This is a genomic window from Citrobacter sp. VF227, assembly GCF_052950715.1.
The window spans coordinates 230,686-287,227 of sequence record NZ_JBRFVF010000005.1 but is presented as its reverse complement, the minus strand read 5'-3'; the positions used below and the strand labels follow the sequence as shown (position 1 = coordinate 287,227).

56 protein-coding genes (2 of these 56 running past the window's edge) are annotated in these 56,542 nt (G+C 50.8%); 30 read left to right on the top strand and 26 right to left on the bottom strand.

All coding sequences use genetic code 11. The annotated features are described in order from the left end of the window. Both rph and pyrE read left to right on the top strand, forming a co-directional pair. Positions 1 to 689: the 3' portion of a ribonuclease PH gene (gene rph, locus ACU8YC_RS17640; protein ID WP_003024054.1), read on the top strand. 28 nt of this gene lie to the left of the window's left edge; 689 of the gene's 717 nt are visible here — the last part of the coding sequence; its start codon lies off the left edge, out of view; its stop codon occupies positions 687 to 689. A 65-nt stretch (positions 690 to 754) separates the two neighbouring features. Then, positions 755 to 1,396: an orotate phosphoribosyltransferase gene (gene pyrE / locus ACU8YC_RS17635; RefSeq protein WP_061066836.1), complete on the top strand. Its 642-nt coding sequence runs from the start codon at positions 755 to 757 to the stop codon at positions 1,394 to 1,396. Between the two features lie 39 nt (positions 1,397 to 1,435). Here the strand turns inward: pyrE and slmA are convergent, their stop codons facing one another. The 3 genes from slmA to coaBC form a co-directional block, all read right to left on the bottom strand. Next, positions 1,436 to 2,032, bottom strand: a complete 597-nt coding sequence (gene slmA / locus ACU8YC_RS17630) for a nucleoid occlusion factor SlmA (protein WP_005122608.1) — start codon at positions 2,030 to 2,032, stop codon at positions 1,436 to 1,438. Between the two features lie 116 nt (positions 2,033 to 2,148). Then, entirely contained in the window at positions 2,149 to 2,607 is a 459-nt protein-coding gene (gene dut / locus ACU8YC_RS17625) for a dUTP diphosphatase (protein ID WP_006687626.1), read from the bottom strand. Further along, on the bottom strand, positions 2,585 to 3,805 hold the full coding sequence (gene coaBC / locus ACU8YC_RS17620; RefSeq protein WP_187253950.1) for a bifunctional phosphopantothenoylcysteine decarboxylase/phosphopantothenate--cysteine ligase CoaBC: 1,221 nt from the start codon (positions 3,803 to 3,805) through the stop codon (positions 2,585 to 2,587). Before coaBC ends, dut begins: the two co-directional genes overlap by 23 nt. 172 nt (positions 3,806 to 3,977) lie before the next feature. Here coaBC and radC point away from each other — a divergent pair, with 172 nt between their 5' ends. From radC to mutM, 4 genes are all read left to right on the top strand, one after another. Beyond that, positions 3,978 to 4,643, top strand: a complete 666-nt coding sequence (gene radC / locus ACU8YC_RS17615; RefSeq protein WP_151217024.1) for a RadC family protein — start codon at positions 3,978 to 3,980, stop codon at positions 4,641 to 4,643. A gap of 218 nt (positions 4,644 to 4,861) precedes the next feature. Then, positions 4,862 to 5,098, top strand: coding sequence for a 50S ribosomal protein L28 (gene rpmB / locus ACU8YC_RS17610; protein ID WP_002436699.1), 237 nt, complete (start codon positions 4,862 to 4,864; stop codon positions 5,096 to 5,098). 22 nt (positions 5,099 to 5,120) lie between these two features. Then, on the top strand, positions 5,121 to 5,288 hold the full coding sequence (rpmG, locus tag ACU8YC_RS17605; RefSeq protein ID WP_003024094.1) for a 50S ribosomal protein L33: 168 nt from the start codon (positions 5,121 to 5,123) through the stop codon (positions 5,286 to 5,288). Positions 5,289 to 5,386: 98 nt separating this feature from the next. Continuing rightward, on the top strand, positions 5,387 to 6,196 hold the full coding sequence (gene mutM, locus ACU8YC_RS17600) for a bifunctional DNA-formamidopyrimidine glycosylase/DNA-(apurinic or apyrimidinic site) lyase (protein ID WP_414438304.1): 810 nt from the start codon (positions 5,387 to 5,389) through the stop codon (positions 6,194 to 6,196). A 36-nt stretch (positions 6,197 to 6,232) separates the two neighbouring features. Here mutM and coaD read toward each other — a convergent pair whose 3' ends face one another. Together coaD and waaA are read right to left on the bottom strand one after the other, a co-directional pair. Beyond that, positions 6,233 to 6,712 (bottom strand): pantetheine-phosphate adenylyltransferase, encoded by a 480-nt coding sequence (coaD, locus tag ACU8YC_RS17595; protein WP_003024099.1) that lies wholly within the window; start codon positions 6,710 to 6,712, stop codon positions 6,233 to 6,235. A gap of 8 nt (positions 6,713 to 6,720) precedes the next feature. Next, positions 6,721 to 7,998 (bottom strand): lipid IV(A) 3-deoxy-D-manno-octulosonic acid transferase, encoded by a 1,278-nt coding sequence (gene waaA / locus ACU8YC_RS17590; RefSeq protein WP_187253873.1) that lies wholly within the window; start codon positions 7,996 to 7,998, stop codon positions 6,721 to 6,723. 424 nt (positions 7,999 to 8,422) lie between these two features. Here waaA and ACU8YC_RS17585 point away from each other — a divergent pair, with 424 nt between their 5' ends. The 4 genes from ACU8YC_RS17585 to ACU8YC_RS17570 are packed head-to-tail and all read left to right on the top strand — an operon-like array spanning position 8,423 to position 12,424. Next, entirely contained in the window at positions 8,423 to 9,547 is a 1,125-nt protein-coding gene (locus ACU8YC_RS17585) for a glycosyltransferase family 4 protein (protein ID WP_151217020.1), read from the top strand. Continuing rightward, positions 9,540 to 10,337, top strand: coding sequence for a lipopolysaccharide core heptose(I) kinase RfaP (rfaP, locus tag ACU8YC_RS17580; RefSeq protein WP_151217019.1), 798 nt, complete (start codon positions 9,540 to 9,542; stop codon positions 10,335 to 10,337). Before ACU8YC_RS17585 ends, rfaP begins: the two co-directional genes overlap by 8 nt. A 30-nt stretch (positions 10,338 to 10,367) precedes the next feature. Further along, positions 10,368 to 11,387 (top strand): glycosyltransferase family 8 protein, encoded by a 1,020-nt coding sequence (locus tag ACU8YC_RS17575; protein WP_446895596.1) that lies wholly within the window; start codon positions 10,368 to 10,370, stop codon positions 11,385 to 11,387. 44 nt (positions 11,388 to 11,431) lie between these two features. Further along, positions 11,432 to 12,424 (top strand): glycosyltransferase family 8 protein, encoded by a 993-nt coding sequence (locus ACU8YC_RS17570; protein ID WP_210904126.1) that lies wholly within the window; start codon positions 11,432 to 11,434, stop codon positions 12,422 to 12,424. A 24-nt stretch (positions 12,425 to 12,448) separates the two neighbouring features. Here ACU8YC_RS17570 and ACU8YC_RS17565 read toward each other — a convergent pair whose 3' ends face one another. Genes ACU8YC_RS17565 through rfaD form a run of 7 tightly spaced genes read right to left on the bottom strand, consistent with a single transcriptional unit; the run spans position 12,449 to position 19,717 of the window. Next, a complete protein-coding gene (locus ACU8YC_RS17565) occupies positions 12,449 to 13,393 on the bottom strand; it encodes a glycosyltransferase family 8 protein (protein WP_210904128.1) in 945 nt (314 codons plus the stop codon). Next, entirely contained in the window at positions 13,394 to 14,449 is a 1,056-nt protein-coding gene (gene rfaQ / locus ACU8YC_RS17560; protein WP_210904130.1) for a lipopolysaccharide core heptosyltransferase RfaQ, read from the bottom strand. It lies immediately after the preceding gene. 1 nt (position 14,450) lies between these two features. Next, entirely contained in the window at positions 14,451 to 15,464 is a 1,014-nt protein-coding gene (locus tag ACU8YC_RS17555) for a glycosyltransferase family 2 protein (protein WP_210904131.1), read from the bottom strand. Next, complete coding sequence (locus tag ACU8YC_RS17550; RefSeq protein ID WP_446895595.1) at positions 15,457 to 16,740, bottom strand: O-antigen ligase family protein; 1,284 nt, start codon at positions 16,738 to 16,740, stop codon at positions 15,457 to 15,459. Before ACU8YC_RS17550 ends, ACU8YC_RS17555 begins: the two co-directional genes overlap by 8 nt. Before the next feature lie 16 nt (positions 16,741 to 16,756). Continuing rightward, on the bottom strand, positions 16,757 to 17,725 hold the full coding sequence (rfaC, locus tag ACU8YC_RS17545; RefSeq protein WP_151217009.1) for a lipopolysaccharide heptosyltransferase RfaC: 969 nt from the start codon (positions 17,723 to 17,725) through the stop codon (positions 16,757 to 16,759). Positions 17,726 to 17,728: 3 nt separating this feature from the next. Beyond that, on the bottom strand, positions 17,729 to 18,775 hold the full coding sequence (rfaF, locus tag ACU8YC_RS17540) for an ADP-heptose--LPS heptosyltransferase RfaF (protein ID WP_446895594.1): 1,047 nt from the start codon (positions 18,773 to 18,775) through the stop codon (positions 17,729 to 17,731). Between the two features lie 9 nt (positions 18,776 to 18,784). Next, positions 18,785 to 19,717, bottom strand: a complete 933-nt coding sequence (gene rfaD / locus ACU8YC_RS17535; protein WP_003827312.1) for an ADP-glyceromanno-heptose 6-epimerase — start codon at positions 19,715 to 19,717, stop codon at positions 18,785 to 18,787. Positions 19,718 to 19,932: 215 nt separating this feature from the next. On the opposite strand from rfaD, the gene kbl reads away from it, so the two are divergent. The 3 genes from kbl to ACU8YC_RS17520 all read left to right on the top strand — a co-directional run bounded on the left by kbl (position 19,933) and on the right by ACU8YC_RS17520 (position 23,393). Then, on the top strand, positions 19,933 to 21,129 hold the full coding sequence (gene kbl, locus ACU8YC_RS17530; protein WP_049014551.1) for a glycine C-acetyltransferase: 1,197 nt from the start codon (positions 19,933 to 19,935) through the stop codon (positions 21,127 to 21,129). Between the two features lie 9 nt (positions 21,130 to 21,138). Then, positions 21,139 to 22,164, top strand: a complete 1,026-nt coding sequence (tdh, locus tag ACU8YC_RS17525) for an L-threonine 3-dehydrogenase (RefSeq protein ID WP_003024132.1) — start codon at positions 21,139 to 21,141, stop codon at positions 22,162 to 22,164. Between the two features lie 191 nt (positions 22,165 to 22,355). Beyond that, positions 22,356 to 23,393 carry a glycosyltransferase gene (locus ACU8YC_RS17520; protein WP_446895593.1) on the top strand — a complete coding sequence of 346 codons (1,038 nt, stop codon included), beginning with the start codon at positions 22,356 to 22,358 and terminating at the stop codon, positions 23,391 to 23,393. Here ACU8YC_RS17520 and ACU8YC_RS17515 read toward each other — a convergent pair whose 3' ends face one another. The 3 genes from ACU8YC_RS17515 to gpmM are packed head-to-tail and all read right to left on the bottom strand — an operon-like array spanning position 23,394 to position 27,167. After that, positions 23,394 to 24,326, bottom strand: coding sequence for a divergent polysaccharide deacetylase family protein (locus tag ACU8YC_RS17515; protein ID WP_446895592.1), 933 nt, complete (start codon positions 24,324 to 24,326; stop codon positions 23,394 to 23,396). It abuts the gene before it with no gap. Positions 24,327 to 24,329: 3 nt separating this feature from the next. Further along, the gene (gene envC, locus ACU8YC_RS17510) at positions 24,330 to 25,589 is read right to left on the bottom strand and encodes a murein hydrolase activator EnvC (protein ID WP_252838613.1); all 1,260 of its coding nucleotides are present in this window, start codon (positions 25,587 to 25,589) and stop codon (positions 24,330 to 24,332) included. A gap of 33 nt (positions 25,590 to 25,622) precedes the next feature. Then, positions 25,623 to 27,167 carry a 2,3-bisphosphoglycerate-independent phosphoglycerate mutase gene (gene gpmM, locus ACU8YC_RS17505; RefSeq protein ID WP_040231588.1) on the bottom strand — a complete coding sequence of 515 codons (1,545 nt, stop codon included), beginning with the start codon at positions 27,165 to 27,167 and terminating at the stop codon, positions 25,623 to 25,625. 249 nt (positions 27,168 to 27,416) lie between these two features. Here gpmM and ACU8YC_RS17500 point away from each other — a divergent pair, with 249 nt between their 5' ends. From ACU8YC_RS17500 to cysE, 5 genes are all read left to right on the top strand, one after another. Then, positions 27,417 to 27,848, top strand: a complete 432-nt coding sequence (locus ACU8YC_RS17500) for a rhodanese-like domain-containing protein (protein WP_005120473.1) — start codon at positions 27,417 to 27,419, stop codon at positions 27,846 to 27,848. Positions 27,849 to 27,898: 50 nt separating this feature from the next. Continuing rightward, entirely contained in the window at positions 27,899 to 28,150 is a 252-nt protein-coding gene (gene grxC, locus ACU8YC_RS17495) for a glutaredoxin 3 (RefSeq protein WP_003024152.1), read from the top strand. Between the two features lie 47 nt (positions 28,151 to 28,197). Beyond that, positions 28,198 to 28,665 (top strand): protein-export chaperone SecB, encoded by a 468-nt coding sequence (gene secB / locus ACU8YC_RS17490; RefSeq protein WP_003024155.1) that lies wholly within the window; start codon positions 28,198 to 28,200, stop codon positions 28,663 to 28,665. Continuing rightward, positions 28,665 to 29,684 carry an NAD(P)H-dependent glycerol-3-phosphate dehydrogenase gene (gpsA, locus tag ACU8YC_RS17485; protein WP_187259813.1) on the top strand — a complete coding sequence of 340 codons (1,020 nt, stop codon included), beginning with the start codon at positions 28,665 to 28,667 and terminating at the stop codon, positions 29,682 to 29,684. Before secB ends, gpsA begins: the two co-directional genes overlap by 1 nt. A 78-nt stretch (positions 29,685 to 29,762) precedes the next feature. Beyond that, the gene (gene cysE / locus ACU8YC_RS17480) at positions 29,763 to 30,584 is read left to right on the top strand and encodes a serine O-acetyltransferase (RefSeq protein WP_151216999.1); all 822 of its coding nucleotides are present in this window, start codon (positions 29,763 to 29,765) and stop codon (positions 30,582 to 30,584) included. Positions 30,585 to 30,745: 161 nt separating this feature from the next. On the opposite strand, the gene trmL is transcribed toward cysE, so the two are convergent. The 5 genes from trmL to ACU8YC_RS17455 form a co-directional block, all read right to left on the bottom strand. Further along, positions 30,746 to 31,219, bottom strand: coding sequence for a tRNA (uridine(34)/cytosine(34)/5-carboxymethylaminomethyluridine(34)-2'-O)-methyltransferase TrmL (gene trmL, locus ACU8YC_RS17475; RefSeq protein ID WP_187259812.1), 474 nt, complete (start codon positions 31,217 to 31,219; stop codon positions 30,746 to 30,748). 49 nt (positions 31,220 to 31,268) lie between these two features. Beyond that, positions 31,269 to 32,459: a quinone-dependent L-lactate dehydrogenase gene (gene lldD / locus ACU8YC_RS17470; protein ID WP_151216995.1), complete on the bottom strand. Its 1,191-nt coding sequence runs from the start codon at positions 32,457 to 32,459 to the stop codon at positions 31,269 to 31,271. Then, a complete protein-coding gene (lldR, locus tag ACU8YC_RS17465; protein ID WP_151216993.1) occupies positions 32,456 to 33,232 on the bottom strand; it encodes a transcriptional regulator LldR in 777 nt (258 codons plus the stop codon). The genes lldD and lldR overlap by 4 nt, the downstream gene beginning before the upstream one ends. Next, positions 33,229 to 34,884 carry an L-lactate permease gene (gene lldP, locus ACU8YC_RS17460; RefSeq protein ID WP_151216992.1) on the bottom strand — a complete coding sequence of 552 codons (1,656 nt, stop codon included), beginning with the start codon at positions 34,882 to 34,884 and terminating at the stop codon, positions 33,229 to 33,231. The genes lldR and lldP overlap by 4 nt, the downstream gene beginning before the upstream one ends. A 262-nt stretch (positions 34,885 to 35,146) precedes the next feature. Further along, positions 35,147 to 35,509: a YibL family ribosome-associated protein gene (locus ACU8YC_RS17455; protein WP_446895591.1), complete on the bottom strand. Its 363-nt coding sequence runs from the start codon at positions 35,507 to 35,509 to the stop codon at positions 35,147 to 35,149. Between the two features lie 292 nt (positions 35,510 to 35,801). On the opposite strand from ACU8YC_RS17455, the gene ACU8YC_RS17450 reads away from it, so the two are divergent. Next, positions 35,802 to 36,008: a hypothetical protein gene (locus ACU8YC_RS17450; RefSeq protein WP_151216988.1), complete on the top strand. Its 207-nt coding sequence runs from the start codon at positions 35,802 to 35,804 to the stop codon at positions 36,006 to 36,008. 12 nt (positions 36,009 to 36,020) lie between these two features. Here the strand turns inward: ACU8YC_RS17450 and mtlR are convergent, their stop codons facing one another. The 3 genes from mtlR to mtlA all read right to left on the bottom strand — a co-directional run bounded on the left by mtlR (position 36,021) and on the right by mtlA (position 39,808). Beyond that, positions 36,021 to 36,611 (bottom strand): mannitol operon repressor MtlR, encoded by a 591-nt coding sequence (gene mtlR / locus ACU8YC_RS17445; RefSeq protein WP_151216987.1) that lies wholly within the window; start codon positions 36,609 to 36,611, stop codon positions 36,021 to 36,023. Then, positions 36,608 to 37,756: a mannitol-1-phosphate 5-dehydrogenase gene (mtlD, locus tag ACU8YC_RS17440; RefSeq protein WP_210904139.1), complete on the bottom strand. Its 1,149-nt coding sequence runs from the start codon at positions 37,754 to 37,756 to the stop codon at positions 36,608 to 36,610. The genes mtlR and mtlD overlap by 4 nt, the downstream gene beginning before the upstream one ends. A 138-nt stretch (positions 37,757 to 37,894) precedes the next feature. Then, the gene (gene mtlA, locus ACU8YC_RS17435; RefSeq protein ID WP_151216986.1) at positions 37,895 to 39,808 is read right to left on the bottom strand and encodes a PTS mannitol transporter subunit IICBA; all 1,914 of its coding nucleotides are present in this window, start codon (positions 39,806 to 39,808) and stop codon (positions 37,895 to 37,897) included. 533 nt (positions 39,809 to 40,341) lie between these two features. Here mtlA and ACU8YC_RS17430 point away from each other — a divergent pair. From ACU8YC_RS17430 to ACU8YC_RS17390, 9 genes are all read left to right on the top strand, one after another. Next, entirely contained in the window at positions 40,342 to 40,704 is a 363-nt protein-coding gene (locus ACU8YC_RS17430; protein ID WP_151216985.1) for a DUF3302 domain-containing protein, read from the top strand. 2 nt (positions 40,705 to 40,706) lie between these two features. Next, positions 40,707 to 41,843: an HlyD family secretion protein gene (locus ACU8YC_RS17425; protein ID WP_151216984.1), complete on the top strand. Its 1,137-nt coding sequence runs from the start codon at positions 40,707 to 40,709 to the stop codon at positions 41,841 to 41,843. Positions 41,844 to 41,913: 70 nt separating this feature from the next. Beyond that, positions 41,914 to 42,522, top strand: a complete 609-nt coding sequence (locus ACU8YC_RS17420) for a glutathione S-transferase (protein ID WP_151216982.1) — start codon at positions 41,914 to 41,916, stop codon at positions 42,520 to 42,522. 99 nt (positions 42,523 to 42,621) lie between these two features. Then, positions 42,622 to 44,013, top strand: coding sequence for an L-seryl-tRNA(Sec) selenium transferase (selA, locus tag ACU8YC_RS17415; RefSeq protein WP_151216980.1), 1,392 nt, complete (start codon positions 42,622 to 42,624; stop codon positions 44,011 to 44,013). Further along, on the top strand, positions 44,010 to 45,854 hold the full coding sequence (selB, locus tag ACU8YC_RS17410; protein WP_151216978.1) for a selenocysteine-specific translation elongation factor: 1,845 nt from the start codon (positions 44,010 to 44,012) through the stop codon (positions 45,852 to 45,854). Before selA ends, selB begins: the two co-directional genes overlap by 4 nt. A gap of 188 nt (positions 45,855 to 46,042) precedes the next feature. After that, positions 46,043 to 47,194, top strand: a complete 1,152-nt coding sequence (gene yiaY, locus ACU8YC_RS17405) for an L-threonine dehydrogenase (protein WP_446895590.1) — start codon at positions 46,043 to 46,045, stop codon at positions 47,192 to 47,194. Positions 47,195 to 47,286: 92 nt separating this feature from the next. After that, on the top strand, positions 47,287 to 48,825 hold the full coding sequence (gene aldB, locus ACU8YC_RS17400) for an aldehyde dehydrogenase AldB (protein WP_151216974.1): 1,539 nt from the start codon (positions 47,287 to 47,289) through the stop codon (positions 48,823 to 48,825). Positions 48,826 to 49,009: 184 nt separating this feature from the next. Beyond that, positions 49,010 to 49,333 (top strand): DUF3302 domain-containing protein, encoded by a 324-nt coding sequence (locus ACU8YC_RS17395; protein WP_187253861.1) that lies wholly within the window; start codon positions 49,010 to 49,012, stop codon positions 49,331 to 49,333. A gap of 5 nt (positions 49,334 to 49,338) precedes the next feature. Continuing rightward, positions 49,339 to 50,475 (top strand): HlyD family secretion protein, encoded by a 1,137-nt coding sequence (locus tag ACU8YC_RS17390; RefSeq protein ID WP_446895589.1) that lies wholly within the window; start codon positions 49,339 to 49,341, stop codon positions 50,473 to 50,475. Positions 50,476 to 50,491: 16 nt separating this feature from the next. Here the strand turns inward: ACU8YC_RS17390 and ACU8YC_RS17385 are convergent, their stop codons facing one another. Continuing rightward, positions 50,492 to 51,445, bottom strand: a complete 954-nt coding sequence (locus ACU8YC_RS17385; protein ID WP_151216971.1) for a LysR family transcriptional regulator — start codon at positions 51,443 to 51,445, stop codon at positions 50,492 to 50,494. A gap of 121 nt (positions 51,446 to 51,566) precedes the next feature. Between ACU8YC_RS17385 and ACU8YC_RS17380 the strand changes: the two genes are divergently transcribed. Continuing rightward, on the top strand, positions 51,567 to 52,307 hold the full coding sequence (locus ACU8YC_RS17380; protein ID WP_151216970.1) for a MipA/OmpV family protein: 741 nt from the start codon (positions 51,567 to 51,569) through the stop codon (positions 52,305 to 52,307). Positions 52,308 to 52,399: 92 nt separating this feature from the next. Here ACU8YC_RS17380 and ACU8YC_RS17375 read toward each other — a convergent pair whose 3' ends face one another. Together ACU8YC_RS17375 and ACU8YC_RS17370 are read right to left on the bottom strand one after the other, a co-directional pair. Further along, positions 52,400 to 54,355 (bottom strand): glycoside hydrolase family 127 protein, encoded by a 1,956-nt coding sequence (locus ACU8YC_RS17375; RefSeq protein WP_446895588.1) that lies wholly within the window; start codon positions 54,353 to 54,355, stop codon positions 52,400 to 52,402. 10 nt (positions 54,356 to 54,365) lie between these two features. Beyond that, a complete protein-coding gene (locus tag ACU8YC_RS17370) occupies positions 54,366 to 55,766 on the bottom strand; it encodes an MFS transporter (RefSeq protein ID WP_210904149.1) in 1,401 nt (466 codons plus the stop codon). A gap of 252 nt (positions 55,767 to 56,018) precedes the next feature. Here ACU8YC_RS17370 and ACU8YC_RS17365 point away from each other — a divergent pair, with 252 nt between their 5' ends. Next, positions 56,019 to 56,542 carry the 5' portion of a helix-turn-helix domain-containing protein gene (locus tag ACU8YC_RS17365; RefSeq protein ID WP_187253858.1) on the top strand. The gene runs 292 nt beyond the window's last position, so 524 of the gene's 816 nt are visible here — the first part of the coding sequence; its start codon is at positions 56,019 to 56,021; its stop codon lies beyond the right edge, outside the window.

Genomic DNA, 56,542 nt, shown 5'->3' with positions numbered 1-56,542 from the left:
AGGTGCGTCCCGTCACCCTGACCCGTAATTATACAAAACACGCTGAAGGCTCCGTGCTGGTCGAATTTGGTGATACCAAAGTGCTATGTACCGCTTCTATTGATGAAGGCGTACCGCGTTTTCTGAAAGGTCAGGGCCAGGGTTGGATCACCGCAGAATATGGCATGCTGCCACGCGCCACACACACCCGTAACGCCCGTGAAGCGGCGAAAGGTAAGCAGGGCGGTCGTACCATGGAAATCCAGCGTCTTATCGCCCGCGCGCTGCGCGCCGCCGTTGATCTGAAAACGCTCGGCGAATTCACTATTACGCTGGATTGCGATGTTATTCAGGCAGATGGCGGTACGCGCACCGCATCAATTACCGGTGCATGCGTTGCGTTGGCTGATGCGCTGAACAAGCTAGTGGCGAGCGGTAAGCTGAAAACTAACCCGATGAAAGGGATGGTCGCGGCGGTTTCCGTGGGTATTGTTAACGGTGAAGCGCTCTGTGACCTCGAGTACGTTGAAGACTCTGCCGCAGAAACCGACATGAATGTGGTGATGACTGAAGACGGTCGTATTATTGAAGTACAAGGCACGGCGGAAGGTGAGCCATTCAGCCATGAAGAACTTCTCACCCTACTGGCGTTGGCCCGAGGGGGAATCGAATCCATTGTAGCGACGCAGAAGGCGGCGTTAGAAAATTGATTTTAAAGGCGACTGATGAGTCGCCTTTTTTTTGTCTGTAATAAAGTGAGATGAGGAGCGAATCCATGAAACCGTATCAGCGCCAGTTTATTGAGTTTGCGCTTAGCAAGCAGGTACTAAAGTTTGGCGAGTTTACGCTGAAATCCGGGCGTAAAAGCCCCTATTTCTTCAATGCCGGACTGTTTAATACCGGGCGCGATCTGGCTCTGTTAGGCCGTTTTTATGCCGAAGCGCTGGTGGATTCCGGTATTGAGTTCGATTTGCTGTTTGGCCCAGCGTACAAAGGTATTCCGATTGCCACTACAACGGCCGTTGCGCTGGCTGAACACCACGATAAAGATTTGCCGTACTGCTTTAACCGTAAAGAGGCGAAGACCCACGGTGAAGGTGGCAATCTGGTTGGTAGCGCACTTGAGGGGCGCGTGATGCTGGTGGATGACGTGATCACTGCCGGTACTGCGATTCGTGAATCCATGGAGATAATCCAGGCAAATGGTGCGACGTTGGCAGGGGTACTGATTTCTCTCGATCGTCAGGAACGCGGTCGCGGCGAGATTTCAGCGATTCAGGAAGTGGAACGCGATTATGGGTGCAAGGTGATTTCTATCATTACCCTGAAAGATCTAATTGCCTATCTGGAAGAAAAACCTGAAATGGCAGAGCACCTGGCCGCAGTCCGGGCGTATCGCGAAGAGTTTGGGGTGTAAGTCATCGCCCGGTAGCGTTAAGCTTACCGGGCAACTGTGTTACTGCAATTGAGCGGCAACTAACGGCCAGCGGGTGTCGAAATCATCCGTTGGACGATATTTAAATTCGCTACGTACAAACCGAGACAGCATACCTTCGCAGAAAGCCAGTAACTGGCTGGCCAGCAGCGTTTCATCCACGGTGTAGCCTTCACCTTCACGCATTCTTTTTTCTCGCAGAACCTGGCGTAGCTGCGACTCAATTCGCTCAAACAGCTGGTTAATGCGGCCTTGCAGACGGTCTTGCTCGAACATCAACGCGTGTCCGGTCAGAATGCGCGTCAGGCCGGGATTACGTTCACCGAACCCTAAAATCAGCAGGACGATTAGACGCAAGCGCGCGTTAGTATCCTTTTCATCTTTCAGAATCAGATTGATACGCGTAATCAGACTGTCTTCGATAAACTCAATCAGGCTATCGAACATGCGAGTCTTGCTGGGAAAATGGCGATACAATGCCGCTTCGGATACGCCAACTGAGGCTGCCAGCTTTGCTGTGGTGATGCGTTGGCTACCATCGCTGGACTCAAGCATCAGCGCCAGAGACTGAAGTATTTCTTCGCGACGATTCCTTTTCGCAGTTTGCTTTTCTACCATGTTACAAAATACCCCTGAAAATAAGCTCTTGCCAGGCAGGCATCCACACAGCGACCGCAAACGGTTGTTTGCGGTATGTTATTGCGTTATTACGCTGTGGGATACTTTTCTGCGGGTTACTTGCGCCCGGAATGGCCGAAGCCACCTTCGCCACGATCGGTGGCTTCAAACTCTTCCACCAGATTAAATTCAGCCTGTACGACCGGTACAAATACCATCTGCGCGATGCGTTCGCCCGGTTCAATCGTGAAGCTGTCCTGACCACGGTTCCAGATGGATACCATCAGTTGGCCCTGGTAGTCGGAATCAATCAAACCGACCAGATTGCCCAGTACGATACCGTGCTTATGGCCCAACCCGGAGCGCGGGAGCATCACCGCCGCCAGAGAAGGATCGGCGATATGGATGGCTAACCCGGTAGGCACCAGCGTTGTTGCGCCCGGCGCCAGTTCTACGGCGTCATCAAGACAAGCACGCAGGTCAAGTCCGGCAGAACCAGAAGTGGCGTACGTCGGGAGCGGAAATTGTTGCCCTACGCGCGGGTCCAGAATCTTAACGTCGATTTTTTTCATCATAACGGGTCACGATCTCGTCGAGTAATAATTGGCCCAGGAGTTCTTTGCGCTCAAGCGGTAAGACTTTATCTCCATCCTGCCAAAAAAGGTGTAATGCGTTGCTGTCGCTGTTAAACCCTTGAGTTGACAGCGAAACGTCGTTCGCACAGATCACATCAAGGTTTTTGCGGATGCGTTTTTGCCGGGCATATTCTTCCACATTATTTGTTTCGGCGGCAAACCCAACGACAAAAGGTCGGTTAGCATCCAGTGCGGCAACACCGGCGATGATGTCCGGATTTTTGACCATTTTTACTGTTAATTCATCACCCTGCGTCGCCTGCTTTTTGATTTTTTCGTGGGCGACAGTTTCAGCGCGGTAATCAGCGACTGCGGCGCAGCCGATAAAAATATGCTGTTGTTGTACCGCAGATTGCACGGCGGCTTCCATTTCCAGCGCGGTCATTACATCAACGCGCTGGACAAATTGCGGTGTGGTTAACGAAACCGGACCTGATACCAGCGTGACGTTTGCCCCGCGTTTTGCTGCAGCGGCTGCGATAGCAAATCCCATCTTCCCGGAACTGTGGTTGGAAATATACCTTACGGGATCAAGCGGTTCACGCGTCGGACCCGCTGTAATCATGATGTTGAGATGTTGCAGATCTTTGACAGGTGAAAAATGTTCTGCCGCCATATCCACAATCGTTAATGGATCCAGCATACGTCCAGGACCGACATCGCCACATGCCTGGCTACCGCTGTCAGGGCCCCAAATGAGCAAACCGCGTGAGGCAAGAACGCCCAGATTGTGCTGGGTAGCGGCAGCGCGGTACATCTGCTGGTTCATGGCCGGCAGCACGGCAACAGGCGCTGGAGTTGCCAGACAAATCGTAGACACCAGATCGTTGGCCATACCGGCGGCAACGCGGGCAATCAGGTCTGCCGTCGCAGGGGCCAGGATAACCAAATCGGCCCATTTCCCCAGCTCAATGTGGCCCATCGCAGCTTCGGCTGCGGGGTCAAGCAGGCTGTCGGAAACGGGATAACCCGAAACTGCCTGTAAGCTCAGAGGAGTAATAAACGCTTTTGCCGCTTCGGTCATCGCCACGCGGACGTCAGCGCCGCGTTCCCGTAAACGACGCACCAGCTCAGGGGTTTTGTACGCAGCAATACCGCCACTGACGCCAAGTACGATTTTTTTACCGGCCAGGCTCATCATGATCTTTCCTGTTGGGTTTCACCAGAAGGCGGATATTTTATCACAATCCGCAATGTGTCGTGCTTTTGCCCGCGATCCAGTTTGCGAGGCGCTACGAAGAAGTGATAACAGCGCGTCGATTCTCCGCTGGCGTTATGCCACTATGCGGATGCGAAATGAGGGGAAAAGCATGGAAAATACAGGACGTATAATGCCTCGGGAAAAGCTGTTGGCGCAGGGCGCTAGCTCGCTGAGCGACGTTGAGCTACTGGCTCTTTTTTTACGCACCGGGATGCTGGGTAAAGATGTGCTTACGCTGGCGAAAGAGATGCTTCAGCATTTTGATTCGCTGTATGGCCTGTTGTCTGCTGATTACATGGATTTCAGCTATGTTCAGGGCATCGGTATCGCGAAGTATGCACAGTTGAAGGGAATAGCGGAGCTGGCGAGGCGTTACTACAACGTACGGGTGATTGAGGAGCGCGCAATACTTAGCCCGGAAATGGCGCGTGAATTTCTGCAAAGTCAGCTCTCACAAGAGGAACGCGAGATCTTTTTTGTGATCTTTATGGATTCTCAACATCGCGTGATTAAACACAGTAAACTTTTTTCCGGTACGATTAGCCACGTCGAGGTACATCCGCGAGAAATTGTCCGCGAAGCGATAAAAATGAATGCTTCCGCAGTGATCCTTGCGCATAATCACCCTTCAGGGTGTGCAGAGCCGAGCAAAGCAGATAAACTCATCACCGAGCGTGTTGTGAAATGCTGTCAGTTCATGGATATCCGGGTGCTTGATCATCTGGTCATTGGGCGCGGAGAGTGCGTTTCTTTTGCGGAACGGGGTTGGATTTAATGCACTTTACGCGATCCATCGGGATCTTTGTCTGTTCGGGACTTGAGCATAACGCCGGGTCAGCGTATACTACGCCACCTTTGAGAATCTCGGGTTTGGCATTTGGGCCTGGCAATCGAGAGTTCACTTAGAACTATGCGATGACCGGGCTGTAAAGCCTGACGAGGCGCCGATACCCCATACGAAGCTCGAGCTAATTTGATTTTTGGAGAATAGACATGTCCCGAGTCTGCCAAGTTACTGGCAAGCGTCCGGTGACCGGTAACAACCGTTCCCACGCACTGAACGCGACTAAACGCCGTTTCCTGCCGAACCTGCACTCTCACCGTTTCTGGGTTGAGAGCGAGAAGCGTTTTGTCACCCTGCGCGTATCTGCTAAAGGTATGCGTGTAATCGATAAGAAAGGCATCGATACAGTTCTGTCTGAACTGCGTGCCCGTGGCGAAAAGTACTAAGTACTTAAAGAGGAAATAAATCATGGCTAAAGGTATTCGCGAGAAAATCAAGCTGGTTTCTTCTGCTGGTACAGGTCACTTCTACACCACCACGAAGAACAAACGTACTAAGCCGGAAAAACTGGAACTGAAAAAATTCGATCCAGTTGTACGCCAGCACGTACTGTACAAAGAAGCTAAAATCAAATAATTTTAGTTTCGATGTAGCAAAAAACCTCGCCTCGGCGGGGTTTTTTGTTTTCTGGCCGTCCCCATATTAATGAGACCTGATACACCGCCGGAGATACTATGCCTGAATTACCTGAAGTCGAAACCAGTCGTCGCGGGATTGAGCCGCATCTGGTGGGAGCAACGATTATGCACGCGACTGTGCGTAACGGTCGTTTGCGTTGGCCGGTATCAGAGGAAATCTATCGTCTGAGTGATAAGCCTGTTCTGAGCGTACAGCGGCGTGCGAAATACCTGCTTCTGGAGCTGTCGGATGGCTGGGTAATCATTCATCTGGGGATGTCGGGTAGTTTGCGTATCCTTCCTGAAGAGCTTCCGGCAGAAAAGCATGACCACGTCGACTTGGTGATGAGTAACGGCAAAGTCCTGCGTTATACTGATCCGCGTCGTTTTGGTGCCTGGCTGTGGACTAAAGAACTGGATGGGCATAATGTCTTCGCCCATCTTGGCCCCGAGCCGCTGAGCGACGATTTCAATGCCGGTTACCTGCAGCAGAAATGTGCGAAGAAGAAAACCGCGATTAAACCCTGGCTGATGGATAACAAGCTGGTGGTGGGGGTGGGAAACATCTATGCCAGCGAGTCGCTGTTTGCGGCGGGTATCCATCCTGACCGTCTGGCGTCATCGCTGTCGCAGGATGAGTGTGAACTGCTGGTGCGCGTTATCAAGGCGGTTTTGCTGCGTTCTATCGAGCAGGGCGGGACGACGCTGAAGGATTTTCTGCAAAGTGACGGTAAGCCGGGCTATTTTGCTCAGGAGCTGCAGGTCTATGGGAGAGAAGGCGAACCCTGTCGCGTATGCGGCGCGCCAGTCATTGCGACAAAACACGCCCAGCGCACAACGTTCTACTGCAGGTGCTGTCAGAAATAACACCCTATCGGCCGGACGCTCATCCGGCCAGGCACATTACTTCAACTTACTCATTAACGCCTGATGGACGTTTTCTGGCAGAAAGTGCGTCACATCACCCTGGTGGCGGGCGACTTCTTTCACCAGTGACGATGAGATAAATGACCACTCTTTAGACGGCATCAGAAAGACGCTTTCCAGTTGCGGCATGAGATGACGGTTCATATGGGCCAGCTGCATTTCATACTCAAAATCAGCCACCGCACGTAGGCCACGGATCAGAATGTTAGCCTGATTATCGCGGGCAAAGTTTGCCATCAGATCGCTGAAGCCCAGAACTTCCACATTGCCGAGATGCGCCGTTGCCTGTTGTGCCAGCTCAACGCGCTCTTCAAGGGTAAACATCGGTTTTTTACTGGGACTTGCGGCAATTGCCAGGATTACGTGATCGAACATGCTGGTCGCACGCGTCACGATATCAAGATGGCCGTTAGTTATGGGATCAAAGGTTCCTGGATAAATCGCCCGTTTTTGCATGGCTTGCCTCAATGCGTTTTGGGTGGCAGATAAGGTTCCAGCAGCTGCAGCAGACGCTGAAGCGCGCCCTGATTTTGATACAGAACTTCAACTGCGTGACGGCCATAAAAATTACGATAATCTGCATCGGTCAGTAAAGAAGAGACTTCTTTCGCCAGCGTGCTTGCGTCGGTGACCGTGATCAGTCCGCTTGCCTGTTCAAGGCGGGCGCAAATATCTTTAAAATTAAACGTATGTGGCCCCATCAGTACCGGAATGGCATGCGCTGCCGCTTCAAGTGGGTTGTGCCCACCACGTTCGACCAGTGAACCGCCGACAAAAGCAAGATCGGCAATACCGTACAACAACATCAGCTCGCCCATGGTGTCGCCAATCACGACCTGAGTACCTGATGACGGAACTTCGCCCGAAGAGCGTGTCGTATAGCTTAGTCCAGCCTGGCGTACGAGGTTGATGGCATCCGGGAATCGTTCAGGATGTCTGGGTACCAGAATCAGTAATAGATTAGGGAACTGGTTTAATAACGCCTGATGGGCGGCAATGATAATGCTTTCTTCACCGTCGTGGGTGCTTGTTGCGATCCATACCGGGCGGTGAGGCGCCCATTGCCGACGCAATGTAACCGCTTTTGCAGCCAGTTGTGGCGTGACGGAAATATCAAACTTCAGGCTACCAGTAACGGTGACCTGATTGCTTCTGGCGCCAAGCGCAATAAAACGCGCGCCATCTTCTTCATTTTGCGCAGCAATGAGCGTAATGCGACGTAGCAATCTGCCAACAAATTTACCCAATTTCCCGTAGCCAGCAGCCGAGCGAGCTGAAAGCCGGGCGTTGGCGATAACCAGAGGAATATGGCGTTTGTGCAGTGCTGCAATGAGATTTGGCCATAGCTCAGTTTCCATAATTAACACCAGCTTGGGGTCAACTTTATTCAGGAAACGATTGAGTGCGTCAGGTAAATCGTAAGGTAAATAGACGTGCTGAACGTCAGCACCAAACGCAGACTGGACACGCTCTGAGCCAGTTGGCGTCATGGTGGTAACCGTGATTGGCAAGTCAGGGTAACGATGTCGCAGAGCGCGGACCAAAGGGATCGCTGCCAGCGTCTCACCCACAGATACCGAATGAAGCATGATGCCGCCTGGCTTTAGCGGACGGCGGTAAAAGCCGTAGCGTTCACCCCAGCGTTTACGGTAGGCCGGAGCCTTACGTCCGCGCACCCAAAGCCGTATCCAGATCAAAGGCTGAATAAGGTAGAAAAGGGCGGTGTAAAGCAATTCGAGCATAATGGTAGCTGACTTATGAATGTGCTGGGGATTCTATGTATTTAACTATGGCTTTACCATCATTTTTATCCAGGTTGTCTCAAAACGATGGAATTGGTGAAGCATTATTTTAACAGGTGGTTATTTCAAAAATGCATAGGACCGCATTTACATGACTTAACGTCTTGTGCGGCGTGGGTTTTCTGGTGAGCTATTTTAATTTATATCTTTATGTTTTTAATAGATTATTTTGTTTTTTGTTCAAAAAATATTCATTTCGGAATGCGTGGCAATAAATGATATACTACTACACAATTTCAGGTAGCTAGCGGGCAGGGACGTTTCGAAAACATGAGAGGTAATCTTTTAATGGTTCAGGCTTGGATTACACGACTCTGATGTTTCCGACTCGGTATGTCTGGCGACGCGATGCGGATATTGATGCATGAATATTGCTTTTTGTTTGTACAAATATTTTCCCTATGGTGGGCTACAGCGTGATTTCTTGCGGGTAGCACTTACGGTTGCTGCGCGTGGTCATCATGTTCAGGTGTTTACCCAGTCATGGCAGGGCGAGCGTCCGGATGAACTGGAGATTATACTTGTCCCCGTCTCATCCAGAACCAATCACGGGAAAAATGAGCAATATTATCAGTGGGTTCAGGATTATTTACGTCAGCATCCCGTCGATCGTGTCGTCGGGTTTAACAAAATGCCTGGCTTGGATGTGTATTACGCCGCCGACGTTTGCTACGCGGAGAAAGTCGCCCGTGAGAAAGGCTTTTTCTACAAGTTGACGCGTCGGTACCGGCATTACTCCGCTTTTGAAAAAGCGGCATTTCAGCAAGGTGCTGGTACCACGCTATTGATGTTAACTGATAAACAAATTGGTGATTTCAAACATCATTACCAAACTGAGAGCCAGCGTTTTCGTATTCTGCCACCAGGAATATACCCTGACAGAAAGTACAGCCAGCAACCTGAAAACAGCAGGCAGATTGTCAGAGAAAAAAACGGTATTGGTCTCGATCAGTTTCTACTCCTGCAGGTAGGTTCTGATTTCAAACGCAAAGGCGTGCCAAGAACATTGCAGGCGTTGGCTTCTTTACCTGAGGCTATACGTCACCGTACGCGATTGATGGTTGTTGGTCAGGATAAGGCCGATCGTTACCGCACTCAGGCTCGTCAATTGGGTATTGAAGAACAAGTGCAGTTCTTCTCGGGGCGGGATGATGTCGCTGAATTGATGTCTGCGGCCGATTTATTGCTTCACCCGGCTGTTCAGGAAGCTGCTGGTATTGTCTTGTTGGAGGCTGTAGTTGCCGGGCTGCCAGTATTAACCACTGAAGTATGCGGCTATGCGGGTTATATTAATGCCGCCCAGTGTGGGGTGGTGATTCCTGAACCTTTTGAACAGGAAAATCTGAATACAGCACTTTTCGATGCGCTGCAAAATAATGAGCAGAGAAGTTATTGGGTCAGGAACGCGCGGCATTTTGCTGATACAGAAGATCTCTACAGCCTGGCAGATAAGGCTGCGGATATCATTTTAGGTCTTGATAATGATTGAGTTAAAAGAACCATTTGCCACGCAATGGCAAGGAAAAGACCCGTTTACGGAAGTCACTAAGTTGGATGGTGAAGTTTTTCGCGCTCTGGAAACACGGCGAACCCTGCGTTTTGAGATGATGGGTAAAGGGTATTTCCTTAAATATCATCATGGAACCACGCTTAAAGAAGTGGTTAAGAACCTTATTTCTTTACGTATGCCTGTACTTGGCGCAGACCGTGAGTGGTTGGCAATTCATCGCTTACAGGAACTGAATGTTGACACAATGACCGGTGTTGCATTTGGGCAGAAAGGACTGAATCCTTTAGAGCGAACCTCATTTATCATCACTGAAGATCTCTCTCCTGCCATAAGCCTTGAAGATTTTTGTGCAAGGTGGAAAGTTGAGCGCCCTGATTTTGTATTAAAACGGACAATTATTACCCGCGTGGCAGAAATGGTGGGTAAAATGCATCGGGGCGGGGTAAATCACCGGGATTGCTATATCTGCCATTTCCTGCTCCAGCAGCCGATGCCGGCAGACGTTGCGAACATCAAACTTTCCGTAATTGATTTGCATCGTGCACAAATACGCCAGCATGTACCACGTCGCTGGCGGGATAAGGATCTGATTGGACTCTATTTCTCTTCACTTGAGATCGGGTTGACGCCCAGAGATATCTATCGTTTTTTACGTGTCTATTTTTCGATGCCACTACGTGAAATCTTTCGTCAGGAAGTCAGGTTGTTTGAACAGGCTGTCACAAAAGCGCAAAAAATAAGACAAAGAACAATTAGAAAAGCGCTATAAATAACACATGAAGTTTGAGGCCATTTTATTATGAACATTGATTTCCAGAAGCTAATCATTCAAAAACATGTTATCGACAGCTCCTCGCATGATAAGAGTAAAAAATTAAGTGTTGCGTATGGTGTCGATCGTAATTTTTTGTTTGGTTCCGGCATTTCTATGACCTCAGTATTAGTGAATAATCCTGATATTGATATTCACTTTTATATAGCAACAGACTATATCGATGATGATTATCTGGAGAGCGTAAAACGCCTGACGCAAATGTACAGTACGACAGTCACTGTCCTTGTGTTCGATAACGCGGCATTTCGTGAGTTGCCGAGTACGAAAGCATGGACTTATGCAATGTACTATCGTTATTTCGCATTTGAATATTTAAGTACTGAGTTAAGTTCGGTACTGTATCTTGATGCCGATGTCATTTGCAAAGGTTCTCTACGAGAACTTACCGAGATTAACTTCTGTGGGGAATATGCTGCTGTTATCAATGATGTTGATGAAGTACGTACTAAATCCGGCAACAGGCTCGGTATTCCTGAACTGAGTAATGGATACTTTAACTCCGGAGTGGTGTTTGCGAATCTTGAAGTTTGGCGTGAGCAGCAGTTATTGACAAAGGCATTTTCTATCTTAGATGAACGCCAAAAAGAGCTGCTTTATTTTGACCAGGATGTTCTGAATATATTATTCGTTGGTAATGTGGTTTTCCTGAGACGAGATTTTAACTGCATTTATGGTGTAGATCAGGAACTAAAAAATAAAAACGATAAAATTTACCAGAATTATATTACAGATGATACTGTTTTAATACATTATGTCGGTGTCACTAAACCATGGCATACATGGGCAAAATATCCAGTGGCTAAATTTTTCATCGACGCATATAAAAAATCCGCATGGGCGGAAAAATCCTTATTAAATGCAAATACAGCAAAATTGTATAAACGAAAGTCACGGCATGAGAGAGTGCAGCGGAAATATATCCGCTCTGTGCTAAGTCATGTTATGTACATAAAAAATAAGTTACACAATACAAAAACATATTGAGTATAAAAATAACTTGTTGGTAATAAATTAAATAGGTGTAGCGAATGAATTTTGATTGTCATCAGTCTATAAAAAATATCCTTGATTTTAATCAAGCACCATCTGGACAACAAGCACAACTTAACATCGCTTGGGGTGTTGACAGAAATTTTATGTTTGGTGCCGCAATCTCGATGACATCGGTACTGTTGAATAATAAAGATTTAAATATCCATTTTCATCTTTTTACCGACTACATTGATGATGATTACAAGCAGCGGGTTGCAAAATTAGCAGAGCAATTTTCTACAAACATCACAATTTATGTTATGGATGCTAATGGGTTAAAAGTATTACCAAGTGGCCACGCGTGGTCGCACGCAATGTATTTCAGATTTATAGCCTTTGAGTATCTTGGTGAGGAAATTGATACGCTGCTATACATTGATGCGGATGTAATATGTAAGGGTTCCCTTTTCGAACTTACGCAAACTGATCTTAGGGATCATGTTGCGGCGGTAATCACTGATGTTGATGATAGCCCTGCCAGAGATATTGAGGAAAATAGAGATTATTTCAATTCTGGTGTAATTTATGCAAATCTTAAAAAGTGGAAAAAACAAAATTACATCAATTCTGCTTTTGATATTTTATTGGATAAAAACAATAAGCTTTCATTCCCAGATCAGGATGTTTTGAATATTCTCTTCTTAAAGAAAGTGATCTTTCTGGAAAGAAGGTTTAATGCTATTTATGGTATTAAACAAGAGTTAAAAAGCAAAGATGTTACAAAATATAAAGATTACATAAAACCTGATACTATTCTAATCCACTATGTTGGCGTGACTAAACCGTGGAACTCTTGGGCAAATTATCCTTCGGCGCAGTACTTTGTACAAGCGTGGAAGGTTTCACCATGGGCTGATATTCCGTTGTTACCAGCCAGAACGCCAAAGCAATATAAGAAGAAATCACGACATGAAAGGCTGCAAGGAAAATATTGTGCTTCAGTAATTAGCTATATCGGCTATTTACGTGCAAAGTTACAAAATAAGTAAAAACTCCCGTAAGGGAGTTTTTACTTAGCGCAGTTTTGTATTGAGATATTTCAGATACCATTTGATAGAACTGAGGTAATTTCCCCTTTTGGCTTCCTGACGCGAGTAAACCCTATAATCAGTAGGCCTCATACGTGGAGCATAAGAGCGCATTTCTGTGTTCTGCCATGGTGTAAAATGATGGTAGAAAAGATAGAGTTGCTGTGAAAGCCCTGTATGTTCTTTATACCAGGGCTTTCTTCCGCCAGTGAAATGAATAATTCGCGGCAGTGTCTCTTTTTGATAGAAGAAAATATCTTTTTGTTGGTCATTAAACCAGTTAAATAAAAAATTCCATCGATTATCAATGAATTTGACATTGCCATCGATTGCAATATTCAAGGCATCTTGATCAGGGTAGGGGAGGCTTTCTCCCCGATCAAATAGAATCTGATTGGCTTTTTTTTCAATATCATTTTTAAGCCAATTTTTTATGTTAATATAAAGAAATCCGGAGTTAAAATAAGAGGAAGTATTAAGCTTTAAGCGGTTGGCATTTTTGATATCAGTGTTATTTAACGAGTCATGACTGGCAGCACAAATTACCTCGCTAATATCAATGCTATTAATATCATGAATTTTGTCGAAGCAAAGAGTATCTGCATCTAAATAGATAAAGTACTCTACTTTATCTTTAAGTAGGCGAGGTACGGCCAACCTCATATAGATTGAACGGTTCAGATGTTTGATTGCAAAGTCATTATTATACTTTTCAATCTCTTCTTTATCGATACTGATAACCTGAATTTTATCACTAGTAGAACGCAGTTTATTGATTTCTTCGTCAGTAACATCATAAACAAAGACAAAAAATGACAGGTCCTGTTCCGGGTTATTCATTATGACAGACATAATGGACACTGCTACATATTCCAGATAATTAGCATCTGTACAGTAAGCGATATTAATAATGTTATTTTTGTTGTCCATTTATGCTTTCTCATTACCTTGAACATTGTCATTATCATGAAGTACCGTATCGATAGCGTCAACCACGGCCTGTTCCGGTATCCATGTCAGATATTTTTTTGACCGGTCAAGTTCATCCCGCGAAGGCATCGGATGGTATTCGCCAGCCCAAATTAAAATGGCTTTATCAGACCACGGCTTCCATTGTTGAAAATTGGTGGCACCAAACAGGCAAACTTGCGGTGTCTTTAGCGCTGCTGCCATATGCATCGGTGCAGAATCGACACCAATGTACAAAACAGCATGGTCGATCAACGCAGCCAGTTGCAGGAAGGTCGTTTTACCTGCCAGCGTCAGGTCGGGGGGAGATTGGCACAGTTCAGCAATGCGCTGAACCTGTTGCTGCTCACTTAATGCTGGCCCACAGGTAAGATAAACATGCAAACCACGCTGATGCAGGTGGTCTATAACATGCGCGAACTTCTCATCATCCCAGCATTTAAACTCTTGCCTGGCAGTGGGCTGAATAACGACATATTTCTGCGCAGGCAACGTGGGTAACAGGGATACCAGATGTTGATAATCGTCCTGACGATAACTCAGTGACATCTCTTTCTTTAATTCTGCTTCGCTAAAACCAATGCCTTTTAGAATCGATAGGTTTTGTTCAACAATATGTGTCCCAATGGAGGGGGTTACTCGCGTAAAAAGTCGGTTCCAATGATCTTTCTCGCGCAGGAAGGCAATTGAAGGACGGCGTAAAGAGGCGATAAGTGCACCAATTGGCCATTGCTCGGTAAGGTTAACAATCAGATCATAGTGATTTTTCTTCAGTTGTTGACGTACTGAGAGATAATTTTTTGCTGTTGCCAGCAGGCCCTGTTTTTTCTCAATGAGATAAAATGCATTGATGTCTTTGTGGGCTGCTAAGATTGCTTTGGTATCTTTATAAAGGAGCAGATCGATCTTGGCATGTGGATAACGAGCCCGAATGCTGGCAATGACCGGCGTTGTTAACAGAACATCTCCATAAAATTTGAGCTTGCAAATAAGAACTCGGTCAATTTTTTCAAACATGTTAAAATCCCTTTCGAAAAAATAAGTTCTTAAAAGCAGATATTGTTCTATATCTTATTTCAGAAACCGAACGATCAATATGGGGGTATTTCATTTTAAGAATTATTTTTTTCTTAACGATTTTTGTGTCACAGCATGCTAGTGCATTCTGAATGTCATTCAGCATGCTTTCGCTGTAGCGATAATAACCTTTTTTCTTGCGTAACAGTTTGCGTCCTTCCAGAAAACAGTTGATGATCATAAATGTGGCAACAGTACGCTTTGCGCTATTACTATTTATATGGTTATACATTTTACGCATAGCAAAAAAGATACTATCCGCATCACTATCAATAATGTTCTCGGTAATACTTTTATCATTTACTCGGTAAAAATATAGTTTTTGCTCTATTTTTAAAATAGTATGGCATTTGAAATATTGGAACGGACAAAAAATAACATCTTCATAGCGGCGATATTCTTCAAATCGATCCATGCCAATCACGTCACGATGGAAGATTTTCGTCACGAGATGCCATTGTCCGGCACGAAAAGTTGGTATCAGCGGCGCGTAGTTATCGTTTGTTAAAATGATTTCGTGTTGCACCAGAGAGTCTTCCGTATCAGGTTTGTGGTGATACAAATTATGGATATCTCTGGTTAAGTTGAACTCCACAATATCATACTTACCCGCTCTCAATTTAGGGAGAAGGATTGTGAAATAATCTGGGCAGACAATATCATCACTGTCAACAAAGCCAATATATTTCCCCGTCGCATGGGTAAGCCCAACGTTACGGGTGATAGCAACTCCTTGGTTTTTATGACTTATGTACTTGACGTTATTGCAATTCTGCTCACGATAAAATGCCTTGATGCGCTCTTCAGTTAAATCTGTTGAGCCATCGTTAACAATGATTATCTCCACATCATCAGTGATGTTTTGGTGAATAGACGCCAACGTCGCTGTGATAAATTCAGCATTGTTGTACGCAGGTATAATAATGCTCAGTAAATAACCTGATGCGTTAATCATGGCATCGTTCTCTCATTAGATTCGTGCTCAGCATCGCTGCTAGACATAACGCCAGTACGCAGCTCAGAGCTTCACCTTTGGCATATAATAATAAATCACTCAAGCCATAGATAGCGATTGCGCCTGAGATAACGAACAACAAGGGGCTACGTTGCCAGTAAGCTGTTAAAAACATGGCGATATAGAGCAAGAGTAGCACAACAACCCCAGGGATGCCCTTTAGCGAAAAGGTATCAATGATTTCGTTATGCAGATGGACGTTAATGAACTCAAGAGCTCCTTGTAGGGAAGTATCTTGCACCGCAAGTCGCTGAATTTCTGCGCCGCGTTGTTCAAGTGACTGTCCCCAGTCATGAGCTTTCCCGGATTCGATACCTGCCCGTTGCATCGCAAGTCTCGCGCCAATAGAGGTATTGCTATTGTTTTGATTATAAGAGTGCAGATCGACCAGGAAGTTCTGATAGCGACTTTCAATGACTGGTTTTAACGGAATTGCCGCCAGCCCGACCAGCACCACAAAGGCCAGTAATGCTTTTAATAACATAGTGTGGTTGTGGCGGTAGTGCATGAAAAATAATCCGATACTCAGGATCGGATACACTAAGATCGCTGCTCGGGTCTGCGTTGAGATGATCACCGCCAGCGATATCAAAAAATGTAACAGATAGAATAAAACGGTGCGTTTCAGACGTAGATTAATAATGGCTTGTGACGCCAGTAACGCAATTAACGTAAGTGCATAGGCTGTGCTTGTTTGATGTTCAAAACCCAGTGCAACACGGTAATTTAAAGGTTCAGCAGCTCCAGCAAGTTGGTAGCCCGCGAAAAGATACAAGCCGATTGCTGTGAGGAGCGTCCAGATACTGGTAATGCGAGTTTTATCGGCACACGGCTCTCGCGATGTCAGAGCTGTCATAACCAGTGCGGTGAAAATCATCACTTTTCCACCGTTCTGGTATGAACGATAGGCGCCGGTAAAGGCTGAGCCTGGTTGTTTAAATACTTCTACCCAAATAATCTGGAGCAAACCGAAGAGCAGCAACATAAAAGGCAAAACCAGGTTTTGTTTGTTACTGCACACATACTTTATATTTTTTCCTATAATCGGCAGAGACAGAGCCGTGGAGAAAATAAATACCTTCAATGCTTCATCTGGATTGACCAGTAGCATCGCAAGAGTTACCAGGATCCCAGCATAAAATAAGACGTATATAAAATCGAAAGGATTATTTTTGATACTACAAACAAAACGAGAAAGCGTATGTTGGCGAAGCATAGATCGTCTCTTAAAGTTAAAGCAAATTATTATCAATTAGCGATACGTTGACTAAGCTTGCGTCCAGATCCTGCAATTTTCCGGAATGGCTCTGCTGTGTGTATTGATTCTTTCCATACCCACCAATCAATCCTGGGTCTGTTGGGCCGTATAACGTGATATTAGGGCGATCCAGCGCGGCGGTTAAATGACTTAGGCCTGTATCAACCGACACCACGAATTTTGCCCTCGCCAGGATGCGAGCAACCTCTTCCAGACTCATCCGCGGCAGGACATCGACGTAAGGAAAACCTTCTGCCAACCTTTTGGCTCGCGCTTCTTCATGGGGGGAGCCCCAGGGCAGTTTAATACGTATGCCTGCGTTATTTAACAGACCAATTAGCTCCCGCCAGTTGGCTTCCGGCCAGTGCTTATCATCGCGCGTTGTGGCATGCAGAAATACGGCATATTTGCCTGTATCAGCATTGCATCGATTTACAAAATGCTGAGCGATAGCGTAATCACCTTGCGACTGCGGTTTGGCATATCCCAGACTTTTGGCGAACAATTCACGCGTACGTTCTACGGCGTGCTGCTGTTTGGCAATGTGATGTTTGCGATTATAAAACAGGCTAGCCAACGGCTCGCGGGCCGTACTCCAGTCCATACCATGCTTGACGCCCCGCGCCAGACGCGTCACCAATGCAGCGCTTTTAACCAGACCCTGCGCATCAATTATTGCGTCATACTGCTGCAAACGCACCGCGTCGCGAAATGCTTCACGCTCGGCTTTAATCGGCGCTGAAAACCAGGCTTTACGCCAGCGGCGAATCGCGACGGGGATGACCCGGTCAACGGCTGCATGCCAGGAAGGGATCTGGGCGAATCCTTCCTCGACCACCCAATCAAATTGAATATTCGCAATGGCCTGTTGCGCATCGGTTAATGCGGGCAACGTATGCAGTACATCGCCCATAGAAGACGTTTTAACGATCAGAACCCGCATTCGTCAGGCTTCCTCTTGTAACAACAGGTCATTGAGTTCTTCCCGTACGCGCTGGGGAGTGATGTCAATCAGACTTTGGTGATAGCCTTCTGCCGCATCGCCCTTGCGCACTTTGTGATAGCCCGTAATCAGACGAATAACCCGTGCTTTGTGCGACAACGGCGGAGTAAAGTCCGGACTACTTGGGCCATACAACGCTACCAGAGGTCGATTCAACGCTGCGGCAACGTGCATTAATCCAGAGTCGTTGGTGACGACCGCTTTGCAGGCGGCGAGCAGAATGACGGCCTGCTCAAGCTGCGTTTCGCCCGCCAGATTACGGCACCAGGCCTGCTGCTCAACGCTTAGCGTTGCCAGGATTTCATTTCCGGCTTCATGGTCTTTTGCTGAGCCAAACAGCACAATCTGATGACCTTCGTCGATCAGTTGCTTAGCCAGTTCTGCGTAATGGTAGTGTGGCCAGCGTTTCGCCGGACCAAATTCCGCACCTGGGCAAAAACCGATGATGGGGCGTTCGGCAGAAAGGGAGAACTGACTACAAGTCAGAGACTTTTCACCTTCGCTGACCTGCAACTGTGGCCATAGCAGAGGCTGCGGCAAATCTTTAGCCGACAGCATCACGCCTTTATCGTAGGCCAGGGCTACATAGCGTTCGACCATCAGCGGCCATGCGTCTTTATCCAGCACGCGCGCATCGTTGAGCAGGCCGTAGCGCATTTCGCCACGCCAACCGGTGCGATGCGGGATGCCTGCAAAAAAAGGCACCAGCGCGGATTTAAACGAGTTAGGCAGCACATAAGCGCGGTCATAGCGTTTCTCACGCAGGCTGTGACCGAGTTTGCGGCGTTCGCCAATCTCCAGCGCGCCGTGTCCCAGCGGCATGGCGATGGCTTCGTTGACTTCAGGCATACGCGACAGCAGCGGACGGCACCATGCCGGTGCCATCACGTCGATTATCGCCTGGGGATAGCGCGCCTTAAGCGTGCGATAGAGACTTTGCGACATCATCATGTCGCCCACCCATGACGGGCCGATCACCAGTATTTTCATGCTAACTTCTTACGCGTCGCGGTTCAGCCAGGCCATATATTCCGTTACGCCTTCGGCAACGGTCTTAAACGGCTTGTCATAGCCCGCTGCGCGCAGGTTAGTCAGGTCTGCCTGGGTAAACGCCTGGTAGCGGCCTTTCAGTTTTTCCGGGAATGGAATGTACTCAATGCTGCCTTTTTTGTGGTACGCAAGCGTAGCATCAGCAACGGCCTGGAAAGATTCCGCACGACCGGTACCGAGGTTAAAGATGCCGGAAACCCCGTTTTCCAGGAACCACAGGTTCACTGCAGCCACATCGCCAACGTAAACGAAATCACGTTTGAAGTTTTCGCTGCCTTCGAACAGTTTTGGCGTTTCGCCATTGTTGAGCTGGGTATTCAGGTGGAAAGCGACGCTCGCCATGCTGCCTTTATGGCCTTCACGCGGTCCGTAGACGTTGAAATAGCGGAAGCCAACAATCTGAGAATTGGCTTCCGGCAGGATCTGACGAACGTACTCGTCGAACAGGAATTTTGAGTAGCCGTAAACGTTCAGTGGTTTCTCGTATTCACGGGATTCGATGAAATCAGAAGTGCGACCGCCGTAGGTGGCGGCGGAGGACGCGTACAGGAACGGGATTTCACGCTCCAGGCAGTAGTGCAGCAGCTCTTTAGAGTATTGATAGTTGTTATCCATCATATACTTACCGTCCCACTCGGTGGTGGAAGAGCATGCGCCTTCGTGGAAAATCGCTTCGATATCGCCGAAATCTTCCCCGGCCATAATCTGGATCAGGAAGTCTTCCTTGTCCATGTAGTCAGCAATATTCAGATCCACCAGGTTAACAAACTTGGTGCCGTCTTTCAGGTTGTCCACCACCAGAATGTCGGTGATGCCTTTATCATTCAGGGACTTAACGATGTTGCTGCCGATAAAGCCCGCGCCGCCGGTAACGATGATCATAAATGTAACCTTCGAATTATGGAGTCAGAGACAATCTCAGACACGAATACTTTCTATCATATCACTACATGGCCCAGGCTTCAGCCATTCACCGATAAGCCGTGCGGGTACACGTGATTTATGCTTCATTTTGAAGAAGTGGTGATGCGTCATCTCGTATCAACGTATAGCTTTGGGTAATATGTGCTGAAATTTGCCCAGTCTGGAGAATTGAAATGCGTGGGGATTTTTACAAACAGTTAACGAACGATCTCGACACCGCACGTGCGGAAGGATTGTTTAAAGAAGAGCGCATTATTACATCTGCCCAGCAGGCGGATATCACCGTGGCGGACGGAAGCCACGTTATTAACTTTTGTGCAAACAACTATCTGGGGCTGGCTAACCACCCGGAGCTGATTGCGGCGGCAAAAGCGGGTATGGATTCTCACGGATTTGGCATGGCTTCGGTACGCTTTATTTGCGGTACCCAGGACAGCCATAAGCAACTGGAGCAAAAACTGGCGGCATTCCTCGGTATGGAAGATGCCATCCTTTACTCTTCCTGTTTTGATGCCAACGGCGGCCTGTTTGAAACGCTGTTGGGTGCGGAAGATGCCATTATCTCTGATGCCCTGAACCATGCTTCTATCATTGACGGCGTTCGTTTGTGTAAAGCAAAGCGTTTCCGTTACGCCAACAACGATATGGTCGAGCTGGAAGCGCGCCTGAAAGAAGCGCGTGAAGCGGGTGCTCGTCATATCCTGATCGCCACCGATGGCGTGTTCTCTATGGACGGCGTGATTGCTAACCTGAAAGGCGTTTGTGACCTGGCAGATAAATACGACGCGCTGGTCATGGTTGATGACTCTCATGCCGTCGGTTTTGTCGGTGAGAATGGTCGTGGCTCCCATGAATATTGTGACGTAATGGGCCGTGTGGACATCATCACCGGGACACTGGGTAAAGCACTCGGTGGCGCATCCGGAGGTTACACTGCAGCGCGCAAAGAAGTGGTTGAGTGGTTGCGTCAGCGTTCTCGTCCGTATCTGTTTTCCAACTCACTGGCTCCGGCGATTGTTGCTGCGTCCATTAAGGTACTGGAGATGGTGGAATCCGGAGCTGAACTGCGTGACCGACTGTGGGCGAACGCACGTCAGTTCCGTGAGCAAATGTCCGCCGCTGGCTTTACGCTGGCCGGTGCCGATCACGCGATTATCCCGGTGATGTTGGGTGATGCGGTGATCGCGCAGGACTTTGCTCGTGAACTGCAAAAAGAGGGGATTTACGTTACCGGGTTCTTCTATCCGGTGGTTCCGAAAGGTCAGGCGCGTATCCGTACCCAGATGTCTGCGGCGCATACCCCTGAGCAGATTACGCGTGCTGTTGAGGCGTTCACACGCATTGGTAAACAACTGGGCGTTATTGCCTGAGGATGTGAAATGAAAGCGTTATCCAAACTGAAAGCGGAAGAGGGCATTTGGATGACCGACGTTCCTGAACCGGAAGTCGGCCATAACGATTTGCTGATTAAAATCCGTAAAACAGCCATCTGCGGGACTGACGTTCACATTTATAACTGGGATGAATGGTCGCAAAAAACCATCCCGGTACCGATGGTCGTTGGGCATGAATATGTCGGCGAAGTTGTTGGCATCGGTCAGGAAGTTAAAGGCTTTAAAATCGGCGATCGTGTTTCCGGTGAGGGTCATATCACCTGCGGACATTGCCGTAACTGCCGCGGTGGGCGGACTCACCTGTGCCGCAATACCACCGGCGTCGGCGTAAACCGTCCTGGCTGCTTTGCGGAATACCTGGTGATCCCGGCGTTTAACGCGTTTAAAATCCCGGACAACATCTCCGACGACCTGGCGTCTATTTTCGATCCGTTCGGTAATGCGGTACACACGGCGCTGTCATTCGATCTGGTTGGGGAAGATGTGCTGGTTTCCGGCGCGGGTCCAATCGGTATTATGGCTGCGGCGGTTGCGAAGCACGTTGGCGCGCGTCACGTGGTGATTACCGATGTTAATGAGTATCGCCTTGAGCTGGCGCGTAAAATGGGCATCACTCGTGCGGTCAACGTATCGAAAGAGAATCTGACCGACGTGATGGCTGAACTGGGTATGACTGAAGGATTTGATGTGGGCCTGGAGATGTCCGGTGCGCCGCCCGCGTTTCGCGCCATGCTGGACACTATGAACCACGGTGGCCGCATTGCTATGCTGGGCATTCCACCATCCGACATGTCTATTGACTGGACAAAGGTTATCTTTAAAGGTTTGTTTATTAAGGGTATCTACGGTCGCGAGATGTTTGAAACCTGGTACAAAATGGCTGCATTGATCCAGTCTGGTCTGGATTTGTCGCCGATCATCACCCATCGATTCTCCATCGATGAATTCCAACAGGGCTTTGACGCTATGCGTTCAGGCCAGTCAGGGAAAGTGATCCTGAGCTGGGATTAACCCTATCCAGTCAGTGGATTCTGAGTGTTGTCCCCGGATGTTGATTATCATTAACATCCGGGGCTTTTTTTGCTTGCATGAGCCTTCCTGCCCGGCGCATTTTTCGCTAAAGAATTAATATTTTTTTCTGAAAATCTGCCGCTTAATATGCTAAAAAGTGCCGATTACTCTATTGTCTGGCTGGATTTGATATGACCTATACCCCTGGTCTCCTGAGCGTCATTATGCCCCTGTACAACACGGGTGAACCGTTCATTGCGTGTATGGATTCGCTGATTGCGCAAACCTGGAAGAACCTCGAGATCATCATTGTGAATGATGGTTCTACGGATAACTCAGCGGAGCTTGCTCAGTCTTATGCGGATCGTTATCCGCACGTGCATCTGTTGCACCAGCGCAATGGTGGGGTATCTGCGGCGCGTAATACCGGTATGGAAGTCGCCAGGGGCGAGTACATCGCATACGTAGACGGCGATGATATTGCCTATCCGGAAATGTATGAAACGCTGATGAATATGGCGTTGAAAGATAATCTGGACGTTGCGCAGTGCAATGCTGATTGGTGTATTGCGGAAACCGGCCACACATGGGCATCTATTCCTACCGATCGTATTCGTTCTACCGGCGTGATGACTGGGCCGGACTGGTTACGCAAAGCGTTAGCCAGTCGCCGTTGGCGACACGTTGTCTGGATGGGCGTTTATCGTCATCAGACTATCCGCGACGCCGGACTGACTTTCCTGTCCGGTCTGCACCACCAGGATATTATCTGGACGACGGAGTTTATGTTTAACGCCAAACGTGCCCGTTACACGGAAGTCTCGCTTTACAAATACTTCCTGCACGGTGCGTCCGTCAGTCGTCTGCCGCGTACCGGAGAGAAGAACCTGGCTTACCAGCGCCACTACATCAAAATTACCCGTCTGCTGGATAAGATGAATCATGATTACGCCGGACGCATTCCCATTTACCCCGAGTTCAAACAGCAAGTGATTTATGAAGCGCTACGCGTTTGTCATTGCATCCGTAAAGAGCCGGATGAAAAAATCCGCCAGCGTATGATTGCCGAGGTTTTCGTGTCGGGTATGTTCAAGCGCATGGTGAGCAATATTTGCAGCGCTAAGCTGGGTTATCAGGTGCTATTGTGGGCCATCCGCTTTAGTCAGTGGCGCGATAAATCACTGACGCCGCGCCGCCTGGCCCATTTAACGCTGGATATTAAAGACTAATTATTGCCAGCCCTGCCACTGCAGGCGCATGTACTGCACCAGCGTGCTTTGGGTGATGCTTTCACCGAGCACACTGAAGAAGCGGCTGTTGTAAACCGGCTCTATCGGTTTCTTCGGTTTGCACAAATTTACACCGCGGAAAGGGTTACGCGGCGTATCTGGCGTACCGTTCTTCGGCGATGTGAAGTTTGGTCTGGACGTATCCACCTGTGGTTCATTGAGCAGGCTGCTTGGGCGAACCAGTGTGATGTCCGCTGGCAAGTTATAAAGCATCTGCTGCAGAACACGAACCGTCGAAGGGTGTGGGTGCCCAATGGCAATTGCTGAGCCGTTGCGGCGCGCAAGCTCGACGGCACGATTGAACTGACGGCGAATGTCGGCTTCGTTTTGCGTATCATCGAGGAAGACTTTGCGTTTGATGACTTTCACACCAGTTCCTGATGCTGCGCGCATTGCCTGACTGTTGCCGATGGTCATGCTGTCCAGAAAGTAGAGATCGTAGCGCTCCAGTGCCTGCATCACCTTCTGCATGCCGAACAGGCTGGAGGTCATCGCGCTGCCCATATGGTTGTTCAGTCCGACCGCATTCGGTACTTTGCTGACCGCGTCGCGAATAATTCGCTCAATCTCTTCGCTGCTCATTTCCGGGCGTAAAGTATCTTTCTCTAACGGCTGCTTGCTCAGCGGTGCCATTGGCAGATGGATTAAGACTTCATGCCCGCTGTTATGCGCTTTGATTGCCATTTCACGCGCATGTGGGGCGTTAGGCAGAACGGCAACGGAGATGGTAGAAGGCATCGCCAGTACCTGGTTTTCAGTGTGTGGGCGATAGCCGAAATCATCAATGACGATGGCGAGTTTGCCAGCAAAAACAGGTGTTGCGAAGGCCAGCAGGCTGGCGAGAGAGAGTACCAGACGACGAAAATGAGGCAAAACTTATCTTCCCAACCACGGCTGTGGATTGACCGCCTGACCCTGGCGACGAATTTCGAAATAGAGTGCTGGCCTGCCCTGACCGCCGCTGCTACCCACAAGTGCAATAGGTTGCCCGGCGCGAACCTGTGTACCGACGCTGACCAGCGCGCTCTGGTTATAACCGTACAGGCTCATATCGCCTTTACCGTGCTCAACGACCACCACCAGGCCATAGCCCTGCAGCCAGTCCGCGAGAATGACGCGACCATCGGCAATAGCTTTAACTTCGGTGCCTTCGGATGCGCCAATAACCATCCCCTTCCAACGTAGCTCACCCTGCAGCTGTTCGCCATAGCGATGTAGCGTTGGACCACGAACGGGCCAGAATGCCTGGCCGCGCGGCGAACCTAAACCACCGGTACGCGACATCAGAGATTTTTCGCTTTCGGTTGGCTTGTAGGTTGAGCCTTTTCGTGACGCATCCTGCTGCTTATCGCGTACGGCTTGCGCCTCGCGGGCTTCACGTTCTGCGCGTGCTTTGGCTGCGGCTTCGGCGCGAGCAATGCTGTTGCGCAGGCGTGATTCGTTGGCGCGCATTTCGCCCAGTTGCTGCTGACCTTGTTGAATCGATGATTCCAGACCCGAGAGCGTTTTCTGGCGTTCATTACGCGCCTGCTCCAGTTTAGCCTGCTGGGCGCGCTGTTCGTACAGTAACGTCTGCTGTTCGCTTTGCTTATCTTCAAGCTCGGCTTTTTGCGAGTCGACCTCTTCGCGGGTTTGTTTCAGCTGCGCGATAGTTTCTTGCCTCGCCTGGTTCAGGTAACCGAAATAGGCCTGTAGACGTTGCCCGCGCTGGCTCTCTTCACCGCTTAGGATGAGCTGAATGCCGGTGTGTTCGCCCTGACGAAATGCTGCATCGAGCTGGGCTGCCAGGCTGCGTTCTTGTGCGGCCCGCTGTTTTTCCAACTTCGCGAGTGCGGCGTTCATCTCAGCGATTTGCGCATTCAACTGCGCCAGTGAGTTTTGTGTTTCGCGCAGTTGCCTTGCGGCCACGGCGATAGCCTGTTCCTGAGCTTTTAGTTGAGCGAGGAGGGTGGAGCGTTGTTGTTGCTGTTGGCGTACCGCGCGTTCTTTTGCCGCGATATCAGCCTGAATAGATTTAAGCTGATCGCGTTCGTCCGCGTGGGCGGTAAAGGCGCACAGCAATACGCCAGCGCTAAGCGCGCTGGCGTAGAACAAGGGCCTGACTGAAAACTTACGCAGTTTCACGGCCCGGGTGATGGTATTAATCGCCTTTCCCCTCATGGGGAGGGATTATTCCACGATGAACAGCGGCTTACCAGTCATCTCTTGCGGGATTTCCATACCCATCAGCGTCAGCATGGTCGGGGCGATATCAGAAAGTTTGCCGCCTTCAACTGCTTTGACGTTTTTGCCACCGACATAAATCAGCGGAACGGGCAGGTTGGTGTGCGCAGTATGCGCCTGACCGGTGGACGGATCGCGCATTTGCTCTGCGTTACCATGGTCTGCAGTGATCAACAACTGGCCGCCAACGGATTCAACCGCTTTAGCCACCTGCTCAACGCAGTGATCCAGCGCTTCAACCGCTTTAACCGCTGCTTCCATCACCCCGGTGTGACCCACCATATCGCCGTTCGGGTAGTTACAAATGATGGTGTCGTATTTCCCACTCTCAATCGCAGCAACCAGTTTTTCGGTCAGCTCAGCAGAGCTCATTTCCGGCTGCAGATCGTAGGTCGCGACTTTCGGTGAGTTGATCAGAATACGGTCTTCGCCTTTGAACGGCTCTTCTACACCGCCGTTAAAGAAGAAGGTCACGTGCGCGTATTTTTCGGTTTCGGAAATACGCAACTGCGTTTTGTCGTTCTTCGCCATCCACTCGCCAAGGGTGTTGGCCAGAGATGCTGGTGGGTAAGCAACCGCAGTTTTGATGTCGGCCGCGTATTCGGTCAGCATCACAAAGTTGAGGTTAACGACTTTCTTACGGGCGAAGCCGTCGAAGTCAGCGTTAACAAACGCACGGGTGATTTCACGCGCACGGTCAGCACGGAAGTTCATGAAAATCAGCGTATCACCGTCTTCCATGGCAGCTTCAGCCTGGCCTTCAGCACGGATCACGGTGGCTTTAACGAATTCGTCGTTTTCGTCACGGGCATAAGCCGCCTGCAGACCTTCAACAGCTGTAGCGAACTGGAATTCGCCTTTTGCCAGCGTCATCAGGTCATAAGCCTGCTCCACGCGATCCCAACGGTTGTCGCGGTCCATGGCATAGTAACGGCCAATGATGGACGCCACGCGACCTTTGCCCAGTGCGGCAAATTTCTCTTCGAATTTCTGCAGGGAATGTTCAGCGCTGCGCGGCGGGGTATCACGGCCATCAAGGAAAGCGTGCAGATAGATTTTCTCAGCACCGCGTTCAGCGGCCATTTCTACCATCGCCATGATGTGATCTTCGTGGCTGTGAACGCCGCCAGCAGAGAGCAGACCCATGATGTGTACCGCTTTACCGCTATTTTTTGCCTGGTCGACCGCATCGGTCAGCACCGGGTTGGCGAAGAAAGTACGTTCTTTGATTTCAACATCCAGACGGGTCAGGTCCTGATAAACGATGCGGCCCGCGCCCAGGTTGACGTGACCCACTTCGGAGTTGCCCATCTGGCGATCGGGCAGACCGACTTCCAGACCAGACGCATCAATCAAGGTATGCGGACGTTTTGCCCACAGAGCATCCATTACCGGGGTTTTGGCATTAAAGATGGCGTTATCCTGGCTGTCTTCACGATAGCCATAGCCATCCAGAATCACCAGTACCATAGGTTTTTTAGAAACCGACATTGCGACAACCTCACACTCAATAGATAAAAAATAATTGCATAATTTTACTACAGCTGAATCGATAAAGTAGCCCCCGAAGATCAAATAATGGGGGATCGCGTGCCAGGGTGAACACTGATTTACATTTTTTTTTCCGTAGCGCCCCGCAAAAATGCAATCCAATGCACGCTCTGGCTGTATTTGCGCCAACGCGCAGGTATACTCCTTTCCTGGTTTTTTTAATCACTGAGTCGGGAGTTGTTACCCCCCATGCAAGAAATTATGCAATTTGTTAGTCGCCACCCTGTCTTGAGTATCGCCTGGATTGCGTTACTGGCGGCTGTATTGTTTACCACGTTTAAGAGCCTGACCTCAAAAGTGAAGGTGATTACGCGCGGCGAAGCTACACGTCTCATCAATAAAGAAGACGCCGTTATCGTCGATTTACGTCAGCGCGACGACTTCCGCAAAGGTCATATCGCAGGCTCTACTAACCTGCTGCCGAGCGAAATCAAAGCCAACAATTTTGGCGAGCTGGAAAAACACAAAAACAAACCTGTTATTGTGGTTGATGGCTCTGGTATGCAGTGCCAGGATTCAGCAACTGCGCTGATTAAAGCCGGTTTTGAGCAGGTATCTGTACTGAAAGACGGCGTAGCGGGCTGGAGTGGTGAGAATCTGCCACTGGTTCGCGGCAAGTAATTTACCCGCCGTTTTTATCCTGCAGGGTAAAAGAACACTGGAGATAAGTCATGGCCAATATTGAGATCTATACCAAAGCAACCTGCCCGTTTTGCCATCGTGCAAAAGCGCTGTTGAACAGCAAGGGGGTGAGTTTCCAGGAACTTCCGATTGACGGCGATGCCGTGAAGCGCGAAGAGATGATCAAGCGCAGTGGCCGTACAACGGTTCCACAGATTTTTATTGATGCACAGCACATTGGTGGTTGTGACGACTTGTATGCGTTGGATGCGCGTGGTGGACTTGATCCCCTGCTGCGTTAAGGCGTACGGATAGTATTTAAAGGACAACACTAAAGGGTTTTCTCAACATGTCAGAACAAAATAACACTGAAATGGCTTTCCAGATCCAACGTATTTATACCAAGGATGTATCTTTCGAAGCGCCAAATGCACCGCATGTTTTCCAGAAAGATTGGCAGCCAGAGGTTAAACTTGATCTTGATACCGCCTCTACCCAACTGGCAGATGATGTGTATGAAGTAGTGCTGCGTGTCACCGTAACGGCTTCCCTGGGTGAAGAAACTGCGTTCCTGTGCGAAGTTCAGCAGGGCGGTATTTTCTCCATCAGTGGTATTGAAGGGACTCAGATGGCGCATTGCCTTGGCGCATACTGCCCGAACATTCTGTTCCCGTATGCTCGCGAATGCATCACCAGCCTGGTTTCACGCGGTACATTCCCGCAACTGAACCTTGCGCCGGTCAACTTTGATGCGCTGTTCATGAACTATTTACAGCAGCAGGCTGGCGAAGGTACTGAAGAACATCAGGATGCCTGATGAACCAAAGTAATGCTTCAATGACTGTGATTGGTGCCGGCTCGTACGGCACCGCTCTTGCCATCACCCTGGCAAGAAATGGCCATCAGGTTGTCCTGTGGGGCCATGATCCGAAACATATCGCGACCCTTGAGCACGATCGCTGCAACGTCGCGTTCCTCCCTGATGTGCCTTTTCCCGAAACGCTGCGCCTGGAAAGTGATTTAGCCACTGCGCTGGCCGCCAGTCGTAATATCCTGGTGGTGGTGCCGAGCCACGTCTTTGGCGAAGTGCTGCGTAACATCAAACCGCTGATGCGTCCTGACGCGAGGCTGGTCTGGGCGACAAAAGGTCTGGAAGCGGAAACGGGACGTCTGCTGCAGGACGTCGCACGCGAAGCGCTGGGGGATGCTATTCCACTGGCGGTCATCTCCGGTCCGACGTTCGCCAAAGAGCTGGCAGCAGGTATGCCGACGGCGATCTCTCTGGCCTCGACGGACGACACCTTTGCTGACGATCTCCAGCAGTTGCTGCACTGCGGTAAAAGCTTCCGCGTTTACAGCAACCCGGATTTCATTGGCGTGCAGCTTGGCGGCGCGGTGAAAAACGTTATTGCTATTGGCGCGGGGATGTCTGACGGCATCGGCTTCGGCGCGAATGCGCGAACCGCATTGATCACCCGCGGACTGACCGAAATGTCTCGCCTTGGCGCGGCGCTGGGGGCCGATCCTGCTACCTTTATGGGGATGGCGGGTTTAGGCGATCTGGTGCTGACCTGTACCGACAACCAGTCGCGTAACCGTCGTTTTGGCATGATGCTCGGCCAGGGTATGGACGTGCAGGGCGCGCAGGACAAGATTGGTCAGGTGGTTGAAGGCTATCGCAATACGAAAGAAGTTCGTGAATTGGCGCACCGTTTTGGTGTTGAGATGCCAATAACCGAGGAAATTTATCAAGTATTGTATTGCGGAAAAAATGCGCGCGAGGCAGCATTGACGTTATTAGGTCGTGCGCGCAAGGACGAGCGAAGCAGCCACTAGCCGTAAGGAACCGTTTCAATCTAACGACCCGACCCGCGTAGAACGGGTTGGTCGTTTTGCTACCTTCTGGAGTATGCAATGCCGTGTGAAGAACTGGATATCGTCTGGAAAAACATTAAAGCGGAAGCCCGGGCACTGGCGGAATGTGAGCCAATGCTAGCCAGTTTTTACCACGCAACGCTGCTCAAGCATGAAAACCTCGGCAGTGCGCTGAGTTATATGCTGGCGAATAAACTCGCTTCTCCGATCATGCCTGCCATTGCGATTCGAGAAGTCGTGGAAGAGGCCTACGCGGCCGATCCTGAAATGATTGCTTCGGCGGCTTGTGATATTCAGGCGGTGCGCACGCGTGACCCGGCCGTCGATAAATATTCCACCCCACTTCTTTATCTGAAGGGTTTTCACGCGCTTCAGGCCTATCGTATCGGTCACTGGCTGTGGCACCAGGGGCGTCAGGCGCTGGCGATCTTTCTGCAAAATCAGGTGTCCGTTAGCTTTCAGGTAGACATTCACCCGGCGGCAAAAATTGGCCGGGGGATTATGCTCGATCACGCCACCGGTATTGTGGTCGGTGAAACTGCGGTGATTGAAAACGACGTCTCTATTTTGCAATCTGTCACGCTTGGCGGGACCGGTAAATCCGGCGGTGACCGTCATCCTAAAATTCGTGAAGGTGTGATGATTGGTGCGGGAGCAAAAATTCTCGGCAATATTGAAGTCGGGCGTGGCGCGAAGATTGGCGCAGGTTCCGTCGTTTTACAGCCTGTTCCCCCGCATACGACTGCCGCAGGCGTTCCGGCGCGCATCGTCGGCAAGCCTGACAGCGATAAGCCGTCTATGGATATGGATCAGCATTTCAACGGGATACATCATACGTTCGAGTATGGCGATGGCATCTGATTTCGAGCTATCTTACTTGTCATCTTGAACCAGGACTGTGCTCGCCATCCTCACGTACTGCGCGCAGTCCATGTTCAACCTGACTGCGCCGATAACGCTCGAAAAGTAAACGTTAAATTCTGCCGTAGGTCGGATAAGGCGTTAGCCGCACCCGACATAAATCAACTACGCAATACCGCGCCAGGATAACCTAACTGGCGCCAGACTTCATACACCACTACCGACACCGCATTAGACAGGTTCATGCTGCGACTGTCCGGCATCATCGGAATACGAATTTTTTGTTCGGCTGGTAACGCGTCGAGAATGCTGGCTGGCAGACCGCGTGTTTCCGGGCCAAACATCAGATAATCTCCATCCTGATAGTTTACTGCGCTATGCGCTGGCGTACCTTTGGTGGTCAGGGCAAACAGACGTTGCGGATTTTCTGCGGCGACGAAAGTGGCATAATCAGGGTGGCGCAGCACGGCGGTAAATTCATGGTAATCCAGCCCTGCGCGACGCAGGCGCTTGTCGTCCCAGGTAAAGCCCATTGGCTCAATAATATGCAGACGAAAGCCGGTATTGGCGCAAAGACGGATAATATTGCCGGTATTTGGCGGGATTTCTGGTTCGAACAAAACGATGTTAAGCATACTGCCCCCTTAATAACGGGGGGCAGAATAACAGATATTTAATTCACCCTCACGCGGCATCACCCTGGACCAGAGGAGCCAATGCGGCAGGTAGGCTCTTGCCTAGTTCCTGTACCAGTGAATCGCGGCTGATTTCGCTAATGGATTTCGCACCGGTCAGGGTCATTGCCACCTTCATCTCTTTCTCGATCAGGTTCAGCAGATTCGCCACACCGGCCTGGCCGTGGGTTGCCAGCGCGTACAGGTAAGCACGGCCCAGCAGCACGCTATCCGCACCCAGCGCAATCATGCGCACCACGTCCAGACCGTTGCGGATCCCGCTGTCGGCCAGAATCGCGATATCGCCTTTTACCGCATCGGCAATGGCGGGCAGCGCGCGGGCGGAAGAAAGCACGCCATCTAGCTGGCGCCCACCGTGGTTGGAAACCACAATCCCATCGGCGCCAAAGCGCACGGCGTCGCGGGCATCTTCTGGATCGAGGATCCCTTTGATCACCATCGGGCCATCCCAGAACTCACGGATCCACTCGAGGTCTTTCCAGGAAATGGACGGATCGAAGTTATTCGCCAGCCAACCGATGTAATCCTCAAGGCCGGTGGGCTTGCCAAGATACGTTGAAATATTGCCTAAATCATGCGGCCGACCGTTCAGGCCAACGTCCCATGCCCATTGTGGATGGGTAACTGCCTGCCAGTAACGACGCAGTGCCGCATTTGGTCCGCTCATACCTGAATGAGCGTCACGATAGCGTGCGCCGGGCGTGGGCATATCGACGGTAAAAACCAGCGTGGAGCAGCCTGCGGCTTTGGCGCGTTCCAGGGCGTTACGCATAAAGCCGCGATCGCGCAGAACGTAAAGCTGGAACCACATCGGACGCTTGATGGTCGGGGCGACTTCTTCAATTGGGCAGACGGATACCGTCGAAAGCGTAAATGGTATGCCTTTGGCATCAGCGGCGGCGGCAGCCTGAACTTCGCCCCTGCGTGCGTACATGCCGCACAAACCGACAGGCGCGAGGGCTACTGGCATCGACAGTTTTTCGTTAAACAGGGTGGTTTCCAGACTAAGATCTGACATGTTCTTCAGCACGCGCTGGCGTAGTGCCACCTCTGATAAATCTTCCACGTTACGGCGCAGGGTATGCTCCGCGTACGCCCCACCGTCAATGTAGTGGAACAGGAAAGGAGGCAGAATGCGCTGGGCTGCGGCGCGATAATCGCTGGCTGCTGAAATAATCATGTGTTGTTCTCCCTGCTAATTTCATTATGGTCACCGGGCAGACGGGTGATACGCGCCTGGCGGGCCTGGTCTTCATCAAAGCGTTTAATGGTGGTATGGACAAAACTGAGATGCGCCATCATTGCCTTTCGCGCGCCGTCGGCGTCCCCAGCGACAATCGCGTCCAGCACAGCAAGGTGTTGTTCTGTGAGCTGTGAAAACACCGGCGGCACCAGGTACATACGTTGGCGACTCTGTTTTACCGAAGACTGCAATACGTCGAAGAAACCACGCATGGTTTGTAGCAACACCACGTTATGCGAGGCTTCAGCGATGGCAAGGTGAAAGCGAACGTCTGCTTGTGAAGCGAGATCCGGATCTTCACTTTGTGTGGCCTCGAAACAGAGCCTGATTTTCTCTTTGTCGGCGGCCGTGGCGCGCATGGCGGCGTGCCAGGCGGTGCTGGCCTCGATGGCGTGGCGGGCTTCGAGAATATCGAAGCTGTAATCAGGGTCGTCCGCCATCAGGCTTTTCAGTGGCTGGACAATGTTTTGTTCGGACCATGGTTCATGCTGCCAACGGATAAACGTCCCGCCGCCACGACGGCTAATCAGCACGCCTTCACTTACCAGCTTGGCTAACGCCTCGCGCAGTGAGTTACGGGATACGCCGAGCTGTATGGCCAGTTGGCGCTCAGCGGGCAATTTCATGCCCGCCTCCAGCTGTTGTTCTTTAATCAGCGCCCGCACACGAGATGCGACCTCGTCTGACAGGCGTCTGGGCATCACTATCATGGAATCATCCAGGTTAAGACATAGGCCTGCAGCGTGGTGATCACACCCACCATACAGGTGAAAATAAGGCTGTGTTTCACGGTAAAGCGGAACAGGTCAGATTCTTTACCCACCAGCCCCACGGCCGCACAGGCGATGGCGATTGACTGCGGGGAGATCATCTTACCGGTCACGCCACCGGTGGTATTCGCCGCAACCAGCAGTACATCAGAGACGCCAATTTGCTGAGCTGCCGTTGCCTGCAGAGCCGCGAACAGTGCGTTTGATGAGGTGTCTGAACCGGTCAGGAATACCCCCAGCCAGCCGAGGAACGGCGAGAAGAAGGTAAAGGCGTGGCCGGTGTGCGCCAGCGCCAATGCCAGCGTTGAAGACAGCCCCGAGTAGTTAGAGATAAACGCGAATGCCAGTACCATTCCTATGGAGTAGATGGGCAGCGCCAGCTCTTTTAGCGTGCTGCCAAAGGTTTGCAGAGCGGCAGACGGCTTCATTTTCAGCCAGACGATTGACAGCAGCGCGGCAAACAGAATGGCGGTACCGGTTGCCGAGAACCAGTCGAACTTGTACACCGCCGCGTAGGCTGTGGCTTCGTGTACCACCGGCGGCATGCGGGCTACCAGTTTGTCGAGGAATGGCACCGGAATATTGACCACCCAGTGGTACATCGTGCCGCCAGGGGCAAACAGCGCTTTAAACGGCGGGATGCTCCACAGTGTGACGGTGGCGGTCAGGAACAGGAATGGAGACCAGGCGCGAACCACCTGTCCAACGGTATAACGGGTGCGAGTCAGCGTCTGATCAACCTGGGAAGCGCCCATGTCGCCAAAGCGGAAGATGCGCACTGGCTGCCAGCGTTTCAGGAACAGCGTCAGGCAGACCAGAGAAACCAGAGAAGAGATGATGTCCGGCAGTTCCGGCCCGATAAAGTTCGAGCTGAGGTACTGCGCGATAGCAAACGAACCACCAGCGACCATTACCGCAGGCCAGGTCTCTTTCACGCCGCGCCAGCCGTCCATAATCGCCATGATCCAGAACAGTACGATAATCGTCAGGAACGGCAACTGGCGACCCACCATCTGGCCGATTTCAAAGCTGTCCAGCCCGGTGACCTGACCGGCAACCAGAATTGGAATACCCATTGCACCAAACGCCACCGGCGCGGTGTTCACAATCAGGCATAACCCTGCCGCATACAGCGGGTTAAAGCCGAGGCCAACCAGCAACGCAGCGGTAATTGCGACGGGCGCACCAAAGCCAGCGGCACCTTCCAGAAACGCCCCAAAACAGAAGCCCACGATGATCATTTGCAGACGTTGGTCAGGAGTGATGGAGAGAATCGACGAACGGATAATGTCGAACTGCCCGGTTTTTACCGAGATTTTATAGACGAATACCGCGGCGATAATGATCCAGGCAATCGGCCACAGACCATAGAAGAAACCGTACACCACAGAAGCCAGCGCGTGATCGACCGGCATTTTGTAGAACAATAAGGCGACCGACAACGCGATCACCACCGTCCACGATGCCGCAACATAGCCTTTCAGCTTGAGCTTAATCAGCGCGAAGAAAAAGAACAGAATAGGTAGCGAGGCAATCAGGCTTGAAAGCCAGATGTTACCGGCCGGGTCGTAGTTTTGTTGCCAGAGATTCATTGCAGGTCTCCTGGGGGCCGCTGACATAATGCAATGAGTCTGTGCTCATCTCTTCGTCACATTATGTGTAAAAGTGGCCCTGCCAATATTGTTGTGTAGGGGTAATGACAATGAATGGTTAATCAAATGTTATTTGTTGGCAACGGTAATGTACGCACATTTTAATGAAATGTGAGGTGTTGGTAGGATCTGACTGAAATTGGTAGGGCCAATTGCGAGGGGAAGCGAAGAACCGGGCAAGCGAGTGTTGCCCGGTGGCAGACTAGAACTCGTTTTTCGCGAAGCCCGTCATCTCTTTCAGGCCCATTTCACGGCCAAGTTCGGTCATCGGGTGAACGACGATCAGGCCGCGCACGCTCTTCTTCAGCTTGCCCATGTCGGCCTGTTCTTTTTTGGTGATGGCACGACGGAACGGGAGTTTGCTGAGCTTCTGCGCTTCTTTGCTCAGCTTCTGGCCGTGCACTTCACGCAGTCGTGCGATCTCAGTTTCCAGTGTTTCTTTCTCTTGCTCAAGCTCGGCATATTTGTCGGCGGCTTCAACCAGGGACAGGTCAACCTGCTGGTGGCGGATTGCGTCAAGACGATCGCTCAGGCGTTTAATTTCGTTTTTTTCGACTTCTTTCATAGGATAGCTTCTGATAAAAATAGGATGAATATCCTATAGTATGCGCGCAGAGCGGGATTATTCACAACTCATCGAAGATAAATAATCAAATGCTGTAAGTATTATTCAGCTAATGGTAATGCTACTTTTTTGATTAATAAGGAACTTTAAGCGATAAGATTGGCCATGGCGCTTTTTGTTGGCAGGTTTATAGCGAAGCACGTTTTCCTCAATATAATCGCCCAACCGATCCTAAACTTAAATGAGCAACCGCACAGGCTGGGTGCGGTTAATACATGGAGGAGGGAAGATTATGGCGAAAATAGGTGAGAACGTTTCGGCTTTAATTGATAAGACGGTCGATTTTATGGCTTCTAGCCAGGCTTTTCGCGAATATTTGAATAAAACACCGCCGCGCGACGTAGTCCCTTCTGAAATACCACAGGAGAACGCGCAGCTGTATCTGCAACGTCTGGCGTACTATCGGCAGCTGTATCGACCGCAGCAGGAAGAGAAGTAAGCCGGCAGGCTCTTATTTTTGAAAGGCTTTTTTTAAGCTGATTTTAGAAATCAGCTCGGTCAGGGAAAGTACCATCGTGGAGCGCACCATTTGCTGGTAGCGCTGGATCTGCATAGCGTGCAAACCTGAGTCTGAGGTATCAAACTGTGGCGGCGGCGGGAGTGCCGCCACGCAGTGAAGTTCGCCAAACGGACCAAGAATCTCGTCGTCGGTGAACGCGTATTCATTGCCGTCATGGTTTAACTCTTCCCGCAGCGCCATCAGCAGTTCCGCATCTTCATACTCCGGGCGGCTGAGTACGCCCAGACCGTAAATGAGTTTCAGACGAACGGAAAGATCGCCCAGCGGTCCATCGCCGTCAAGCAACGGTTCTACAGCATATTTTACCGCATAGTCATCTTTGCGAAATACCTGAAGCACAAGGATATTCACCGCCTCGGTGAGCAGTTCTACGGCGGTGATGAGGAAGCTGCGTACGGTTTTGCCAGCATTCAGACGCTCAAGCACACGATTTTCAAAGGCCTGCGTTTGTTCCATTATTGCCTGCATATCTGACAATCTGTCATTTGGGCGCAGGCTGACCTGCGCCACATTCTCAATCATTTGGTCGCGTTATATGCGTTAACCGCCTCCGCCACCACATCACTATTGGCATCCAGACCGGAAACCTGCGCCAGCGCGGCCTGCGGACCTTTTTCGTCAATCAGCGCGGCCAGTTCCTGTGCCTGCGGATCTTCTTCACTGCGATAATGCATCGCTGCTGCAATACCGGTGACCAGATTCGCGTGCGGCAGGCCGTACTCCAGCGTGCCCAGCAGCGGTTTAATCAGACGATCGCCCGCGCTCAGTTTACGCAGTGGCTGACGGCCAACGCGCTCAACGTCATCTTTCAGATACGGGTTTTCAAAGCGACCGAGGATTTTCTGAATATATGCTGCATGTTTTGCCGCATCAAAGCCATAGCGTTTGATCAGTACCGCGCCGCTCTCTTCCATCGCACCTTTAACCACTGCACGGATTTTCTCGTCGAGAATCGCGTCACGGATGGTCTGATGACCGGTCAATTTTCCGAGGTACGCGGTTATAGCATGCCCGGTGTTCAGCGTGAAGAGTTTACGTTCGACAAATGCCATCAGGTTATCAGTTAATTCCATTCCCGGGATGTTTGGCAGTTCGCCTTTGAATTGCGTTTTGTCGACAATCCACTCACTGAAGGTTTCGACGGTGACTTCCAGCGGATCGTTGGTTGCAGAAGCTGAAGGGGGAACGATGCGATCTACGGCGGAATCGACGAAGCCTACATGTTCTTCAACCCAGGCTTTGTCTTCATCTGCCAGCGCGTTCATGACGTGGCCTTTCAACTGGGTTGTTCCGCGCACCATGTTCTCACAGGCGATGATATTCAGCGGAGCCACGATACCCTGCGCTTTGCGTTTCACCAGCCCTTTGGCGATGGCCGGAGCGATACGCTCAAGCACGACCGGACCGACGGCGGTGGTGATTAAATCTACCTGAGCAATCAGGTCGACGACATCATCGCCGATACTGCTTACGGCGTTGACGCCGGAAACGGTATCAACCTGCTCGTTTTCACCGACCACATGAACCTGATAGCTATGACGGGCATTCAGGGCATCGAGCACGACCTGGTTTACATCCGCGAACGTCAGCTGTATCCCCGCGTCCGCCAGCAGTTTGCCGATAAAGCCACGACCGATATTACCTGCGCCAAAATGTAATGCTTTCATAGTATTAACCTTCATTAATGTTTTTACCCAAGAGGGCTGGGGTGAGGGACTGCATAGATTTCCCCTCACCCAAACCCTCTCCCTTGCGGGAGAGGAAACCGTAGGCCCGATTAGCGTAGCGCCATCGGGCAATGGGGTTTACTTACGACCTGCCAGCAGCTCCAGAACTTCATCCACGCTGGTGGTATGGGCCAGACGTTCGATCACGGATTCGTCATCCAGCGCGTTAGTCAGACTGGTGATCACCTGGATGTGCTCGTTGTTACGTGCAGCGATACCAATGACCAGCCGGGCGATATCGTCTTCTTCTTCACCGAAACGTACGCCTTCTGGATACTGGCAGAATACCACGCCGGTTTTCAGCACGCGGTCTTTGGCTTCAACCGTACCGTGCGGTACAGCGATGGACTCGCCGAGGTAAGTTGGGGTCAGTTTTTCGCGGTCCAGCATCGCCTCGACGTACTCTGGCTCAACGTAGCCGCCTTTCACCAATTGCTCACCGGCAAAGCGAATCGCTTCTTCTTTGTTGGTGGCTTTACGGCCAAGGAAGATATTCTCCGCACCCAGTTTGAACAGGTGGGTATCACCCTCTTCAAAGCTGTCTTTCAGGTGATCGCGGACTTTCTCTTCGTTCACGTTGTGGCGCTGCGCAGCGACCAAACGTTCGGTCAGATTGGAGTACAGACCGCTGTCGAGGAAGTTGGTCAGTGAAATGTGCTGTGCCTGCGGAACCTGGCGCATAGCGCGTTCGGTCAGGTCACGGTGGGTAATGACCAGATCCACATCCGGCGGCAGATTGTTGATCGCGCTATTGGTGACGGAAATCTGAGACAGACCGGCATCCTGCACTTTCTTACGCAGTACGCCCGCACCCATGGCGCTGGAACCCATGCCGGCATCGCAGGCAACAATGATTTTACGCACATGGCTCAGGTCGTTGGTAACGTCACCCGCTGCCAGCTGAGATGCGCCTTTGGATTCCGCTTTCATGTCGTTCATACGACGGGTTGCGGCTTCAATGTCATCTTCTTCTTTCACTTTGCTGGTTTTCAGCAGAATGGCTGAGACCACAAAGGAGACCGCCATTGCAGCACAGATAGCTGCGATGTTAGCGAAGTATGCGCCCTTCGGCGTCATTGCCAGTACAGCCAGAATAGAACCCGGAGAGGCCGGAGATACCAGACCGCCGTTCAGGATAGTCAGTGTAAATACGCCAGTCATACCGCCGAGAATAACGGCCAGGATCAGACGCGGGTTCATCAGCACGTACGGGAAGTAAATTTCGTGGATACCACCCAGGAAGTGGATGATAGCCGCGCCGCCTGCAGACTGTTTAGCGCTGCCGCGACCGAAGAACATGTATGCCAGCAGAACGCCCATACCCGGACCCGGGTTAGCTTCAATCAGGAAGAAGATGGATTTGCCCATCTCATGGGACTGCTGAATACCCAACGGTGAGAAAATACCGTGGTTGATGGCGTTGTTGAGGAACAGGATTTTCGCCGGTTCAACGAAGATTGACGCCAGCGGCAGCATGTCATGGACAACCATGAAGTTAACGCCTGCCGCCAGGATTTTGGACAGTGCTTCAACCAATGGGCCAATGCCAAGGAATGCCAGAATGGCGAGGATCATCCCGATGATGCCAGCGGAGAAGTTATTCACCAGCATTTCGAAACCGGACTTGATCTTACCGTCTACCCAGCCATCGAAATGTTTGATAGCCCAGCCGCCCAGCGGACCTGCGATCATCGCGCCGAGGAACATCGGCATATCCGCACCGACGATAACGCCCATGGTGGTGATAGCACCGACCACACCGCCACGCTCGCCGCCAACCAGCTTACCACCGGTATAACCGATCAACAGCGGCAGCAGATAGGTGATCATTGGGCCGACCAGCTTCGCCAGCGTTTCGTTCGGCAACCACCCTGTCGGAATGAATAATGCGGTGATAATACCCCACGCGATAAACGCGCCGATATTTGGCATCACCATGTTGCTGAGGAATCGACCAAAGCTTTGCACCTTGATCTTAATATCGGATGACATAAAAACACCCCTTCTTATGTTTGCTGTCGCGCAGGCTAAAAGCCCGAGGTTTGTTAATGTAGCGGCAGGAGGTAGCCGGACCCTGTAGATACTGCGAAATCTGGCACTGAATCGTTCAACTGTCCAGTCGACGACTTTTAGTGTGATCAATGTCACGTAAATATAGGGTTTACGGTATTACTTAATGTGATTTTGATCACAAATTACCAGTATAAAAAAACATCATTACGCAAGAATGCGCTGAAAAAGACACTTAAATGTGAACTTGTTCACGTTTTTGCTTTGGCTGTTTGTTGAGTATTTGTGATCTGCTTCGCAATAAATATTTGCCTGGATTTCTCCTGGTGTGATCTGGCGCGGATTCTGTTTCATCATCCATTTCTTGTTGCTACCTCGCGAGCCGTCAACCTGCAAATTTTTACCCTGATGGGATGGCGAAAATGACTAACTGCAATTATGTTCAAATTACCAGCCATGACTCCTTTCGGCTGCCTGCAATTGAAAGCTCTGATTAGCGTGAATACGAGGCGGGTATGTTTCTAAACTATTTCGCGTTAGGTGTGCTGATCTTCGTTTTTCTGGTTCTGTTTTACGGAATCATCGCTATCCATGATATTCCCTATAACATGGCTAAGAAGCGCAATCATCCCCATGCCGATGCCATTCATACGGCGGGCTGGGTGAGCCTTTTTACACTGCATGTGATTTGGCCGTTCCTGTGGATTTGGGCTACGCTCTATCAGCCAGAACGAGGCTGGGGGATGCAGTCACACATTACGCCAACCGGAAAGGAACCTGACCCTGAAGTTGCCGCGCTGGCTACGCGCATCACCCAGTTGGAAAAAAGACTGGATGGGGAGAAAAAAGACGATAACTCCACCTTTCCGGAGATTTGATCATGGATTTGTTGATTGTCCTGACTTACGTGGCATTTGCCTGGGCCATCTTTAAAATATTCCGTATTCCTGTAAACCAATGGACGCTTGCCACCGCCGCATTAGGTGGAGTGTTTATTGTGGCGGGACTCATCTTATTAATGAACTATAACCATCCGTATACCTTTACGGCGCAAAAGGCGGTTATTTCAATTCCTCTAACCCCGCAGGTCACTGGAATTGTGAGTGAGGTGACAGATAAAAATAATCAGCTAATTAAAAAAGGCGAGGTGTTATTTAAACTCGATCCCGTGCGTTATCAAGCGCGAGTGGATCGACTGCAGGCTGATCTTGTTACCGCCACGCACAACATCGACAATTTGAAAGCCCAACTTTCTGAAGCCGTCGCCAATACTACCCGCGTTTCCGCTGAACGCGATCGTCTGTATAAAGATTATCAACGCTATTTGAAGGGCAGCCAGGCGAAGGTTAATCCCTTCTCTGAAAGCGATATCGACAACGCGCGGCAGAACTACCTGGCACAGGATGCGCTGGTAAAAGGCTCCGTTGCCGAGCAGACGCAGATTCAGAGCCAGTTAGACAGTATGGTCAACGGGGAGCAATCTCAGGTTGCGTCTCTGCGCGCTCAGCTCGCTGAAGCCAAATACAATCTTGAGCAGACTATCGTCCGTGCCCCCAGCAACGGCTATGTTACGCAGGTGCTGATTCGGCCCGGGACCTACGCCGCCGCGCTGCCTCTTCGCCCGGTGATGGTGTTTATTCCGGAACAGAAGCGGCAAATCGTGGCGCAATTCCGTCAGAATTCGTTGTTGCGTCTTAAACCGGGTGATGAAGCGGAAGTGGTCTTCAACGCGCTGCCAGGCCAGGTATTCTCCGGCAAGCTCACCAGCATTCTGCCGGTTGTGCCGGGCGGTTCTTATCAGGCCCAGGGAGCATTGCAGTCTCTGACTGTGGTGCCGGGTACCGATGGCGTGCTGGCCACGATTGAGCTGGATCCCAATGGCGATGTGGATGCGCTGCCGGACGGTATCTATGCTCAGGTGGCGGTCTATTCCGACCATTTCGCTCACGTTTCAGTGATGCGTAAAGTGCTGCTGCGCATGACCAGCTGGATGCATTACCTTTATTTGGATCATTGAGATCGTCATCACCTGCCATTTACGGCGACCTGAGCCATACTGATATTTTTGTTGGCAAAAAGGACCCGGCATGAAACTCATTGGCAGCTATACCAGCCCTTTTGTGCGTAAAATTTCTATTCTGTTACTGGAAAAGGGTATCACCTTCGAATTTGTGAATGAACTTCCTTATAACGCGGATAGCGGCGTGGCGCGTTATAACCCGCTAGGAAAAGTGCCCGCGTTAGTCACCGATGAGGGTGAGTACTGGTTTGACTCTCCGATCATCGCAGAATACATAGAGCTGCTGGATATTGCGCCAGCCATGCTGCCGCGTGAACCGTTAGCGGCACTCAAAGTTCGTCAACTGGAAGCGCTGGCCGACGGTATTATGGATGCGGGGTTAGTCTCGGTACGCGAGCAGGCTCGCCCCGCCGCGCAGCAGTCAGAAACCGAACTGTTACGCCAGCGAGAGAAAATTACCCGTAGTCTGGATATGCTGGAAGGCTATCTGGCGGACGGTACGCTGAAAACGGATACGGTTAACCTGGCTACCATCGCGATTGCTTGTGCCGTCGGTTATCTCAATTTCCGTCGGATCGCACCCGGCTGGTGTGTGGACCGCCCGCGTCTGGTCAAACTGGTGGAAACGCTCTTTCAACGCGAAAGTTTTGCCCGCACAGAACCGCCAAAGGCTTGATGTGCATGTATGTCCGCCTGAGCAAAGTCACGGTACAATCCTCCCTATATCGATAGCCCTCTCCACGGTGGAGAGGGCCACCAACAGCCAGGCCCTTTCATGACAACCGACATGCGTTCACTCTACAGCCAGCTTCCCGCTATCGATCGTTTATTGCGCGATAGCGCCTTCCCAGCCTTACGTGAGTCTCACGGTCATACCCGGGTGGTTGACCTGCTGCGTCATATGCTCGACGAAGCCCGAGAAGCGATTCGCGACACGCACGCGCTCCCGGCATGGTGTGAGGACTGGGCGCAAGAAGCCAGCGCCCGTCTGGAACGAGAATCGCGAAGCGCGTTGCGTCCGGTGATTAATCTCACTGGAACGGTGCTGCATACCAATCTTGGGCGCGCGTCGCAGGCCGAAGATGCGATCGAGGCGGTGGTGCAAGCAATGCGCACGCCGGTGACGCTGGAATATAGCCTGGATGATGCCGGACGTGGACATCGGGATCGGGCGCTGGCGGATCTACTCTGCCGTCTGACGGGGGCGGAGGATGCCTGTATCGTCAATAACAATGCGGCAGCGGTTTTACTGATGCTGGCCGCCACGGCTAACGGTAAAGAGGTGGTCGTTTCGCGCGGTGAGCTGGTGGAAATTGGCGGCGCGTTTCGTATTCCGGATGTGATGTGTCAGGCCGGATGTGTTCTGCGCGAAGTCGGTACTACCAACCGGACCCATGAGAAAGATTACCGTCAGGCGGTGAATGAAAACACCGGTCTGCTGATGAAAGTCCATACCAGTAATTACAGCATAGAAGGCTTTACGAAGTCGGTGGATGAGGCTGAGCTGGCCGCCATTGGTCAGGAACTGGATGTGCCGGTAGTGGCGGATCTCGGCAGCGGCTCGCTGGTCGATCTCAGCCAGTATGGATTGCCACAGGAACCGATGCCGCAACAGCTGATTGCCGCTGGAGTGAGTCTGGTGAGCTTCTCTGGGGATAAACTGCTGGGCGGGCCGCAGGCCGGGATTATCGTCGGTAAAAAAGAGATGATCGCTCGTTTACAGAGTCATCCGCTGAAACGCGCATTACGGGCTGATAAAATGACGCTGGCAGCGCTGGAAGCGACGCTGCGGCTCTACCTGCACCCGGAAGCGCTGGCGCAGAAGTTGCCGACGTTACGCCAACTCACTCGCTCGCAGGAGGCTGTCCACGCGCAGGCACAACAATTACAGGCGCGGCTTGCTGAGCATTACGGCGATGAATTTGCCTTGAACGTCATGCCTTGCCTGTCGCAAATTGGCAGCGGCTCGCTACCGGTTGATAGGCTGCCCAGCGCAGCATTAACCTTTACCCCTCATGACGGGCGCGGTAGCCGCCTCGACGCACTGGCCGCCCGCTGGCGTGCGCTGCCCGTGCCGATCATTGGCCGAATTTATGATGGCCGTATGTGGCTGGATCTGCGCTGCCTTGAAGACGAGACCCGGTTTATGGAGATGATGCTGAAATGATTATTGCAACCGCCGGACACGTTGACCACGGAAAAACAACGTTATTACAGGCGATTACCGGCGTGAACGCCGACCGTCTGCCGGAAGAAAAAAAACGCGGCATGACCATCGATCTCGGCTATGCCTACTGGCCGCAGCCGGACGGGCGGATACTGGGATTTATCGATGTGCCCGGACACGAAAAGTTTCTGTCTAACATGCTGGCGGGTGTTGGCGGCATCGACCATGCGCTGCTGGTGGTGGCGTGTGATGACGGCGTGATGGCGCAAACGCGTGAGCATTTGCAAATTCTGCAGTTGACGGGCAATCCTCAGATCACCGTGGCGCTCACCAAGGCCGATCGCGTGGATGAAGCTCGCATCAAGGCGGTGCGTGCCGAGGTGCACACCACACTTGAGAACTATGGCTTCGCGGATGCGGTTCTGTTTGTGACGGCCGCCAGTGAAGGCCGTGGAATCGAAGAACTACGCGATCATTTGCTGCAATTGACGTCGCGTGAGCATGCCTGCGATCGCAGCTTTCGCCTGGCGATTGACCGTGCCTTTACGGTCAAAGGTGCGGGGCTGGTGGTGACCGGGACGGCGCTTAGCGGTGAAGTGAATGTCGGTGACACGTTGTGGCTCACCGGCGTCAACAAACCGATGCGCGTACGTAGTCTGCATGCGCAAAATCACGCCACCGATCGCGCACAGGCGGGGCAACGTATTGCGCTGAATATTGCCGGTGATGCGCAAAAAGAAGAACTTAACCGCGGCGACTGGCTGCTTTCTGATGCGCCGCCAGAGGCGTTTACCCGCGTGATTGTCTCTTTAGAACATGCGGCACCGCTGATGCAGTGGCAACCTCTGCATATTCACCACGCTGCCAGCCACGTTACCGGGAGAATCTCGCTGCTTGAAGGGACGCTGGCGGAACTGGTGTTTGATACGCCGCTCTGGCTCGCCGATAACGATCGTCTGGTGCTGCGCGATATTTCGGCCCGCACGACGCTGGCTGGCGCCCGCGTGGTAACGCTCAATCCGCCGCGTCGCGGGAAGCGTAAGCCGGAGTATTTACAATGGCTGGCGGCGCTGGAGAAGTCGCAAAGTGACGGTGACGCCCTGGCTCTACATCTGACGCGTGGAGCGGTGAATATTCCCGACTTCGCATGGGCGCGTCAGCTCAACGGTAACGGCATGCGTCCGTTGATTGAGCAGCATGGCTTTATTCAGGCGGGATACAGTCTGTTGGATGCCACCGTTGCCGCACGCTGGCAGCGCAAAATCCTCGATACGCTGGCGACTTACCACGACCAGCACCGTGATGAGCCAGGACCTGGGCGCGAACGCCTGCGCCGGATGGCTTTACCAATGGAAGACGAAGCACTGGTGCTGCTGCTGATTGAAAAGATGCGTGAGAGCGGCGTCATCCATAGTCATCATGGCTGGCTGCATTTGCCCGATCATAAGGCCGGTTTTAGCGATGAGCAGCAGGCTATCTGGCAAAAAGTAGAATCACTTTTTGGTGATGAGCCATGGTGGGTACGCGATCTGGCAAAACAGACCGGTACGGATGAGCAGATAATGCGTATGGCGTTACGGCAAGCGGCGCAGCAAGGCATCATCACCGCGATCGTTAAAGATCGCTATTACCGTAACGATCGGATTGTGGCTTTTGCCAATATGATCCGCGAGCTGGATCAGGAGAAAGGATCGACCTGTGCTGCCGATTTCCGCGACAGGCTTAACGTTGGACGAAAATTGGCTATTCAGATTCTGGAATATTTTGACCGCATTGGTTTTACGCGTCGTCGGGGAAATGATCATTTATTACGCGATGCATTACTGTTCCCTGAAAAGTAATGAAACAATTAATTCAGGAATTAAATGAATTAATACAAAATAGATATTGAAAGAAATAAGCACATTAGATTATGAACCTAATGTGCTTTTTAATTGTGGGTGTTATTAAAATAACAACCACGATCATATTTTGTTGGATATTTCACTCGTATGCTTCCTGACTCTTTAGAGTAATTAAGGATCGTACAATGGCTGCTTCAACATTTTTTATTCCTTCCGTGAATGTAATTGGCGCTGATTCATTAAAAGACGCAATGAATACAATGGCGGAATATGGTTTTCGCCGTACGCTGATTGTCACGGATGCCATGCTGACGAAATTAGGTATGGCTGGCGAGATTCAAAAGGCATTACAGGAACGTGATATTTTCAGCGTAATTTACGACGGTACGCATCCTAATCCCACGACCAGCAACGTTGCCGCTGGCCTGCAAATGTTGACAGAAAACGAATGTGATAGCGTTATTTCTCTCGGCGGCGGTTCTCCGCACGATTGTGCGAAAGGTATCGCTCTGGTGGCCGCTAACGGCGGCGATATTCGCGATTACGAAGGTGTAGACCGTTCTGCAAAACCGCAGTTGCCGATGATCGCCATTAACACCACCGCGGGCACGGCATCAGAAATGACCCGTTTCTGTATCATTACGGATGAAGTACGCCACATTAAAATGGCGATTGTCGATAAGCACGTTACGCCGCTGCTGTCGGTTAATGACTCCTCGCTGATGGTCGGCATGCCGAAGTCTCTGACGGCGGCTACCGGTATGGATGCGTTGACCCACGCTATCGAAGCCTACGTGTCAATTGCCGCCACGCCAATTACCGATGCGTGTGCGCTGAAAGCGGTCACCATGATTACACAAAACCTGCCGGTCGCCGTTGAAGAGGGCAGCAATGCTCAGGCGCGTGAAGCCATGGCTTACGCGCAGTTTCTCGCGGGCATGGCCTTTAACAATGCCTCTCTGGGTTACGTACACGCTATGGCGCACCAGTTGGGTGGCTTCTACGATCTGCCGCACGGCGTATGTAATGCTGTGTTGCTGCCACATGTGCAGGTCTTTAACAGCAAAGTAGCTGCCGCTCGCCTGCGCGATTGCGCAGGGGCAATGGGCGTGAACGTTGTTGGTTTGAGCGCAGAGCAAGGGGCAGAAGCCTGCATTACGGCGATCCGCGAACTGGCGCAGAAAGTGAATATTCCGGCTGGTTTGCGTGAGCTGAACGTGAAGGAAGAGGATATTGCCGTACTGGCGACCAATGCCCTGAAAGATGCCTGCGGCTTCACTAACCCGATTCAGGCGACTCATGAAGAAATCATGGCGATTTATCGCGCTGCCATGTAATTCGTGATACCTGTCGTAAAGCAGTAAATGGCTGGCGAATAATTCGCCAGCCCCGTCTACCCTTGTAGTACCCCTACAGCAAGGAGACGGTCATGACCAACAACCCCCCTTCAACGCGTATTTATCCCGGCGAGTATGGTTACCCTCTGAAGTTAAAAGCCCGATACGATAACTTTATCGGTGGTGACTGGGTCGCCCCTGTGGACGGCGAGTATTACCAAAACCTGACGCCGGTAACCGGGCAATTACTGTGCGAAGTGGCCTCTTCCGGCAAAAAGGATATCGATCTGGCACTGGATGCCGCGCACAAAGTAAAAGACAAGTGGGCGCAAACATCCGTGCAGGACAGGGCGGCGATTCTGTTCAAAATCGCCGACCGTATGGAGCAAAACCTGGAACTGTTGGCGACGGCAGAAACCTGGGATAACGGTAAACCCATCCGTGAAACCAGCGCGGCAGACGTGCCGCTGGCGATTGATCATTTCCGCTATTTCGCTTCCTGTATTCGTGCGCAGGAAGGGGGAATAAGCGAAGTTGATAGCGAGACCGTGGCTTATCACTTCCATGAACCTCTCGGTGTGGTAGGACAAATTATTCCGTGGAACTTCCCCTTGCTGATGGCCAGTTGGAAGATGGCGCCTGCGCTGGCAGCGGGTAACTGCGTAGTGCTTAAACCTGCCCGCCTGACGCCACTGTCCGTACTGCTGCTGATGGACGTTATCGGCGATCTGCTCCCACCTGGCGTGGTGAACGTGGTAAACGGCGCGGGTGGGGAAATTGGTGAGTATCTGGCGACGTCTAAACGCATTGCGAAAGTGGCGTTTACCGGCTCAACGGAAGTTGGGCAGCAGATCATGCAGTACGCCACGCAGAACATTATCCCTGTGACGCTGGAGCTGGGTGGGAAATCACCCAACATCTTCTTCGCTGACGTGATGGATGAAGAAGATGCGTTTTTTGACAAAGCGCTGGAAGGTTTTGCGCTGTTTGCCTTCAACCAGGGCGAAGTGTGTACCTGTCCGAGCCGTGCGCTGGTACAGGAATCCATTTACGAACGTTTTATGGAAAGAGCCATTCGCCGCGTGGAGAGTATTCGTAGCGGTAATCCGTTAGACAGTGTGACGCAGATGGGTGCGCAGGTGTCGCATGGTCAACTGGAAACCATACTGAATTACATCGACATTGGTAAGAAAGAAGGGGCAGATGTTCTCACCGGTGGGCGGCGCAAGCTCCTCGATGGCGAGTTAAAAGAGGGTTACTACCTCGAACCGACCATTCTGTTTGGCAAGAACAACATGCGAGTTTTCCAGGAAGAGATCTTCGGACCGGTGCTGGCCGTCACGACCTTCAAAACCATGGAAGAGGCGCTGGAAATCGCCAATGACACTCAATATGGGCTAGGCGCTGGCGTCTGGAGCCGTAACGGTAATTTGGCGTACAAGATGGGCCGTGGGATTCAGGCGGGGCGTGTATGGACCAACTGCTACCACGCTTACCCGGCACATGCGGCGTTCGGCGGCTATAAGCAATCGGGCATCGGACGCGAGACGCATAAGATGATGCTTGAGCATTATCAGCAAACCAAGTGCCTGCTGGTGAGCTACTCGGATAAACCGCTGGGACTGTTTTAATTTCTCATCACTTATTGCCCGGTTTTGCGCCGGGCATATCTTTATTCTTCAGTTATATATAAACCCATATGTCGTTATATAAATAAGATAATTGCACTTCATATACATACTCATCTACTATCATTCAATCTATTTGTTAATCTAAATAGAATTCTTATTTGTTATTTCAATCTCTGAGGCAAATATGTTTCTTGATTATTTTGCATTAGGAGTGCTTGTTTTTGTATTCCTGGTCATTTTTTATGGGGTTATTATTCTGCATGATATTCCCTACCTGATTGCAAAAAAACGTAACCATCCTCATGCCGACGCAATACATGTTGCGGGCTGGGTGAGTTTGTTCACCTTACATGTTATTTGGCCTTTTTTGTGGATCTGGGCAACACTGTATCGCCCGGAGCGAGGCTGGGGGATGCAGAGCGCTGATTCTTCCCTTATTCAACTGCAGGAACGGGTAGCTGATCTGGAAAAGAAACTGGGTGAGGTTAAGACCTCTCCGGCGGAGTAATATCGATGGATTTACTGATCGTTTTGACCTATGTGGCGTGTGCGTGGTCAATATTTAAAATATTTAAAATTCCTGTCAACAAATGGACCGTGCCCACTGCGGTATTGGGCGGTATATTCATTGTTTGTGGACTGATACTACTGATGAATTATAACCATCCGTATACCTATAAGGCGCAAAAGGCGGTAATTTCTATTCCCGTAGTGCCGCAGGTAACGGGTGTAGTAACGGAAGTGACGGATAAGAAGAATACGCTGATTAAAAAAGGCGAAGTTCTGTTCAAGCTTAATCCGGGGCGTTATCAGGCACGGGTTGATCGCCTGAAAGCCGATATTGTTACAGCACAACATAAAGAGCAGGCGCTGGTGGCGCAGTTGGACGAAATGAAAGCCAACACGCAGCAGGCTAAGGCTACCCGTGACAAGCTGGCGAAAGATTACCAGCGTTATGTGCAGGGGAGTCAGGCGAAGGTGAATCCTTTTTCTGAACGCGATATCGATGCGGCGCGGCAAAACTATCTGGCGCAGGAAGCGTCGGTGAAATCCTCTGTCGCAGAGCAGCAGCAAATACAAAGCCAGTTAGACAGCCTGATAATGGGTGAGAATTCGCAAATTGCCAGCCTGAAGGCACAACTGGCTGAGGCGGAATTCAATCTGGATCAAACCGTGGTTCGTGCGCCCAGCGATGGTTACGTTACGCAGGTGCTGATGCGTCCCGGAACCTATGCCGCTGCGTTACCGATGCGTCCGGTGATGGTGTTTATCCCGGATCAAAAACGGCAAATTATCGCCCAGTTCCGTCAAAACTCGCTGCTGCGTCTGGAACCAGGTGATGAAGCTGAAGTGGTGTTTAACGCGCTGCCGGGTAAGGTATTTCGCGGTAAACTGGCTGCGATTAGTCCGGCAGTGCCGGGCGGCACATACCAGTCGAACGGGGCGCTGCAATCTTTAAATTCCACGCCCGGTTCGGAAGGTGTGATTGCCACGATTGAGCTGAATGATAATGCGGAGGTTAGCGCGTTACCTGATGGGATTTACGCGCAGGTCGCCGTTTATTCAGACCACTTCGAACATGTGTCAGTCATGCGCAAGGTCTTGTTGCGCATGACCAGTTGGGTGCATTACCTGTATCTCGATCATTAAAATCAGGCTATTTTGCTTACTCAGTCTGCTGTTTCTGCGACTGAGTAAGCTGCCGGCGAATTTCCCCCAACATCTCATCAAGAATAAACTGTACTCGCCAGGGCTGGTATTCGCGTTTGCGGAAAATGGCCACCAGATCCAGCCACCATTCATATTGTTCAGTGAAGCACGGAACCAGCAGTCCGGCTTCAATATCTTGCTGTACGCTGGTATTTGGCGCAAAAACAATACCAAGATGGTTACGTGCCAGTGCCAGTGCGGACTGCGTATTATCGCAAACGTAATTCCCTGTCACACGATAGTCGCGCATCTCCTTACTTTCGAGAGTGGTGAATCGCCAAATATTTGCATCGTCAATCATCATTGAATCAATCAAGATACAGGAGTGGTGTTCAAGGTCTTCGGGGCAGTTAATAGGATGGTTTCTGAGATACTCCGGACTGGCAAAAGCCATCACTGCATATTTCGTTATGAAACTCGCAACCAATGACTCATCTTTTGGACGAGCGTAGGTAATTAAAACATCACAATCATCCGGAAAATCAACGCCTTCATAAAATGCTTTACGTTCCAGATTACATGTTTTTAGTGTAAGAGAAATACCGCCAATGTTTTTTATTTCTGCAATAACTTTTTGTGATAAGTAAGAAATTATCCCAGTTGGCGCATAAACTGTGACTCGCCCGCTTTTTTCATGCTTATAATCAGCAATGAAATTATTCAGCTGTTCGGTTCTGTCCAGCATGTCGTTGATGTAGGGAAGCAGTGCCTTGCCAAACGGAGTAAGGGTGAGTTGTCGGGTGGTTCTGTCGAAAACTTTTAACCCTACTTTTGATTCAAAATCAGCAAGATATTTGCTGACGTTGGCTTGCGCAATGCCGAGGATGGTCGCTGCGTGGCTGATGTTCTCACTGGCAGCGATTACCGAGATAATCTTCAATTCCCGGTGTTTGAGTTGTAATTTATTCATCGCAAAGCCCAATATATATATGATTTTATATATTACTATATAAATATGAATGTTGCATCGATGAAATTGTAAGCATTATTATGCACGCGCTTTGTAGCTTATTTTAAAATGGAAAGTTGGCATGTTAATTAAACGCAATGTTGTGGCGCTAATTGCTTTTTCTTTTATGGCGAGTGCATCAGCCGCAGAATTTTCTCTTGGCGGTGGCGCTGTATATAATGAATCACCTTATCGTGGATATAATGATAATGTTCACGTTGCACCGCTTGCCAGTTATGAAAGTGAATCCTTTTATTTTAGGCAAACAACGTTAGGTTATATTCTTTCAAAAAACGAAAGTAATGAATTTAGTATTACTGCCTCATATATGCCGCTTGAGTTTGATCCAGGCGATAACGACGACCATGCGATGAAAATGCTGGACAAGCGTGACGCTACCGCGATGGCAGGTGCAGCATGGTATCACCATGAAAGATGGGGCAGCGTGAAAGTCTCCGCCGCAGCGGATGTGCTGGATAACAGCAACGGTTGGGTCGGGGAATTATCTCTGTTCCGCCAAATGCCGATGGGCAAGCTGACGCTGACGCCGGCGATTGGCGTGCTCTACTATGACGAAAACTTCAACCAATATTATTACGGTATCTCTGGCAATGAATCCCGCCGTAGTGGGTTATCAAGCTACTCCCCTGGCGACAGCTGGACACCGTATGTTGCACTGACCGCGAAATACGCTTTGACCAGCAACCTGACGCTGCTGGCCAGCGCCAACTACAGTGCGTTGCCGGATGACATCAAAAATAGCCCGATGGTTGATCGTGACGACAGCTTCACATTCCTGACCGGGTTAACCTGGCGTTTCTGATTCTCACCCGTTTGTCCTCAGGGAGGAGGGCAATCTTTTCAGTGCGCCAGGCCGGATAAAGCGCGAAGCGTCATTATCCGGCACGTTTTCAATTACAGCTCATTCACCCAAATACGCATTTCGCCTTCACCACGATTCGCCCAGCTAAACCACGGAATAAACGTCAGCGTATGCGCCTGACGCAAAGCCGGTGAAACATCGTAGTGCCACAAGGATTGCTGTGAGGCGTTGGCACTACTTTGCTTCACACCTTCAGCCTGAATTAGCACCTTATGGCTGAATAAACCTTTACCTTCGAATACCCGGAATTCACTCTCTTTCGGCAGCCACAAATTATGTAGCTCCTCACCGTTGTCGGCCTGTTCCAGGCAATACACCAGCGGCCCACGTTGAATGGCGACCTTCCCTGCCACATGGCGCATCAGTGGATTTCCGTACACCCGACGTACCGGCATCGGCAGGGTCAAACTGAGCGTATCGCCTTCCTGCCAGGTTCGGCTGATGTGCAAATAGCCTTTGCGAATATCCTGCGCAACCGGCTGACCATTCAACAAAACCTGCGGTGCGGAGCACCAGTCTGGCAGGCGCAGAGCGAGGGTGTGATACACCGATTGCGGTGATTCGATGGCGATTTTTACCTGTTCATGCCATGGGTAATCCCCGCTAATACGTAGCTTAAGCGAGCCATTTGCAACAGGGACCTCCATGCTATTGCCCACGTACATATTGATATACAGCGCATCCTGACGTGGCGTGTAGAGGTAATGACCAATTGAGGTTAACACGCGGGCGATATTCGGTGGACAGCAGGCGCAGCCGAACCAGCGCTGGCGAACGGGCTTCACGTGGTCATAAATATGATTGAATTTTAATGATTTAGGGTGTACTTCCAGCGGGTTAACGTAGAAGAAATGCTTGCCGTCGAGCGCCATACCTCCCAGCACCGTATTATACAGGGCGCGTTCCATCACGTCGGCATACTGACTGTCGGCCTCCATTTCCAGCATTCTCCGGGCGAACATCATCAGGCCTATTGAGGCGCAGCTTTCTGCGTACACTGAGTCGTTAGGCAGATCGTAATCGCTGCTAAACGCTTCGCCACTGCTTTGCGAGCCGATCCCGCCGGTAATGTACAACTGGCGCTGGGCCATGTTTTTCCACAGACGCAAGCAATCCTGGCGCTTGCCTTCGTCCTGGCTTAAGCGTGCCAGATGCGCCACGCCGGTCATCAGGTAGACAAAGCGTACCGCGTGACCAATAGCCTTTTGCTGCTCTGAAATCGGTTGGTGTGCCTGGCTATAGGGCTTATCTTTCACCATCCACGCCGGGCCGTAGGTGTGCCAGTAAGAGGTTTGGCCGCGTTTCTCGTACTCTTCGTCATAGAAATGAGGCTGTGTGCCGCGCTGTTCAACAAAGTAATTTACCAGCGCCATATAGCGAGTTTGCTGGGTCACTTCGTACAAGCGCATCAGCGCCAGCTCGATTTCCGGGTGTCCGGGGTAGCCGTGCAGTTGATTCTCCCCGAGTCCAAACACGCTGTCGATGTGATCCGCCAGGCGACACACCACCTCTAACAGACGGCGCTTTCCCGTTGCCTGGAAGAACGCGACACCCGCTTCAATTAAATGACCGGCACAGTACAGCTCATGACATTCGGCGAGGTTGGTCCAGCGTTCATTCGGGGCTTTCACCGTGAAGTAAGTATTGAGATAGCCATCTTCACACTGCGCTGCGGCCACCAGTTCAATGACTTCATCGGCCGTTTTCTCAAGTTCCGCATCGGGTTTCTGACACAGCGACCAGGCAACGGCCTCCAGCCATTTCGCCACGTCGCTATCCTGAAAAACCATCCCGTAAAACTCACCATCCTGCAGACCTGCGGCGATACGGAAATTCTCTATCGCATGGCTGGGTTCCGCCTCTGCAATGCGGTCATTGAGCGCATCCCACTGATAGGGGATCACCACGTCGCGCACCAACTGCTGATATTGTCCGAGGAACGGATCGCTGACTGTGAGCTTATGCAGGTCGACTTCCAGTACGTTCATTTCGAGCTCCTTAAGGCTGTACATGACGCTGACGCAGATCGGTGGCAATGCGCGACATCATCGGGTTATTGAGTTTGCAGATGCGGATTGACAGCGCCAGCAGCAGGTGGAACAGCGCGGGCAGCAGCGTTTCCATTGCGGTAATCCCTTGCAGCGAACTGGCGGTTTGGTTACCGGCGCCTGGCTGATAGGCGACAAAAATAAATAGCAGGCTGATGATCCCTGCACTTGAGGCCCAGGCCAGCTTGATGAAAAACAGATTGAAGGCGAAATTCATGCCGGAGGAACGCACGCCGGTTTTCCACTCGCCGTAATCGTCGGCGAAGGCCATCAGTGAGAAGTGCAGCGGCAGCGTGAAGCCTAAAATAATGCCGTTACCGAGGATGACTGCCAGCCACAGTGTCTGATAAGCCGGGCCGGTTGGCAGGAACCACATCAGTATCGCCAGGGCCGTCAGCACCAGGTTGGTGTAGTAATAGAGTTTGACGGTATCAATGCGGCGGGTCAGGGGGCTGACGATCACTGACCCGATGATGGACGCGAAGGTGACCATGGTGAAAAACAGCGACGTATAGGCGGTGCTGCCTTCCAGCACGTAGGTAATAAAATACATGTACCCGCCGCCGCGAATATTAAAGACGTTGATCAGCAGGAAAGACATTACCAACATCAACAATAGCTGATCGTTTTTGCGCAGTCCGCCAATGTGCTCACGCAGGGTAAATTTTCCCATCATTGCCAGCGGCACACGCTCGCGCACCCAGAAGAAGCAGCACAGGAACATCACCACCGCAATGGCACACAGGATGCCCACGCCAAACTGATAACCCTGCGCGGCATTGCCCTGACCCAGGACATCCACCATCCACGGCAGGCCAACAGAGACCAGGAATCCCGCTACACCGCACAGCACGAAGCGCCAGGACTGGCAGGCGATCACTTCATTGTGGCGAGTCGTCATCGTATTGATCAGCGCACAGTACGGCACGTTGATGGCGGTATAGCTGACGGAGAGTAGCAGATAGGTGCCGAACGCCCAGGCGATTTTGACGCCCATGCTGGCGTCCGGGACGGTAAAAGTCAGTACGCCAATAATACCAATCGGAATCGCAACCCACAGTTGCCACGGGCGAAAGCGCCCCCAGCGGCTTTGCGTACGGTCGGCCAGCACGCCCATGACGGGATCGGAAATGGCGTCAAATATACGCAGGGCAATAAATAATGTGCCGACCAGCGCAGGCGTTAACCCGAAGACATCGGTGTAGAAAAATGTCAGGAAGTTCATGATCAGGCAGGTAATTACCGTCCCGCCAGCATCGCCTAGCCCATAACCAATTTTTTCACGCAGGGATAATTTGTCGTCCTGGGCACGCTGTGCCAAATCAGATGTTGTAATCGGAGCCGAAGTCATAAATAACTCCCGGAGAGGATGTTCAGAAAGTTTCCCGCTACGTTGCGGGTTATTTGTTTGTAATTTGCAAAATACGTTATTTATTCTGCACGAAATGTTTGGGTCAACAAGGGAAGAGAAAAGTATAAAAAGATGACAATTCCGACTTCATTATAAAAATGTGATTTCGATCCAGCGGAAAGCTAATTTATCGTGAATAATCAATGATAAATAGCAGTTTAAATAATGTAAAAAGCGGGAATTTGAATATATATGCTCGAATTATCCATGTCTCTTCCGATTAAAGTGCAAAATGGTGGGCTATTTATTTCCCGGGGCGTGGGCAGTCATCCTGCGCGACGATTGCAATCCTGGGAAATTATCTTTGTTGAAAAAGGGACATTAACGATTCGCGAAGGCCAGACAGTTTTTTGCGTGAATGCCGGAGAAAGTTTGCTGCTGTGGCCACAGCGATCGCATATTGGCGTTGGGCAATTTCCGGCTGATTTGAAATTTTACTGGTTGCACTTTGAGGTCACAGCAGAAAATGAAGCATCAATAGCAGGATCGTTACTTGCTATACCTCAGCATTCCCGGGTGGGTGAGCCACAATATATTATTTCGTTGTTTCGCCAGTTCTTACGTGAACAGGAAAATATTCATCGCAGCATGGCGCTGGAACTGATTCTACTGCTGATTTTGCAGCAAATATCCGCAGCCGCCAGCGAGCAACCCGTCGACAGCCCCGGGAATGCCCTGGCCTGGAAAGCACAGCAAATCATTCACACCCGGTTTCA

Excerpts from the sequence above, each read along its gene's own strand:
- rfaQ (WP_210904130.1), bottom strand. The coding sequence starts at position 14,449 with ATGTTTGAAAAAATTGACCGAGTTCTTATTTGCAAGCTCAAATTTTAT.
- ACU8YC_RS17420 (WP_151216982.1), top strand. The coding sequence starts at position 41,914 with ATGAAACTCATTGGCAGCTATACCAGCCCTTTTGTGCGTAAAATTTCT.
- yiaY (WP_446895590.1), top strand. The coding sequence starts at position 46,043 with ATGGCTGCTTCAACATTTTTTATTCCTTCCGTGAATGTAATTGGCGCT.
- rfaF (WP_446895594.1), bottom strand. The coding sequence starts at position 18,775 with ATGAAAATACTGGTGATCGGCCCGTCATGGGTGGGCGACATGATGATG.
- radC (WP_151217024.1), top strand. The coding sequence starts at position 3,978 with ATGGAAAATACAGGACGTATAATGCCTCGGGAAAAGCTGTTGGCGCAG.
- aldB (WP_151216974.1), top strand. The coding sequence starts at position 47,287 with ATGACCAACAACCCCCCTTCAACGCGTATTTATCCCGGCGAGTATGGT.
- coaD (WP_003024099.1), bottom strand. The coding sequence starts at position 6,712 with ATGCAAAAACGGGCGATTTATCCAGGAACCTTTGATCCCATAACTAAC.
- secB (WP_003024155.1), top strand. The coding sequence starts at position 28,198 with ATGTCAGAACAAAATAACACTGAAATGGCTTTCCAGATCCAACGTATT.
- ACU8YC_RS17425 (WP_151216984.1), top strand. The coding sequence starts at position 40,707 with ATGGATTTGTTGATTGTCCTGACTTACGTGGCATTTGCCTGGGCCATC.
- ACU8YC_RS17555 (WP_210904131.1), bottom strand. The coding sequence starts at position 15,464 with ATGATTAACGCATCAGGTTATTTACTGAGCATTATTATACCTGCGTAC.
- slmA (WP_005122608.1), bottom strand. The coding sequence starts at position 2,032 with ATGGTAGAAAAGCAAACTGCGAAAAGGAATCGTCGCGAAGAAATACTT.
- rfaD (WP_003827312.1), bottom strand. The coding sequence starts at position 19,717 with ATGATCATCGTTACCGGCGGCGCGGGCTTTATCGGCAGCAACATCGTT.
- selA (WP_151216980.1), top strand. The coding sequence starts at position 42,622 with ATGACAACCGACATGCGTTCACTCTACAGCCAGCTTCCCGCTATCGAT.
- pyrE (WP_061066836.1), top strand. The coding sequence starts at position 755 with ATGAAACCGTATCAGCGCCAGTTTATTGAGTTTGCGCTTAGCAAGCAG.
- cysE (WP_151216999.1), top strand. The coding sequence starts at position 29,763 with ATGCCGTGTGAAGAACTGGATATCGTCTGGAAAAACATTAAAGCGGAA.
- coaBC (WP_187253950.1), bottom strand. The coding sequence starts at position 3,805 with ATGAGCCTGGCCGGTAAAAAAATCGTACTTGGCGTCAGTGGCGGTATT.
- ACU8YC_RS17585 (WP_151217020.1), top strand. The coding sequence starts at position 8,423 with ATGAATATTGCTTTTTGTTTGTACAAATATTTTCCCTATGGTGGGCTA.
- ACU8YC_RS17500 (WP_005120473.1), top strand. The coding sequence starts at position 27,417 with ATGCAAGAAATTATGCAATTTGTTAGTCGCCACCCTGTCTTGAGTATC.
- mtlD (WP_210904139.1), bottom strand. The coding sequence starts at position 37,756 with ATGAAAGCATTACATTTTGGCGCAGGTAATATCGGTCGTGGCTTTATC.
- ACU8YC_RS17380 (WP_151216970.1), top strand. The coding sequence starts at position 51,567 with ATGTTAATTAAACGCAATGTTGTGGCGCTAATTGCTTTTTCTTTTATG.
- ACU8YC_RS17390 (WP_446895589.1), top strand. The coding sequence starts at position 49,339 with ATGGATTTACTGATCGTTTTGACCTATGTGGCGTGTGCGTGGTCAATA.
- mtlA (WP_151216986.1), bottom strand. The coding sequence starts at position 39,808 with ATGTCATCCGATATTAAGATCAAGGTGCAAAGCTTTGGTCGATTCCTC.
- kbl (WP_049014551.1), top strand. The coding sequence starts at position 19,933 with ATGCGTGGGGATTTTTACAAACAGTTAACGAACGATCTCGACACCGCA.
- ACU8YC_RS17520 (WP_446895593.1), top strand. The coding sequence starts at position 22,356 with ATGACCTATACCCCTGGTCTCCTGAGCGTCATTATGCCCCTGTACAAC.
- lldR (WP_151216993.1), bottom strand. The coding sequence starts at position 33,232 with ATGATAGTGATGCCCAGACGCCTGTCAGACGAGGTCGCATCTCGTGTG.
- rpmB (WP_002436699.1), top strand. The coding sequence starts at position 4,862 with ATGTCCCGAGTCTGCCAAGTTACTGGCAAGCGTCCGGTGACCGGTAAC.
- grxC (WP_003024152.1), top strand. The coding sequence starts at position 27,899 with ATGGCCAATATTGAGATCTATACCAAAGCAACCTGCCCGTTTTGCCAT.
- gpmM (WP_040231588.1), bottom strand. The coding sequence starts at position 27,167 with ATGTCGGTTTCTAAAAAACCTATGGTACTGGTGATTCTGGATGGCTAT.
- lldD (WP_151216995.1), bottom strand. The coding sequence starts at position 32,459 with ATGATTATTTCAGCAGCCAGCGATTATCGCGCCGCAGCCCAGCGCATT.
- lldP (WP_151216992.1), bottom strand. The coding sequence starts at position 34,884 with ATGAATCTCTGGCAACAAAACTACGACCCGGCCGGTAACATCTGGCTT.
- mutM (WP_414438304.1), top strand. The coding sequence starts at position 5,387 with ATGCCTGAATTACCTGAAGTCGAAACCAGTCGTCGCGGGATTGAGCCG.
- ACU8YC_RS17570 (WP_210904126.1), top strand. The coding sequence starts at position 11,432 with ATGAATTTTGATTGTCATCAGTCTATAAAAAATATCCTTGATTTTAAT.
- trmL (WP_187259812.1), bottom strand. The coding sequence starts at position 31,219 with ATGCTTAACATCGTTTTGTTCGAACCAGAAATCCCGCCAAATACCGGC.
- ACU8YC_RS17565 (WP_210904128.1), bottom strand. The coding sequence starts at position 13,393 with ATGGACAACAAAAATAACATTATTAATATCGCTTACTGTACAGATGCT.
- ACU8YC_RS17450 (WP_151216988.1), top strand. The coding sequence starts at position 35,802 with ATGGCGAAAATAGGTGAGAACGTTTCGGCTTTAATTGATAAGACGGTC.
- waaA (WP_187253873.1), bottom strand. The coding sequence starts at position 7,998 with ATGCTCGAATTGCTTTACACCGCCCTTTTCTACCTTATTCAGCCTTTG.
- ACU8YC_RS17385 (WP_151216971.1), bottom strand. The coding sequence starts at position 51,445 with ATGAATAAATTACAACTCAAACACCGGGAATTGAAGATTATCTCGGTA.
- ACU8YC_RS17550 (WP_446895595.1), bottom strand. The coding sequence starts at position 16,740 with ATGCTTCGCCAACATACGCTTTCTCGTTTTGTTTGTAGTATCAAAAAT.
- ACU8YC_RS17430 (WP_151216985.1), top strand. The coding sequence starts at position 40,342 with ATGTTTCTAAACTATTTCGCGTTAGGTGTGCTGATCTTCGTTTTTCTG.
- rfaC (WP_151217009.1), bottom strand. The coding sequence starts at position 17,725 with ATGCGGGTTCTGATCGTTAAAACGTCTTCTATGGGCGATGTACTGCAT.
- gpsA (WP_187259813.1), top strand. The coding sequence starts at position 28,665 with ATGAACCAAAGTAATGCTTCAATGACTGTGATTGGTGCCGGCTCGTAC.
- rpmG (WP_003024094.1), top strand. The coding sequence starts at position 5,121 with ATGGCTAAAGGTATTCGCGAGAAAATCAAGCTGGTTTCTTCTGCTGGT.
- ACU8YC_RS17455 (WP_446895591.1), bottom strand. The coding sequence starts at position 35,509 with ATGAAAGAAGTCGAAAAAAACGAAATTAAACGCCTGAGCGATCGTCTT.
- rfaP (WP_151217019.1), top strand. The coding sequence starts at position 9,540 with ATGATTGAGTTAAAAGAACCATTTGCCACGCAATGGCAAGGAAAAGAC.
- ACU8YC_RS17370 (WP_210904149.1), bottom strand. The coding sequence starts at position 55,766 with ATGACTTCGGCTCCGATTACAACATCTGATTTGGCACAGCGTGCCCAG.
- dut (WP_006687626.1), bottom strand. The coding sequence starts at position 2,607 with ATGATGAAAAAAATCGACGTTAAGATTCTGGACCCGCGCGTAGGGCAA.
- tdh (WP_003024132.1), top strand. The coding sequence starts at position 21,139 with ATGAAAGCGTTATCCAAACTGAAAGCGGAAGAGGGCATTTGGATGACC.
- selB (WP_151216978.1), top strand. The coding sequence starts at position 44,010 with ATGATTATTGCAACCGCCGGACACGTTGACCACGGAAAAACAACGTTA.
- mtlR (WP_151216987.1), bottom strand. The coding sequence starts at position 36,611 with ATGATTGAGAATGTGGCGCAGGTCAGCCTGCGCCCAAATGACAGATTG.
- ACU8YC_RS17395 (WP_187253861.1), top strand. The coding sequence starts at position 49,010 with ATGTTTCTTGATTATTTTGCATTAGGAGTGCTTGTTTTTGTATTCCTG.
- ACU8YC_RS17375 (WP_446895588.1), bottom strand. The coding sequence starts at position 54,355 with ATGAACGTACTGGAAGTCGACCTGCATAAGCTCACAGTCAGCGATCCG.
- ACU8YC_RS17575 (WP_446895596.1), top strand. The coding sequence starts at position 10,368 with ATGAACATTGATTTCCAGAAGCTAATCATTCAAAAACATGTTATCGAC.